This window comes from Xenorhabdus sp. IM139775 (genome assembly GCF_028598745.1).
In the GTDB taxonomy this organism is placed as follows: Bacteria; Pseudomonadota; Gammaproteobacteria; order Enterobacterales; family Enterobacteriaceae; genus Xenorhabdus.
Genome location: NZ_JAQRFK010000021.1, coordinates 1 through 49,604 on the forward strand (window position 1 = coordinate 1; position 49,604 = coordinate 49,604).

The 49,604-nt window shown below is 46.6% G+C and carries 42 protein-coding genes; 24 read left to right on the forward strand and 18 right to left on the reverse strand.

The features are described 5' to 3' along the window. Positions 1–67 precede the first annotated feature (67 nt). The 3 genes from PSI17_RS06740 to hpt all read left to right on the forward strand — a co-directional run bounded on the left by PSI17_RS06740 (position 68) and on the right by hpt (position 1,488). A complete protein-coding gene (locus PSI17_RS06740; protein WP_139216981.1) occupies positions 68–289 on the forward strand; it encodes a hypothetical protein in 222 nt (73 codons plus the stop codon). Between the two features lie 17 nt (positions 290–306). Next, a complete protein-coding gene (locus PSI17_RS06745) occupies positions 307–570 on the forward strand; it encodes a helix-turn-helix domain-containing protein (RefSeq protein WP_273551240.1) in 264 nt (87 codons plus the stop codon). 372 nt (positions 571–942) lie between these two features. Next, positions 943–1,488, forward strand: coding sequence for a hypoxanthine phosphoribosyltransferase (gene hpt, locus PSI17_RS06750; protein ID WP_273551241.1), 546 nt, complete (start codon positions 943–945; stop codon positions 1,486–1,488). Between the two features lie 112 nt (positions 1,489–1,600). On the opposite strand, the gene can is transcribed toward hpt, so the two are convergent. Continuing rightward, positions 1,601–2,254, reverse strand: coding sequence for a carbonate dehydratase (gene can, locus PSI17_RS06755; RefSeq protein WP_273551242.1), 654 nt, complete (start codon positions 2,252–2,254; stop codon positions 1,601–1,603). 181 nt (positions 2,255–2,435) lie between these two features. On the opposite strand from can, the gene PSI17_RS06760 reads away from it, so the two are divergent. Together PSI17_RS06760 and PSI17_RS06765 are read left to right on the forward strand one after the other, a co-directional pair. After that, the gene (locus tag PSI17_RS06760) at positions 2,436–3,359 is read left to right on the forward strand and encodes an ABC transporter ATP-binding protein (RefSeq protein WP_273551243.1); all 924 of its coding nucleotides are present in this window, start codon (positions 2,436–2,438) and stop codon (positions 3,357–3,359) included. After that, a complete protein-coding gene (locus PSI17_RS06765) occupies positions 3,359–4,129 on the forward strand; it encodes an ABC transporter permease (protein ID WP_273551244.1) in 771 nt (256 codons plus the stop codon). The genes PSI17_RS06760 and PSI17_RS06765 overlap by 1 nt, the downstream gene beginning before the upstream one ends. Positions 4,130–4,181: 52 nt before the next feature. Here the strand turns inward: PSI17_RS06765 and panC are convergent, their stop codons facing one another. From panC to sfsA, 7 genes are all read right to left on the reverse strand, one after another. Continuing rightward, positions 4,182–5,039, reverse strand: coding sequence for a pantoate--beta-alanine ligase (gene panC / locus PSI17_RS06770; RefSeq protein WP_273551245.1), 858 nt, complete (start codon positions 5,037–5,039; stop codon positions 4,182–4,184). 39 nt (positions 5,040–5,078) lie between these two features. Beyond that, complete coding sequence (panB, locus tag PSI17_RS06775; protein ID WP_273551246.1) at positions 5,079–5,870, reverse strand: 3-methyl-2-oxobutanoate hydroxymethyltransferase; 792 nt, start codon at positions 5,868–5,870, stop codon at positions 5,079–5,081. A 72-nt stretch (positions 5,871–5,942) separates the two neighbouring features. After that, on the reverse strand, positions 5,943–6,425 hold the full coding sequence (gene folK / locus PSI17_RS06780) for a 2-amino-4-hydroxy-6-hydroxymethyldihydropteridine diphosphokinase (RefSeq protein ID WP_273551278.1): 483 nt from the start codon (positions 6,423–6,425) through the stop codon (positions 5,943–5,945). Between the two features lies 1 nt (position 6,426). Next, the gene (gene pcnB, locus PSI17_RS06785; protein ID WP_273551247.1) at positions 6,427–7,803 is read right to left on the reverse strand and encodes a polynucleotide adenylyltransferase PcnB; all 1,377 of its coding nucleotides are present in this window, start codon (positions 7,801–7,803) and stop codon (positions 6,427–6,429) included. A gap of 305 nt (positions 7,804–8,108) precedes the next feature. Further along, positions 8,109–8,993 (reverse strand): tRNA glutamyl-Q(34) synthetase GluQRS, encoded by an 885-nt coding sequence (gene gluQRS, locus PSI17_RS06790; RefSeq protein ID WP_273551248.1) that lies wholly within the window; start codon positions 8,991–8,993, stop codon positions 8,109–8,111. A gap of 57 nt (positions 8,994–9,050) precedes the next feature. Next, entirely contained in the window at positions 9,051–9,506 is a 456-nt protein-coding gene (dksA, locus tag PSI17_RS06795; protein WP_045972218.1) for an RNA polymerase-binding protein DksA, read from the reverse strand. 197 nt (positions 9,507–9,703) lie between these two features. Beyond that, complete coding sequence (sfsA, locus tag PSI17_RS06800; RefSeq protein WP_443256011.1) at positions 9,704–10,426, reverse strand: DNA/RNA nuclease SfsA; 723 nt, start codon at positions 10,424–10,426, stop codon at positions 9,704–9,706. 127 nt (positions 10,427–10,553) lie between these two features. On the opposite strand from sfsA, the gene hrpB reads away from it, so the two are divergent. The 4 genes from hrpB to PSI17_RS06820 all read left to right on the forward strand — a co-directional run bounded on the left by hrpB (position 10,554) and on the right by PSI17_RS06820 (position 17,485). Beyond that, entirely contained in the window at positions 10,554–13,061 is a 2,508-nt protein-coding gene (gene hrpB / locus PSI17_RS06805; RefSeq protein ID WP_273551250.1) for an ATP-dependent helicase HrpB, read from the forward strand. A gap of 25 nt (positions 13,062–13,086) precedes the next feature. After that, the gene (gene mrcB, locus PSI17_RS06810; protein WP_273551251.1) at positions 13,087–15,564 is read left to right on the forward strand and encodes a bifunctional glycosyl transferase/transpeptidase; all 2,478 of its coding nucleotides are present in this window, start codon (positions 13,087–13,089) and stop codon (positions 15,562–15,564) included. A 273-nt stretch (positions 15,565–15,837) separates the two neighbouring features. Further along, positions 15,838–16,575: a hypothetical protein gene (locus PSI17_RS06815; protein WP_273551252.1), complete on the forward strand. Its 738-nt coding sequence runs from the start codon at positions 15,838–15,840 to the stop codon at positions 16,573–16,575. Between the two features lie 142 nt (positions 16,576–16,717). Next, the gene (locus PSI17_RS06820) at positions 16,718–17,485 is read left to right on the forward strand and encodes a hypothetical protein (RefSeq protein WP_273551253.1); all 768 of its coding nucleotides are present in this window, start codon (positions 16,718–16,720) and stop codon (positions 17,483–17,485) included. A gap of 88 nt (positions 17,486–17,573) precedes the next feature. Here PSI17_RS06820 and hemL read toward each other — a convergent pair whose 3' ends face one another. Then, positions 17,574–18,857: a glutamate-1-semialdehyde 2,1-aminomutase gene (gene hemL / locus PSI17_RS06825; RefSeq protein ID WP_273551254.1), complete on the reverse strand. Its 1,284-nt coding sequence runs from the start codon at positions 18,855–18,857 to the stop codon at positions 17,574–17,576. Positions 18,858–19,088: 231 nt separating this feature from the next. Here hemL and erpA point away from each other — a divergent pair, with 231 nt between their 5' ends. After that, positions 19,089–19,433 (forward strand): iron-sulfur cluster insertion protein ErpA, encoded by a 345-nt coding sequence (gene erpA, locus PSI17_RS06830; protein WP_273551255.1) that lies wholly within the window; start codon positions 19,089–19,091, stop codon positions 19,431–19,433. 214 nt (positions 19,434–19,647) lie between these two features. After that, positions 19,648–20,832 carry a benzoate/H(+) symporter BenE family transporter gene (locus PSI17_RS06835; RefSeq protein ID WP_273551256.1) on the forward strand — a complete coding sequence of 395 codons (1,185 nt, stop codon included), beginning with the start codon at positions 19,648–19,650 and terminating at the stop codon, positions 20,830–20,832. A gap of 51 nt (positions 20,833–20,883) precedes the next feature. Here the strand turns inward: PSI17_RS06835 and btuF are convergent, their stop codons facing one another. Continuing rightward, a complete protein-coding gene (btuF, locus tag PSI17_RS06840; protein WP_273551257.1) occupies positions 20,884–21,759 on the reverse strand; it encodes a vitamin B12 ABC transporter substrate-binding protein BtuF in 876 nt (291 codons plus the stop codon). A gap of 30 nt (positions 21,760–21,789) precedes the next feature. After that, the gene (gene mtnN / locus PSI17_RS06845; RefSeq protein WP_273551258.1) at positions 21,790–22,488 is read right to left on the reverse strand and encodes a 5'-methylthioadenosine/S-adenosylhomocysteine nucleosidase; all 699 of its coding nucleotides are present in this window, start codon (positions 22,486–22,488) and stop codon (positions 21,790–21,792) included. Between the two features lie 126 nt (positions 22,489–22,614). On the opposite strand from mtnN, the gene dgt reads away from it, so the two are divergent. Continuing rightward, positions 22,615–24,141 carry a dGTPase gene (dgt, locus tag PSI17_RS06850; protein WP_273551259.1) on the forward strand — a complete coding sequence of 509 codons (1,527 nt, stop codon included), beginning with the start codon at positions 22,615–22,617 and terminating at the stop codon, positions 24,139–24,141. On the opposite strand, the gene PSI17_RS06855 is transcribed toward dgt, so the two are convergent. Beyond that, the gene (locus PSI17_RS06855; RefSeq protein WP_273551260.1) at positions 24,131–26,485 is read right to left on the reverse strand and encodes an ATP-binding protein; all 2,355 of its coding nucleotides are present in this window, start codon (positions 26,483–26,485) and stop codon (positions 24,131–24,133) included. The genes dgt and PSI17_RS06855 overlap by 11 nt on opposite strands. A 53-nt stretch (positions 26,486–26,538) precedes the next feature. On the opposite strand from PSI17_RS06855, the gene rlmD reads away from it, so the two are divergent. From rlmD to PSI17_RS06885, 6 genes are all read left to right on the forward strand, one after another. Beyond that, positions 26,539–27,876 carry a 23S rRNA (uracil(1939)-C(5))-methyltransferase RlmD gene (gene rlmD / locus PSI17_RS06860; protein ID WP_273551261.1) on the forward strand — a complete coding sequence of 446 codons (1,338 nt, stop codon included), beginning with the start codon at positions 26,539–26,541 and terminating at the stop codon, positions 27,874–27,876. 9 nt (positions 27,877–27,885) lie between these two features. After that, entirely contained in the window at positions 27,886–30,129 is a 2,244-nt protein-coding gene (relA, locus tag PSI17_RS06865) for a GTP diphosphokinase (RefSeq protein WP_273551262.1), read from the forward strand. A 67-nt stretch (positions 30,130–30,196) separates the two neighbouring features. Then, on the forward strand, positions 30,197–30,994 hold the full coding sequence (gene mazG / locus PSI17_RS06870) for a nucleoside triphosphate pyrophosphohydrolase (RefSeq protein WP_273551263.1): 798 nt from the start codon (positions 30,197–30,199) through the stop codon (positions 30,992–30,994). A 171-nt stretch (positions 30,995–31,165) separates the two neighbouring features. After that, positions 31,166–32,803, forward strand: coding sequence for a glutamine hydrolyzing CTP synthase (gene pyrG, locus PSI17_RS06875; RefSeq protein ID WP_273551264.1), 1,638 nt, complete (start codon positions 31,166–31,168; stop codon positions 32,801–32,803). 114 nt (positions 32,804–32,917) lie between these two features. After that, the gene (eno, locus tag PSI17_RS06880; protein WP_273551265.1) at positions 32,918–34,219 is read left to right on the forward strand and encodes a phosphopyruvate hydratase; all 1,302 of its coding nucleotides are present in this window, start codon (positions 32,918–32,920) and stop codon (positions 34,217–34,219) included. A gap of 352 nt (positions 34,220–34,571) precedes the next feature. After that, positions 34,572–35,957, forward strand: coding sequence for an SLC13 family permease (locus PSI17_RS06885; protein WP_273551266.1), 1,386 nt, complete (start codon positions 34,572–34,574; stop codon positions 35,955–35,957). Positions 35,958–36,020: 63 nt separating this feature from the next. Here PSI17_RS06885 and PSI17_RS06890 read toward each other — a convergent pair whose 3' ends face one another. Beyond that, positions 36,021–37,505 carry an aldehyde dehydrogenase family protein gene (locus PSI17_RS06890; RefSeq protein ID WP_273551267.1) on the reverse strand — a complete coding sequence of 495 codons (1,485 nt, stop codon included), beginning with the start codon at positions 37,503–37,505 and terminating at the stop codon, positions 36,021–36,023. 279 nt (positions 37,506–37,784) lie between these two features. After that, positions 37,785–39,086 carry a dicarboxylate/amino acid:cation symporter gene (locus PSI17_RS06895; RefSeq protein WP_273551268.1) on the reverse strand — a complete coding sequence of 434 codons (1,302 nt, stop codon included), beginning with the start codon at positions 39,084–39,086 and terminating at the stop codon, positions 37,785–37,787. Between the two features lie 290 nt (positions 39,087–39,376). Here PSI17_RS06895 and PSI17_RS06900 point away from each other — a divergent pair, with 290 nt between their 5' ends. Continuing rightward, positions 39,377–40,105, forward strand: a complete 729-nt coding sequence (locus PSI17_RS06900) for a sulfite exporter TauE/SafE family protein (protein ID WP_273551269.1) — start codon at positions 39,377–39,379, stop codon at positions 40,103–40,105. A gap of 253 nt (positions 40,106–40,358) precedes the next feature. After that, positions 40,359–40,706 (forward strand): DUF6694 family lipoprotein, encoded by a 348-nt coding sequence (locus tag PSI17_RS06905; protein ID WP_273551270.1) that lies wholly within the window; start codon positions 40,359–40,361, stop codon positions 40,704–40,706. A 118-nt stretch (positions 40,707–40,824) separates the two neighbouring features. Here the strand turns inward: PSI17_RS06905 and metK are convergent, their stop codons facing one another. Beyond that, the gene (gene metK / locus PSI17_RS06910; protein ID WP_273551271.1) at positions 40,825–41,979 is read right to left on the reverse strand and encodes a methionine adenosyltransferase; all 1,155 of its coding nucleotides are present in this window, start codon (positions 41,977–41,979) and stop codon (positions 40,825–40,827) included. A gap of 444 nt (positions 41,980–42,423) precedes the next feature. On the opposite strand from metK, the gene speA reads away from it, so the two are divergent. Together speA and speB are read left to right on the forward strand one after the other, a co-directional pair. Next, positions 42,424–44,328, forward strand: a complete 1,905-nt coding sequence (gene speA, locus PSI17_RS06915; protein WP_273551272.1) for a biosynthetic arginine decarboxylase — start codon at positions 42,424–42,426, stop codon at positions 44,326–44,328. A gap of 212 nt (positions 44,329–44,540) precedes the next feature. After that, a complete protein-coding gene (speB, locus tag PSI17_RS06920) occupies positions 44,541–45,467 on the forward strand; it encodes an agmatinase (RefSeq protein WP_273551273.1) in 927 nt (308 codons plus the stop codon). 181 nt (positions 45,468–45,648) lie between these two features. On the opposite strand, the gene PSI17_RS06925 is transcribed toward speB, so the two are convergent. The 3 genes from PSI17_RS06925 to PSI17_RS06935 form a co-directional block, all read right to left on the reverse strand. Beyond that, the gene (locus PSI17_RS06925; protein ID WP_273551274.1) at positions 45,649–46,125 is read right to left on the reverse strand and encodes a helix-turn-helix domain-containing protein; all 477 of its coding nucleotides are present in this window, start codon (positions 46,123–46,125) and stop codon (positions 45,649–45,651) included. Positions 46,126–46,128: 3 nt separating this feature from the next. Then, on the reverse strand, positions 46,129–46,500 hold the full coding sequence (locus PSI17_RS06930) for a type II toxin-antitoxin system HigB family toxin (RefSeq protein WP_273551275.1): 372 nt from the start codon (positions 46,498–46,500) through the stop codon (positions 46,129–46,131). Between the two features lie 82 nt (positions 46,501–46,582). After that, positions 46,583–47,335, reverse strand: a complete 753-nt coding sequence (locus PSI17_RS06935) for a 4'-phosphopantetheinyl transferase family protein (protein ID WP_273551276.1) — start codon at positions 47,333–47,335, stop codon at positions 46,583–46,585. A gap of 147 nt (positions 47,336–47,482) precedes the next feature. Here PSI17_RS06935 and galE point away from each other — a divergent pair, with 147 nt between their 5' ends. Continuing rightward, positions 47,483–48,502 (forward strand): UDP-glucose 4-epimerase GalE, encoded by a 1,020-nt coding sequence (galE, locus tag PSI17_RS06940; protein WP_273551277.1) that lies wholly within the window; start codon positions 47,483–47,485, stop codon positions 48,500–48,502. Positions 48,503–48,618: 116 nt separating this feature from the next. Then, positions 48,619–49,604: UDP-glucose--hexose-1-phosphate uridylyltransferase (locus PSI17_RS06945; RefSeq protein ID WP_273551279.1), on the forward strand; the 986-nt coding region annotated here is incomplete at its 3' end.

The window sequence follows — 49,604 nt, forward strand, 5'->3', positions numbered from 1 at the left end:
AAGCCAGTAAGGTTCCTAACCTATTGAATTGAGACTGAGTTAGTGATTGGTATTAGTGATTCAGTTATTGAGTCAGATAAAACAATCAGTTAAAGTAATTCCGCCATTGGCAAAATCCGATGGTCAAGGTTTAGCAGCCTTGTGTACCCAAACATTGGTAGGATATTTCTGCCAGTGCGCTTGCTATCACCCTTTCAATGGTGGTTCAGGTGGGGGAGGCTTCGGCCTCGCCGGTGGGTACTCCGGTCTGCTAACCCTGCTTGAATCACCACCATCAATGATTAATTAATGGAAGGGGTAGCAGGAATGAATAACATCAGAAATGACTGGCATCAAGCCGATATTATTGCTGCATTACGTAAACGTGGTACAACCTTGGCGGCTGTCTCCCGTGAAGCGGGACTCAGTTCATCGACATTAGCAAACGCATTAAGCCGCCCGTGGCCTAAAGGCGAATGGATTATTGCTAATTATCTCAACATTCACCCGTCTGAAATCTGGCCTAGCCGTTATTTTGATATGAACGGTAATTTTATCGAACGCAAAATTCGCGAAAAATCAGCAGAATAATTATTTTAATACCGAAAAATATCAGGGAAATTGTCACCTCATCTCATTACCTATTGTGTTGTTTGTTTTGATGAGGTGGCACAATGGGTTATCCGTCACCGCAATTTTTAATACCTTCCGATGAAATGCGTCGCAACCTCTTATCACAAGTCCAGAACGTTTAGTGTTCTGATCTGCTCATTGGCAACGAGTCATAAATTCAACCCTTCTTTTACTGTAGGTAGTGAATTCTGATATGCTCTGCAAAATATTTTGTTCTCATGTTTTTGTGTATGCGCGTCTTTGTGTGATGAACGGTATATCAATCGGTGTATCACTTTTCGTAAAAAGATACCTGATTTTATTTTAATTTTTATTTAAAAATAGACAGTTATGAGTGAACTAAAACATATTGTAGAAGTGATGATCTCCGAACAGGAGGTTAAGCAACGTATTGCTGAGTTGGGGCAACAGATTACAGAACATTATCGTCGGAGTGATCGTGAATTGGTGCTGGTTGGCCTGCTGAGAGGATCATTTATCTTTATGGCAGATCTCTGTCGTGAAATTCAGGTTCCCCATGAAGTGGATTTTATGACCGCATCCAGCTATGGCAATGAGATGAACTCTACCCGCGATGTGAAAATCCTTAAAGATCTGGATGAAGACATTCGTGGTAAAGATGTGTTGATTGTTGAAGATATTATCGATTCAGGCAATACACTGAACAAAATCCGCGAGATTCTGGCGCTGCGTGAACCTAACTCACTGGCGATTTGTACGTTGTTGAATAAACCCTCTCGTCGTGAAGTCGAAGTTCCCGTTGAGTGGATTGGCTATTCAATTGAGGATAAATTTGTCGTTGGTTACGGCATTGATTATGCACAGCATTATCGCCATCTGCCCTATATCGGGCATGTCACCTTGCTGGAAGATTAATTTTCGTGATAAGCAGCAGTAATCAATACTGCGTGAGTAAATGGCAGCCTCTTGCTGCCATTTATTTTTCTAATCATTTGTTTTTCTAATTAATAGGGGATTTTTCAATCCGTTATTTTGTCTGCGATAACTTGGAGATCGTCTGACGGTAATTGAGTTCCAATTTTTCACGGCTGTCTGCTGTAATATCCAGATCATGCAACTCACCATCTTTTAAACCATATACCCAACCGTGGATCATCACCTTCTGCCCGCGCTTCCATGCGGATTGCATAATCGTTGAGTGGCCGAGGTTGTAAACCTGCTCGATCACATTCAATTCACACAGGCGATTCAGCCTATCGTTAGGCGGTAATTCACCCAGCATGGAACTGTGCTTGTACCACAAATCACGGACATGGAGCAGCCAGTTATTGATTAAACCCATCTCAGTGCCATCCACGGCAGCTTCAATGCCCCCACAACCGTAGTGACCACAGATGATAATGTGTTCAACCTGCAACACATCAACGGCATATTGTACAACGGACAAGCAGTTTAAATCAGTGTGGATAACAAGATTAGCAACGTTGCGATGCACAAAAAGATCACCGGGTGCGGCATCAATCAGTTTTTCGGCAGGTACTCGGCTATCAGAGCAGCCTATCCACAGAAAATGGGGTTTTTGTGCTTTTGATAATTCTTTGAAGAATACGGGGTTTTCTTCATTTACAGATTTTGACCACTGCTTGTTCCTGGCAAACAGCTCTTCAATTTTTCTCATCATAACGAATAGCCTAGTAACATTTTTGAGATAGAATCATATACAACATTAATTGAGAACTTAATCTTTAATTGAATAATGTTTTTTAATTAACCCCTACCATTGCTAAGAAATAGGGGAATAATAATGGCATAATTTTCATCTTGTAGTCGGAAATAGCAAATAATAAAGGTATTTTTTACTTATGGCTTACGCATTGGAATTGACGCAGCTCACGAAAGTCTATGAGAGTGGAGTGAACGCGCTGCGGGGAATTGATTTGCGTGTAGAAACAGGTGATTTCTACGCGCTTTTAGGGCCGAATGGTGCAGGGAAATCGACGACGATAGGTATTATTAGTTCCTTAGTGAATAAAAGTGGCGGCAAGGTCAAGGTCTTTGGCTACGATATTGATACAGATCTCGTCCGCGCCAAACGGCAGCTTGGTCTGGTTCCACAGGAATTTAATTTCAATCCATTCGAAACAGTGATTCAGATTGTCATGAATCAGGCGGGATATTACGGTGTCCCGCGCAATGTCGCCCATGACAGGGCTGAAACCTACCTGACGCAATTGGATCTCTGGGAAAAGCGCAATGAGCGGGCGAATCGTTTGTCCGGCGGCATGAAACGGCGTTTGATGATTGCCCGCGCTTTAATGCACCAGCCAAAGTTGTTGATTCTTGATGAACCCACGGCGGGCGTGGATATCGAACTGCGCCGATCGATGTGGGAATTTTTGCGGGGATTGAATGCACAGGGAACGACGATCATCCTGACGACGCACTATCTGGAAGAAGCTGAAATGTTGTGCCGTAACATCGGCATTATCCAGCACGGCGAGCTGGTTGAAAACACGAGTATGAAAAACCTGCTGGGTCAACTTGAACGTGAAACCTTCTTGCTCGATTTAGAACCGAAAGGAGCAATGCCGATTGTTGAAGGTTACGACCACCGCTTGGTTGATGCAGTCACGCTGGAAGTGGATGTCAAACGCGGGCAGGGCTTGAATGATGTTTTTTCCCAGTTGAGTACGCAGGGTATACAAATCAGCAGTATGCGCAATAAAGCGAATCGTCTGGAAGAGTTGTTTGTCGGATTGACCAATAATCATCAAGGAGATAGATAATGATCCCATTGTACTGGGTGGCCCTGAAAACCATTTGGATTAAAGAGGTCACCCGTTTTGGCCGTATTTGGGTGCAGACATTACTGCCGCCAGTGATCACCATGTCCCTGTATTTCGTTATTTTCGGTAATCTGGTGGGTTCCCGCATTGGTGAAATGGGCGGCGTGGATTATATGCAGTTTATTGTGCCCGGGCTGATAATGATGTCAGTGATCACTAACTCTTACGCTAACGTTTCTTCGTCCTTCTTTGGTGCCAAATTCCAGCGCAGTATTGAAGAAGTGCTGGTTGCCCCGGTTCCCACCCATGTCATTATTGCCGGATTTGTTGGCGGTGGCGTCGCTCGTGGGGTATGCGTTGGTATTCTGGTGACATTGGTTTCCCTATTGTTCGTGCCGTTACAGATACATTCATGGGCAATGGTGGTGATCACCTTGCTGGCAACGTCGATCTTATTTTCATTGGCGGGGCTGCTGAATGCCATTTTTGCGAAAACGTTCGATGATATCAGTATCATCCCAACCTTTGTCCTGACTCCGTTGACCTATCTGGGGGGCGTATTCTACTCCCTGACCTTGTTGCCTGCTTTCTGGCAGATAGTGTCAAAGATTAACCCGATCGTCTATATGGTCAGCGGCTTTCGCTATGGTTTTCTCGGTATTGCGGATGTTTCCCTGACGATGACATTAGGGATGTTAGGAAGTTTTATCGTTGGATTCTATGCGTTGGCTTGGTATCTGATTGAATCAGGACGAGGGCTGAGAACTTAATCGCCAGAACAGAATACTCCGCCGTTGATGGCGGCGGAGTGGGTACTGAAAATCAGCCAGCCAAATCGACCTGCTGATTATCAATCAGTCGTGTTTGCCCCAACCCTGCCGCCATCAGAATCACGGCTTTTTTACTTTGTGCGGTTAATGGCATCAGGTTTTCTGCATCACGGATAAATAACTCATCCGGCATAAAGCCTTCTTCACGCAAATGGGCAGAGGCGAGTTCAATGAGCCGTTCCGTATCCCGTTCGCCATTTTTCAATCTTTCTGCCATAAACTGCATCACCTGATTGAGCAAAGGTGCCATTTTTTTCTCTTCAACGGACAGAAGATTATTACGCGAACTCAGCGCCAATCCATTTTTATCACGGACGATAGGCACGGAAACCAAGGTAATATCGTAAGCCATATCAGCAATCATTTTGCGAATAATCTGTAATTGCTGGAAATCTTTTTCACCGAAATAAACCAGATCAGGCTGGATCAGATTAAACAATTTGCTGACAACGGTCGTGACACCACGGAAATGCCCCGGCCGGCTGGCACCCTCAAGAATATGGGAGAGTCCCGGCACTTCGACAAAAGTTTGGGGGTCGTTTGCGCTATTCGGGTACATCTCGTTAACGTTAGGAGCGAATACCAGCTCGACATTGCGCCGACTCAGTTTTTCGCAATCTTCCTGCAAGGTTCGAGGATAATTGACCAGATCGTCTTCTCGGTCAAATTGCATCGGATTGACGAAAATACTGACGATAACGACGTCAGCCTGCGCTTTGGCGGTATCCACCAACGCCATATGGCCATCATGCAGATTGCCCATCGTGGGAACGAAAGCAATGCGCTTGCCTGCTTGGTGCCAGCGGCGGATTTCCCGGCGTAAAATAGGGATCGTTTCTAAAATCAGCATTGCTGTACTCCTTTAATTAGCCGTCATGCTGGAGAGTAATCAATTGAATGAATGTGCTTGGTCGGGATAGACACCGCTTTCTACTTGTTCAATATATAAGCGGATAGCGTCCCTGATGTTGCCCGTTTCTTTGAGGAAATCTTTGGCAAATTTAGGCGGTCTTGCCGTAATACCCAAGGCATCGTGCATAACCAGAATTTGACCATCAGTCATATTGCCTGCCCCGATGCCAATGACCGGAATGCCCAGTGCTTCAGTGATACGCTGTGCCAGCGCAGTCGGAACACATTCTAACACCAGTAGCTGCATACCCGCTTTTTCCAAGGCAATGGCATCATTGAATAACGTCTGGGCGGAGGATTCATCACGTCCCTGAACTTTATAGCCACCGAGGATGTTGACGGATTGTGGTGTCAGGCCCAAATGCCCGCAAACGGGAACGGCACGTTCGGTCAGCATGTTGACGGTATCACAGAGCCAGCTTCCGCCTTCAATTTTGACCATATTGGCACCAGAGCGCATTAATGCCGCCGCGTTGCCAAAACTTTGTTCGGGAGTCGCATAGCTCATAAAAGGCATATCTGCGATGAGAAAAGCATGAGGGGCACCCGAGCGAACATTGCGGGTGTGGTAAACGATATCGTCAATAGTGACAGGCAGAGTCGAATCAAATCCCTGTACGGTCATGCCGAGTGAATCGCCAATAAGCATGATATTAATGCCTTGTTCGGCGAAAAGGTGGGCGAAACTGGCATCGTAAGCGGTGATAGTTGCGAATTTGCGCTTCGCTTTTTTTAACTGGCTGAGATCAGCCAGGGTTGTTGGTTTCATTATTATCTCCTGAATAGTTATACCCTTTAATTTCAGGATAGGATCTCATTATCCAGAAAATAGGTACACAAGCTATACCCAAAGCGCCAGACCATTTTCTGGAACTTGTTTTAATTGTTCTACCAGGGTTTCGCCATCGGGAAACACAAGGTCTGGTGCAATTTCTGCCAGTGGGTAAAGCATGAATTCACGCTGTTTTAACCCATAATGGGGAACTGTCAAGCGTTCAGTGTTGATGATGTGATCGCCAAACAGCATGATGTCCAAATCGAGCGTTCTGGGTCCCCAGCGTTCATCCTTGCGAACCCGTCCTTGCTCCAGTTCAATGGCTTGAGTGTGATCAAGCAATATCTCGGGTGATAACTGGGTATCCAATTCAACGGCAAGGTTGAGGAAATCGGGTTGATCCTGTGGCCCCATGGGTTTCGTCCGGTAAAAAGAAGATTGGACAACAAACGTGGTATCAGGGAGTTGTTTCAAAGCAGCAAGTGCGTTATTGACTTGCTGCAAAGGGTCGGCCAGATTACTGCCAATGGCGATATAGACCTGAGTCATATTAACCGTTGTTCCTGTTCTGGCGAACGCGACCACCACCACTACCACCACCAGCACGACGGGGGCGTGTCCGGCGGCGAAGAGGTTCACTGCCCAGTTCTGATATCATTGTGCGCTGTTGTGATGGTGTTGACTGTTGGAATTCTGTCCACCATTGCACCAACGCTTTCAGTTCATGGCGTGACTCAATGCTGGCGCGCAACTCCAGTAAATCATAGGCGGCACGGAACTTCGGATGTTCCATCAGTTTATTCGCCCGTTTGCCTTGGCGACGCGGCAGACGAAGCTGAAGTAACCAGATATCGCGCATCGTGGTGGTATGGCGTTTCGGGATCGCAATGGAGCGGCACTGCTCATCAAGAATATCATTCATGGCTAACGCAAAGGCATCGTAATACTGCAATCCGCCTTCCTGTGTCAGTTTTTCCGCATGTTCAATCAGTGGATACCACAGCATGGCCGCAAATAAGAAAGCAGGATTCACTCTCTTGTCATTTTGCAAGCGAAAATCGGTATTTTTCAGCACTTGTGCCAGCAGTTTTTCCATGGGTGAATCGCCCCCTTGGGTAAAACTACGCTGAATAAGCGGGAACAATGGCTGGAACAGACAATACTCACGCAGCAGTTTATAGGTCTTGTAACCTTGTCCTGACTGTAACAGTTTTAGGGATTCTTCGAACAGACGGGCTGATGGAATCTCTTTTAACAGAAATGCGAGGCGCGGGATAGGTTCTGCCGTGGCCGGCTCGATGGTCATACCCAGTTTGCCGGCGAAACGGACAGCACGCAGCATCCGCACGGGATCTTCCCGATAGCGGGTTTCTGGATCACCAATCAGGCGGATGATACCGGCGTTCAGATCGGCCATTCCACCCACGTAATCCCGCAGGGCGAAGTCGTCAATGCCATAGTAGAGGCTATTGATCGTGAAATCGCGGCGAACCGCATCTTCCTCCACGGAACCGAAAATATTATCACGCAGTAACATGCCGCTTTGGGCTTTATGTGACTGGCTGTGGTCGTCGTTTTCAATTTGATCATGTGGCCCGCGGAAGGTTGCGACTTCAATCACATCGGGGCCAAACATAATATGGGCAAGGCGAAAACGACGCCCGACCAAGCGACAGTTACGAAACAGTTTACGGACTTGCTCAGGTGTCGCATTGGTCGCTATATCAAAATCTTTGGGTTTTTTGTGCAGCAAGAGATCACGAACTCCGCCACCGACCAGATAAGCCTCAAAACCTGATTTATTCAGGCGATATAAAACCTTCAGGGCATTATCACTAATATCTTTGCGTGAAATGGGGTGTTGCTCTCGTGGGATCACCGTGATCGGAGAGTCCGAAGGCGTTGCCTTTGCGGATTTTTTCTTCATTTTGTCGTTTTCGGCATGTGATGAAGATGAATGATTTCCTCTGCGGTGTTTACGCAAAGGACTGCTCTCTGTTTGAGCAGAATGGTCAGATACGGTGACTGGCCTTTCACTGACTGCCTGAATGTCGCGCTTTGCCTTGTGCTCGCGAATTAGCAAATTACGGCAGAAAGTTGCTACTCGGTTAAAAATGGTACACCTCGATAGTGACTAATCAATTAAAACAAAAAACAGCCGCCAATCATAACTTACTGGACATTTTTTGAGAATGCTTACAGTGCTAATAGAAAGACTTTATTTAACCTGATCTATCGGCCATGTTTCTTTGGCGGAACTGCGTTTATATTCCAACCGACGATAGCGTGCTGTAGTAGCTGATCTGTTGTGAGATCCCGCCAGCCTGCGATCGTGGGTTGGTTCAAAAATGATAACGCATCAATAAGCAATGGCCTTGGATCAGCCAATGGGATCGGCTGGGCATGGTTTTGCTTAGAAAGTTTATTTCCCTCTTTATTTAGCACGAGAGGTAAATGCACATAATCTGGTGTTGCAAAATTCAAGCGCTGATACAGAGATAGCTGGCGAACCGTGGGTTCAATTAAATCTGCTCCTCTGACAATTTCAGTGACGCCTTGATAGTTATCATCAATAACAACGACAAGATTATAGGCAAATAAACCGTCTTTGCGATAAATAATAAAATCTTCCTCGGCTATTTCAGTGGATACCGCGATGTGGCCCTGCAATTTATCGTCAAAACCATAAACCGGATGCTGCTGTGTCAGACGAATTGCGGCGTCGTGCGCAGGCAGGTGTAAATGCCGGCAGTGACCATCATAAAAGCCGCCCCGTTGTTGGATGCGTTGGCGGGTGCAGGTACAGCAATAGCCGTCGCCTTGTTGTTTTAATTGCTCGAGGATGGCTCGGTAAGCGTCATGGCGTTGGGATTGGTAAAGCACTTCGCCATCCCAGCCAAGCCCGTAATGCTCAAGGGCTTGCAATATCCGCTTGGCGGCACCGGTAACTTCCCGTGGGGGATCAATGTCATCAATGCGCATCAGCCATTTACCGTGGCAGGCGCGGGCTTGCAGATAACTGCCCAGTGCTGTCACTAGGGAACCAAAATGAAGATCGCCGGAAGGAGAAGGAGCGAAGCGCCCAATATATAACGAAGTAGGTTCAGATTGCGTCATAACGGGTTCAATATAGGGGCATACGGCGCTGTTCAGCGCCGTACTTAACCCTATTCGTTAGCCAGCCATTTGCTTTTCACGAATTTCGGCCAACGTCTTGCAGTCAATACATAAATCGGCTGTTGGGCGAGCTTCTAAACGGCGGATGCCGATTTCAACCCCACAGGATTCACAATAACCAAAGTCCTCTTCCTCGACTTTTTTCAGCGTTTTCTCGATCTTTTTGATCAACTTACGCTCACGATCCCGGTTACGTAATTCAAGACTGAACTCTTCTTCTTGCGCCGCACGGTCAACTGGATCAGGGAAGTTTGCTGCCTCATCTTGCATATGAGATACAGTACGGTCTACTTCATCCCTGAGTTGATTGCGCCATGCTTCCAGAATCAGCTTGAAATGCTTTAACTGGGCATCGTTCATGTATTCTTCGCCTGGCTTTTCTTGGTAAGGTTCTACCCCAGCGATGGCGAGAATGCTCAAGGACGAGGTTTTACGTTTTTGCCCTTCTTGCATAATGCTTCTCCTTACACACGCACTATCAAACGGCCCCCAACAGTAGGGGGAAAAAAATAGGCCGCTATAAATAGCAGATGACTGCGAGGTTGGCAATTGTTCCTGCCATTAGTTTTGCAATGGTGTGAAGGCTGACATGTTTACTGCCTAAATATATTACAAAACGCCCCTCATCAGCATGATCTGTTTACAAATTATCACATTGATACAAAAGATAATTTGTCACTTAGAACCATCCCGTTTTCTGTCATGCAGGCCTTATAACAAATTACTTCGACCCCTGATTGGCAGGCTTGTTCCAAAAGAACCGCATAATCAGGGTCAATATGTTTTGCTGCCGCAACCTGACTGATCCCAGAATGTAAAACAGCAAATAACAAGACAGCACGCTGGCCTTGTTGTGCTATCAATGATAGCTCACGTAAATGTTTTTGCCCCCGAATTGTGACGGCATCAGGAAAATATCCACAGTTTTCTTGTAACAATGTGACTGACTTGACTTCAATATAGCAGTCAACCCTTTGTTTTGACTGTAACAATAAATCGATACGGCTTTTCTCTTCGCCATAGCGAATTTCACGATGAATATGCTCATATCCAGACAATTCCGAGATAATATCTCGTTCAATAGCGTGATAAACCAACTCATTGGCCCTGAGGGTATTGACACAAATCCAGTGCCCCCCTTGGGTCTGCGTCAACTCCCAGCTATGCGGGTACTTGCGCTTGGGATTGTCTGAAGTGGAATACCACACGCTATCACCCGGCGTGGCACATCCGGTCATGGCACCGGTATTGGCACAGTGTATCGTGAGTGTTTCCCCTGCTGGCGTGAGGACATCCGCAAGAAAGCGTTTATAGCGGCGGATTAGGGTCGCAGGCTTCAGGGGTGGTGAAAATTCCATAAAATGTTCCTTCATGACCGGTGGGCTGATCGAAAATATTCCGTGCCAGACGGAATTAATCGACTGAAATTCGATGAAATGACATCAAAGGGGCTAATGCTACAATGGCACCCATTGAAAGTTAATTCATTATGGTGATCCTTTGTCCTTACCCATTTATGATTTATTGCCCATTAATGATGTCGTGGGATCAGTGATTGCTGAATTGCAAACGTCGAAGCAAGTGTTATTGCACGCGCCAACGGGAGCGGGGAAATCGACGGGATTGCCATTGGCGATCTTACGTCAGGCACCGCTGGCAGGACGCATCATTATGCTGGAACCGCGGCGTATTGCGGCACGGAGTGTGGCTGAACGCCTTGCCGAACAACTTAATGAGCCTGTCGGGATGACCGTGGGCTACCGGATGCGTGCGGAAACCAAAGTGAGTGCGGCAACCCGCCTTGAAGTCGTGACCGAAGGAATTCTGACGCGGATGCTGCAACAAGATCCTGAATTGAGCGGCGTCTCTCTGGTGATCCTGGATGAATTCCATGAACGCAGTTTACAGGCCGATCTGGCCTTGGCACTGCTGCTGGATGTGCAGGCAGGGTTGCGCGATGATCTGCGGATCTTGGTGATGTCGGCAACCTTGGATAACCAGCGCCTTTCCGCTTTATTACCCGATGCCCCGGTGATTGTGTCAGAAGGTCGCAGCTATCCGGTCACGAGGTCATACCATCCCCTTTCCCCTCATCAACCTTCTGAACAATCCGTTGCATCGGCGGTATTGCAGTTATTGCAGCAGGAGACGGGATCGTTATTGCTGTTTCTGCCGGGGGTCGGTGAAATCCAGCGGGTGTTGTCGCAACTGGAGGGCAAGGTCAATGACGACACGTTGTTGTGTCCATTGTATGGGGCATTGTCATTGTCAGAACAACGCAAAGCCATCGCGCCGCCGCCAGCGGGTATGCGCAAAGTCGTATTGGCGACCAATATTGCAGAAACCAGTTTGACGATTGAAGGCATCCGGCTGGTGGTAGACAGCGGACTGGAGCGCACCAGTCGGTTTGATCCGAAAAATGGCCTGACCCGCTTAATCACCCAACGCATCAGTCAGGCATCGATGGTTCAGCGGGCAGGACGGGCCGGGCGATTAGAGGCGGGTATTTGCTGGCATTTATTCAGTCAGGAACAAGCAGAACGAGCCAGAGAGCACAGCGAGCCGGAGATCTTGCATTCAGATCTCAGCGGTTTACTGCTTTCTTTATTACAGTGGGGATGTCGTGACAGTCGCCAGCTTCATTGGCTGGACAATCCACCGCAACCCGCATTGGCTGTTGCCGCATCCCTGCTATTGCGGCTGGGGGCATTGGGCAATCACCAACAACTGACCGCCCGTGGCTGGAAAATGGCGGAATCCGGCAGTGAACCGCGCTTGGCGGCGATACTGTTTGCAGGTAAGGAATGTTCAGGTCAAGCACAAAACCGTGCTGCATTGATAACGGCTGCGAAATTGGTTGCCATTCTGGAAGAGCCGCCGCGTCGTGGGCAACCCGATCTCCTGTATTGGATGACGGTGAATCAGCGTCATTGGCAACAACGAGCCAACCAGCTTATCCGGCATTTTACGGATAAAAGGGGAAATAAAAGTGAGGCACAACGCCTTGCGGACAACCCTGATCACCTCAGGCTGGATCTGGTGCCAGAACTCTTGGTGCAGGGGTTTCCCGACCGGATCGCCAAAAACCGCGATAACCTTGGGCGTTTTCAGTTAGCCAATGGCTTGGGAGGTGTGCTGGAACGTGAAGAACCCCTTTCGGGAGAGGCTTGGCTGGTCATTCCCGCGTTACAGCAAGGAAATGGTCATCCTGATGCTCGGGTTTTGCTGGCTTGCCCGCTGGATATCGAACAGATCATCAAGCAATACCCTCCTTTGTTTACTGAACAGACAGCCGTAGAGTGGGATGATAGCAAAGGTGCGTTACGGGCATGGAAGCGTTTGCAATGTGAGCGATTAATTGTCAAAGCACAGCCATTGGCAAAACCTTCGGCAGCGGAATTACAGGAAGCCTTACTGAATTGGATCAGGCAGGAAGGATTGTCAGCGTTGAATTGGTCAGCGGACGCGTTGCAATTGCGTATTCGCCTGCAAAGGGCGACAGAATGGCTACCGGAACTGGCATGGCCTGCGGTTGATGACGCAGCATTGTTGAACTCCCTTGAGCAGTGGTTGCTTCCTGCCCTGAAGGGTGTTGAGGACTTGAAAGGACTGCGCCAGATTGAGTTGTCCTCCTGTTTGACGGAATTACTTGATTGGCAGCAACGGCAAATACTGGATAATGAATTGCCTACTAATTACACTGTGCCCACCGGGAGCAGGATCACTATCCGGTATTTCAATGATAAGCCGCCTGTGCTGTCAGTGAGAATGCAGGAAATGTATGGGGAGCAGCGAAATCCAGTATTGGCGAAAGGACGTATTCCGATTGTCATTGAACTGTTATCGCCTGCGCATCGTCCATTACAAATCACGCAAGATCTCGCCGCATTTTGGCGAGGAACGTATCGTGAGGTGCAAAAAGAGATGAAAGGGCGTTATCCCAAACACCTGTGGCCGGATGATCCTGCCAACACGGCACCGACCAGGCGCGTGAAAAAGTATATTTAATTAATAAACATGTGGAGAATTCGGTATGTCTGATGATGATCGTCAGCCAATCGGACGCAAAGGTGAAAAATCAGGGCTTCGTCGTGGGCGGGTATCGAAAAAACGCGTTCGGCGGGATGACTATAATGATGATGAAAATGATGATGTTGACGACGACGATGAGGATCAAGTCATGACGAAAAAAGGGAAGAACGTCCGCCGTTCTAAGCCCCGCCCACCGAAAAGAGCAGGGCACTGGTTTTTATGGTTGCTGCTAAAAATCTTTATTGTGCTGGCGGTGATCACGGTTATTTATGGTTTCTATCTGGATAACAAAATTCGCCAGCGTATTGACGGGAAAGTCTGGGATTTACCGGCAGCCGTGTATGGACGGGTAGTCAATCTTGAACCCGGTATGAATTACAGCAAGGATGAAATGGTTCAATTGCTGGAGGGCATGCAGTATCGGAAAGTGACAAAAATCACCCGGGAAGGGGAATTCATGGTCAAAGGGAATAGCATTGAGATGCTGCGTCGCCCATTTGATTTCCCGGATGGTCAGGAAGGACAAATTCAGGCCCGCCTGTCCTTTGAGAACAATCATCTTGCCGGCATCGAAAATATAGATAATCAGCGGCAGTTTGGTTTCTTCCGCCTTGATCCCAAACTGATTACGATGATGCAGTCGGCGAATGGCGAACAGCGTCTGTTTGTCCCGCGCAAAGGCTTCCCTGATTCACTGGTCAGAACGTTACTGGAAACCGAAGATCGTTATTTCTATGAACATGGCGGGATCAGGCCACTTTCCATTGCGCGCGCGGCCTTGGCTAATCTGATGGCGGGACGCACCGTTCAGGGCGGCAGTACCCTGACACAGCAATTGGCGAAAAACCTATTCCTCTCAAATGAACGCACCCTGAGCCGTAAAGTGAATGAAGCGCTGATGGCAATCCTGTTGGATGCACGTTATAGCAAAGATCGTGTTCTTGAATTGTACTTGAACGAAGTTTTTCTGGGGCAGAGTGGTGATGAGCAGATCCATGGTTTCCCGTTAGCGAGTCAGTACTATTTTGGCAGCCCGATTAGTGAATTAACCTTGGATCAGCAGGCCTTGTTGGTGGGCATGGTGAAAGGGGCATCGGTGTATAACCCGTGGCGTCACCCCCAAAAGGCACTGGAACGCCGCAACATTGTGTTGAAAATTCTCCAGAGCCGGAACATTATCACGCAAAAAGAGTATGACACGCTGAGTGCCCGCTCATTGGGTGTTAAACCGAAAAGTGAAAGCCTGACACCGCAACCCGCGTTTATGCAGCTTGTGCGGCAGGAATTGCAGGAAAAGTTAGGCGATAAGGTGAATGACTTATCGGGGGTAAAAATCTTCACGACCTTAGATCCGGTTGCACAGGATGCGGCAGAAGGGTCGGTTGAAGAGGGTGTGACCGCTCTGCGGAAAACCCGCAAGGTTGCTGATCTGGAAGGGGCAATGGTGGTGGTTGACCGTTTCAGCGGTGAAGTGCGTGCGATGGTTGGCGGCTCCCAACCACAATATGCCGGATTTAACCGTGCATTGAATGCCCGCCGTTTGATTGGCTCGTTGGCAAAACCGGCCACTTATCTGACGGCATTGAGCCAGCCGGACAAATATCGCTTGAATACTTGGCTGTCGGATGAACCTCTCTCTGTTCCCCAAGCGGGTGGCAAGCCTTGGGAACCGAAGAACTTTAGCCGTACTTTCAGTGGGCGTGTCATGGTGATCGATGCGTTAGCGCGTTCAATGAATGTCCCGACCGTGAATTTGGGGCTGGATGTGGGGTTAGATCGTATTTCCAGCACCTTAGTTTCACTGGGTATTCCGGCAAAAGAGATCCAGCAAATCCCGGCCATGTTGTTGGGCGCGATTAGCCTGACACCCATGGAAATGGCGCAAGAGTTCCAGACGATTGCCAGCGGTGGTAACCGGGCAAAACTCTCGGCATTGCGCTCTATCATTGCTGAGGATGGTACGGTGATTTACCAGAGCTATCCACAGGCCGAGCGGGTTGTTCCTCCCCAGGCCGCTTATCTGACACTGTATGGGATGCAGCAAGTGATTGCTCGCGGTACAGGCCGTTCACTGACTGGAAAATATGGTCAATATAATTTGGCCGGTAAAACCGGAACGACGAACGATCTTCGTGACAGTTGGTTTACGGGCATTGATGGTAAAGAAGTTGTGGTTGTCTGGACTGGGCGTGATAACAATGGCCCCACCAATTTGACTGGCGCGACGGGGGCACTGACGATTTACCGCCGTTATCTGGAAAACGAAACGCCACTGGTATTGAATAACCGTCCACCGGAAGGTATTGCGGATATGTCCGTCAATGAAGACGGCAGTTTCAACTGCGGGGGCGGCGGTACCAGAGTATTGCCGGTTTGGACAGATGATCCACAGGAATTGTGCCAGCAATCAGTGCAACAGCCGATAGAGGAGAATGAAGAAGACGCCCCCGGCTGGCTGCGAGAGATGTTTGGTCAGTGATAATTTATTGATAAGTCATAAAATATAATATATAGCTCCCTGCCGAAAATGGGTGGGGAGCTTAATTATTAAATATCTTCCCGTTAAGAAACCTCAGATTATGCCACTTTGGATAAATTTCTCTGCGTAGGGGAAATGCTTTATATTTTACGAACAATTACTTATTTTTACCCGTTTGGTGTTTTAATTTAAATAACTATATAAATTAAATAAGTCTCTTTAATAAATAGGTGCTTATAATAAACGATCTTTAAACTAAAGTAGGATAAAAACATGCCATTCCTGAGACCCTTTAGAAATAAATTTGTTCCGGGTGATTTAATCTATGGCTTAAGGGGACAGAGGAGGAAATATATTAATTTCGTTTCTGCTTTTATCGATGCCAGAGGGCTAAATGATGATGATGCGTGGCCACCCATCTACATTGATGATTATGTAGTTCCTCCGGAAAAAAAATGTATGGAGGATGTTATCAAACGTAATAAGGGAAATGTGGATTATTGCAAAGGAAAATTAAACTATATTGAAATTCATCATAATGAGTACCAAGAATATTCGAAAGATTTTTTTGAAAATTTAAGAAAAAATAAGAAATATCGTAGTGTTGTAGAGACAAAAAAAAGATTCAATGAATTAAATTTGGGAAGAAAATGCAAAGGCGGATTATTATGGGTAGGCAACGATAGTGAGTTAGTTCAGGATATACATGTCCATTTCATACTTGATGGTATAAATATGGAATGGGTAGTTGATAAACACGAAATATCCAAAGATAAGAAAAGTATAACCGGACAAGAGTTAAGGTGGATTTTCAGAAACAGGCGTAATCCCATGGTCAAACAAAAAGTGCAATTCTGGAAGGATGGTCAACCTGTTCGTCCACCTTGGGACGGTGAAGAAAGTATTGTATGGATTAATTATGCAATAAAGATAATGAAAAAAGAAGAGGGAGATAACAGTTTCTCCAGATTATTTAATATCCTATGTTGTGGGGTCAGACATTCTGATTGATTGTCTTATAAATCGGTCTTATAAATCGTTACTTAGCATCAAGCGGAACAACGGTTTAATGTATTATACAGAAATTAAATAAATCTCTTTAAATAATGGGAAATTATAATAAATGCTCTCTAAGTTAAAATAGGATAAGAATATGCCATTCTATGTACCCTTTGAAACCCATTTTTCTGAAGGTGATTTAATCTATGGCTTAAGCTATTATAGGGATAATTATATTATTAATAAAATTTCTGGATTTGAAAATGCTCAGGATTACCTTGGTAAAGATATATGGCCATCTCCCTTCATTGATAATTACTTGGTTCCTCCAGAAGAGAAATATATGAGAAATTTTATCAACAGTAATCAGAATGATCCTGAAGAGAAATTTCATAGACTGTATAAAGATAAATTAAAATATATTGACTCTCATCATAAGTACCCAAAATATGCAAAAGATTTTTTTAAGCATTTAGGGCGCGATAATAAATATCGCAGTGTTATAGAGGCAAGCGAAGGACTCGATTATTTAAATTTGGGAAGAAAATGTAAAGGCGGATTATCGTGGGTAAGCAAGGGTAATAGTAAGTTAATTCGTAATATCCATGTACATTTCATACTTGATGGTATAAATATGAAAGCGGTAGCTGATAAATGCGAAGAATTCCATGAACTAGGAAGTAAAAATAAAAGCATAACCGGACAAGAATTAAGATGGCTTTTCAGACACAGAGATGATTCCAAGGTCAGTAAAAAAGTGCAATTCTGGAAGGACGGTAAACCCGTTAGTCCACCTTGGAACGGTGATGAAGGTCGTGTGTGGGATAATTATGAAGAAATGCTAAATAAAAAAGGAAAGGGAGAAGAAGGGAAGTATGACGGTTTGTCCAGATTATTTAATATCCTATGTTGTGGCGTCTGATATTTTCATCAAGCAAGACGGAATTTGGTATCAATCTGTCTCAGGCACCGCTAATAACAAAAAATAGTGGTGCCTGAGAAGGAATATTTTATTGCAGTTTAGCAAAACAACGTGCTGCTGTATCAACCGTGCGCTGGATATCCTCATCGGAATGGGCGACAGACATAAAGCCGGCTTCAAATGCAGAAGGTGCCAGATAGATGCCTTCATCCAGCATCAAGTGGAAGAACTGCTTGAAGCGTTCTACATCGCACTTCATCACATCCTGATAGCAGGTCACGCTTTGTGCATCGGTAAAGAAAATACCGAACATGCCGCCAACGTGATTAACCACCAGAGGGATACCGGCTTTTGAAGCTGCATGTTTTAAACCAGAAGCCAGTTTGTCGGTCAGTTCGCTTAAGCGCTGATGAACACCGGCTTGAGCCACTTCTTGCAGGCAGGCAAGACCGGCCGCCATCGCGATGGGGTTACCGGAAAGGGTGCCGGCCTGATAAACCGGGCCAGTGGGTGCCAGTTTTTCCATAATTTCCAGACGGCCGCCAAAGGCACCAACAGGCATACCACCACCGATGATTTTGCCAAGGGAGGTCAAATCCGGCTTAACCCCGTAATACGCTTGTGCACCTCCCAGTGCGACACGAAAACCGGTCATCACTTCGTCAATAATCAGTAGGGCACCAAATTCATCACACAGCTTACGCAGACCCGGCAGGAATTCCGGCAGCGGGGGAATGCAGTTCATATTACCCGCAACGGGTTCGACGATAATACAGGCGATATCTTCCGGATATTTTTCGAAGGCTTCACGGACAGAATTCAGGTCATTGTAAACACACGTCAGGGTGTGTTTAGCGAAATCCGCGGGAACCCCGGGAGAGTTTGGCTGACCGATAGTCAGGGCACCAGAACCGGCTTTGACCAGCAAGCAATCGGCATGGCCGTGGTAGCAGCCCTCAAATTTAATGATTTTGTCACGTTGAGTATAACCGCGAGCCAGACGAATGGCGCTCATGGTAGCTTCTGTTCCTGAATTCACCATGCGAACCATATCCATCGAAGGCACCAGCTCAGTAACCCGTTTTGCCATTTCCACTTCGGCTGCGGTGGGGGCACCAAAACTCAGGCCACGCTCAGCGGCTTCAATGACGGCATTGCGGATAGCAGGATGGTTATGGCCGAGAACCATTGGCCCCCATGAACCGACATAATCAATATAAGCGTTACCATCAACATCATAAAGGTAAGCACCGTCAGCACGTTGGACAAAGACAGGTGTACCACCAACACCGTTAAAAGCACGCACCGGTGAATTGACTCCACCCGGGATCAGATGTTTTGCCTGAGAGTAAAGCGTTTCGGACTGGCTCATTGATAAAAGCTCCTGAAAGATAACGGTACAGATATGAGGATGTCATTCTAAAGCACCCCACAGGGGAAACCAAATCATCATAAAGGGAGGTGAAATTTGAGTTAGCGCATTTGGGTGACAAAACTTGAACGAATTAGTCAGGTATTAGATAATCGTCGTTAACTGATTTCAGAAAGCATAAAACGACGTTCCGGGGATTTTTACCGGAAAACCGGACTGGAGTAACAAAATATGAGCGATGATGTTGCATTGCCTTTGCAGTTTACTGATGCCGCAGCCAATAAAGTCAAAGTACTGGTTGCTGATGAAGATAACCCGAGCCTGCGCCTGCGGGTTTACATTACAGGTGGTGGTTGTAGCGGTTTCCAGTATGGTTTCACTTTCGATGATCAGATTAACGAAGGTGATATGACGATCCAGAAACAGGGGGTTGAACTGGTTGTTGACCCAATGAGCCTGCAATATTTAGTTGGTGGCTGTGTGGATTATACCGAAGGGCTGGAAGGTTCCCGTTTTATCGTCACCAATCCCAATGCAAAAACCACATGTGGTTGTGGCTCTTCTTTTAGTATCTGATTGAAAAACTCACGATGGCAATAAATGGCCTCCTGTTTCGGAGGCTATTTTGTGAGAGATGCTGGTATTCCCTGCATCTTTCCGACGAAATAAGACGAAATAAATTGTATTGATGGAGCATTACCCTCAAAGAGGATGAGTGGCGTTACACGCATATCTGAGCGATTTTGCTCAAAATTGGTCATTTATTATAGCGTCAGTCAGGTAATGTCATATGTCTAAGCGAACATTTTTCAGGGATTTATCACCGGCAACACTGGTCACAGGGTTTGTTGCAGTATTAGTGGCTTACGCGAGTTCTGTTGCGATCATTTTGCAGGCAGTGACGGCAATTGGCCTTGAACCACAACAAATAAGCGGCTGGCTCAGTATGCTTGGTGTGGGTATGGGTGTCACGACAATTGGCTTGTCTCTCTATTATCGCACTCCCATTTTAACGGCTTGGTCAACACCAGGCATTGCATTATTGGCGACAAACTTGCCGCATACCTCGATTAATGAGGCTATTGGCATTTTTATCTTCGCTTCGGCATTAACGTTAATATGTGGTATTACCGGACTGTTTGCCAAGTTGATGAACTATATTCCACATACGATAGCGGCGGCGATGCTGGCCGGCATATTACTCCGCTTCGGCCTGGAGGCATTTGCCATGCTGCAAGTTAACTTTTGGCTGTGTGGCATGATGTTGCTTGTCTACTTGGTTGTCCGCCGTTTTTCTCCGTTATACGCAATCATCTCGGCGCTTGCGGCTGGATTGATTATCTGTATTTTTAGCGGCGACTTAAATTTGGCAGGGGGAAATATCATGTTTTCCATGCCTGAATTTGTTATGCCAGAATTTAGCGCAACCACACTGATTGGTGTCGGTATTCCTTTTTTTATCGTCACGATGGCCTCACAAAATGCACCGGGAATTGCTATCCTACAGGCGGCGGGATATCCTCCCCGCACCTCCAACTTACTGATCTGGACATCATTGATAGCGATTATTCTGGCACCTTTTGGGGGATTCAGTATCTGCATTGCCGCAATTTCGGCTGCTGTCTGTATGGGCAGTGATGTCCATCCCGATCCAAACAAACGCTATGTTGCCGCAGTCAGTGCTGGTTTTTTCTATCTGCTGGCGGGTCTTTTGGGCGGGGCAATTTTCTATTTGTTTAATGCCTTTCCAACCCCATTGATAAAAATTTTGGCCGGATTAGCGCTTCTTGGCACCTTTACCAATAGCCTGCATCAAGCGATCAAAGATGAGCATACCCGAGATGCTGCGATTATCTGTTTCCTTGTGACCGCCTCCGGTGCAAACTTATTGGGTGTCAGTTCAGCCTTTTGGGGATTGGTCAGTGGGATAATTGCCCACAGCATACTGAAAAAACGCGCTGAGATGAAAAAATAGGTGCTATCTGCAAGAAGCATTGCCAGCCAGTGTATCTGGCTGGCAGACCGCTTATCTCTTTTTTTCACCTGCATGGTTATTCTGACTGGGATCGTTTAACTGCCGGCAAAGTTGTTCTGCCGCCAAAATAATCCTTGGCCCTGCACGGCTGAACCAGTCATCATTCAGGGCGATAATCCTGACCTTCATCTGTGATCGCCAAAAATCCGCAACCTGCTGTTTTTGCGCCTCCGTTCCACCAATGACAATCACTTCCGGCTTGCGGGTAAGTACTTGCTCACGGTTAACTTGCGGCCACGGAACCGGGCTGTCAGCAAAAATATTTTTGCCGCCACAGACGGAAACCACCTCGCTTTGGATGGTATGACCGGAGGAAGTGAAAATCGGATTCATGCCGAACTGCAAGAACGCGGGCTTAGGGTGCTGGTTGGCATAATTTTGTTTTAATTGATTAAACTTATTGCGAATACTGGCGGCTGATTGCCTGGCCATATCGGGATGTGGGCTATAGGCAGCCAGTCGTTCCAGCTCTGTTGCAACATCTTCCACTTTCTGCACATCAGAATAAAAAATCTTGATGCCCAGCGCAGCGAGTTGTTCCAGAGGTCGCTGGGGATTTCCGCTACGCCATGCCAGAATCAGATCGGGTTTCAGGGCGATGATCCGTTCAACATTGATGCCTTGCCAGTCAGCAACTTGCTCCAGCGTTTTGGCGGCGTCAGGATAATCGGAGTAAGTGCTAACTGCGACAAGTTGGTCACCCAGCCCCGCCGCATACGCCAGTTCTGTTGTCGAGGGCGCAAGACTGATTACGCGGGAAGCGGCTGCATAAAGCGGAGCACTGAAACCACAGCAAAAGCTATACCAGAGGAATGAAAATGCCAGCCAAAGGGAACGATGGAAAATGATTTTCAAACGTGATTTCATTATTGATGCTCCACTTTAATGGATGTTGGCTTACTGTTTGCTGAGTTCTGTCAGCATGGCATTGACCATCCGGGTCGATTCGCGCGCCGCGACAACCAAAAATTCATCAAAACTGAGATGGGATTCTTGATCGGCAACGTCAGAAATTGCCCGAACAACCACAAAAGGTAAGTGATATTGATGGCAAACATGACCAATGGCCGCAGCTTCCATTTCAACCGCGGTCACGTTGGGGAACGTGGCGCGAATGCGTGCCAATGGCTCTGCACCATTGATAAAGGCATCACCACTGCAAATCAGGCCACGAACGGCGTTCAGATTGAGGGATTGGATACACTTTTCTGCCAGCGCGATCAGTTTATCATCAGCCACAAATGCGGCAGGGCATTGTGCCATTTGACCCGGTTCATAGCCAAAGGCGGTCAAATCGGCATCATGGTAGCGAACTTCTTCGGACACCACGATATCGCCCACTTTCAGCTTAGGGTCAAGGCCACCGGCTGAACCGGTGTTAATCACGATATCCGGCTGGCAATGTTCAATCAACAAAGTGGTGCCAAGTGCGGCGGCGACTTTACCAATACCGGATTTCAACAAGGCGATATCAATGCCATTTAGCTTGCCGGTATAGATTTCACATCCGCCCCGTGACAAGGTTTGCAGACCTTCAATCTGGTCACGCAGTAATGTCACTTCTTGTTCCATTGCACCTATTACACCTATTTTCATTGTGTCATACTCGCTTGTTATTAATGGATTGCTGCCTATATTAACAGGCTGATTTAAGCGGAAAGTGTATCATTGAATAGCCAATTCCAATCCTGAATAATCGTTTCATTTGGTATAGGGGGATTAATGTCTAAGATTGATTTCAAGCAGAAATTGAATTACCAACGCAAGTTCAGTAAATCGTCCATTCATCCCGATGATGAAGAGAGCGTGAATCGCCAATTTGAAAGCGATCGTGGGCGGATCATCAACTCGGCCGCCATTCGGCGCTTGCAACAGAAAACACAGGTATTTCCACTGGAACGTAATGCAGCGGTACGCAGTCGGTTGACGCATTCGCTCGAAGTGCAGCAGATCGGGCGCTATATCTCGAAAACGATTATTGCGGAGCTGGCAAAGCAAGACTTATTGAAAAAATATGGGCTGAGTGATCGCTTAATGGCTTTTGAAAGCCTGGTTGAGATGGCTTGCCTGATGCACGATATTGGCAATCCTCCCTTTGGGCATTTTGGGGAAGCCGCCATTCAAGATTGGTTCTCCCGCCGATTGGATCCTGATTATTCGCCGAAAACGGAGGATCGGCAGGATGCGTGTCAGGTTGCGGCATTGCGTCTGACGGGGGAAGGGAAGAAAGATCTCTTCCGTCGGCAATTGCGTAAAGATTTATGCCAGTTTGAAGGGAATGCCCAAGCTATCCGCCTGGCGCATAATCTGCTGCGTTTGAATCTCACTTATGGCCAGATTGGCTGCATATTGAAATATACCTGTCCGGCCTATCGACTGGAAGACAACCCCGCTGAATTCAGTTACCTGATGAAGAAAAAAGGGTATTACTGGTCAGAAGATAATTTTATCCGTGAATTGAAAAAAGAGCTGCAAATAGGGGATTTTTGCCGTTTCCCGCTGACATACATTATGGAAGCCGCAGATGATATCTCATATTGCATTGCAGATTTAGATGATGCGGTTGAAAAGGACATTTTTAATGTCGATCAGTTGGTGGAATACCTGAAAAAAGAGTGGGAAGAAAACGGTGGGCACCGGAAAGGGGATTTATTTGAATCGACAGTGATACAAGCCTATAAGAAAACAACCAATAACGAGGCGCGCCGTAATATCCACGAACAATTTTTCATGTACTTACGGGTATTTATTACCGGGAAATTGGTGCCTTATACCGCCAAATTGTTTATTAAACACCTTGCGGAAATCTATGCGGGGACATTTAATCATGCCTTGCTGGAAGGTGATGGCGATGAACACCGTTTATTGAAAACCTTGAAAAATGTCACCCGTAACCGGGTTTTCAATCACCCCGAAGTGGAAGAGCTGGAATTACAGGGATACCGGATTATTACCGGATTGCTGGATGTATACAGCCCTTTGCTGGCATTGTCCCGTCAGGATTTCATGGAACTGAACCAGAATAATTTTCACAAAAAATACTTTATTGAAACACGCCTGCTGCACAAACTTTCGACCAAGCATCGTCTGGCTTATGGTGAAGCCGTCGGGGGCATGGTTGCCACGGATGAAGCCGAAAAAGATGTGCTCGAATTTTATTATCGGGCACGTCTTATTCAGGACTATATCAGTGGTATGACAGACCATTATGCCTATGAAGAATATCGTAAGTTTATGGTCACAAAGTAACGGTTCGGGTTGCGCTGAGCACATCAGGCGCAGCCGCCATGACGTGATTGATTTCGTCGATGAATTCCAGTAATTCTGGCTCCAGTTCGGTCAGGGCAATATCTTGTTGAAGCTGTTTTTCGACGAATTGGCAAATGGCTTTCAGTTTAGGCACCCCGTTGTAACAGCAACTGCCGTGCAATTGGTGAACATGATGCTGAAAGTGTCTGCGGGTCGCTTCGCCGTCGGCGGTTAACGCTTGCTCAATCATACGCTTCATGTCAGGCAGTGACTGTAGCAGCATTTCCAGCATTTCCTGCGCCAACTCCGCTTTTCCGGCGGTTTGCTTTAACGCCATATCCCAATCAATGGCTTGTGGTTTTTTCTGTCGGCAGTATTGATTCAGCCATGTTTTTAGGCAGTTTTCATCCAAGGGTTTGGCAAGGCAGCCGATAAACGGTGCATTCTTTGCCTCGTGGCAGGCAAAGGCCGTCACCGCCACAATAGGCGTCTCTTGATGGTGGGGTAATTGATGGATCTGCTCGGAGGTTTGGATACCGTCCATATCCGCCATCTGGATATCCATCAAAATCAGATCCAGTGCATATTGTTTCGCGATTTCCAATGCCTCAGTGCCACTACTGCACAGCAAGGTATTTTCAACGAGTTCATTTAACAGCATACCGATCAATTTCAGGTTAGCGGGATTATCGTCCACCGCCATGACCGTCATCGGTAAACGTGCTGCTACCGGATAAATGGGCAGATATTCCGGAAATGAGGCGAGTGGATATTCTTCTTTCTCCAACCAGATATCAAAATAAAATACCGTTCCCTTGGCAACTTCACTCGTAAAGTCAATCTCTCCTTTCATTTCATTGACCAGCCGCTTGGTGATGCTCAATCCCAACCCGGTTCCCCCGTAATGACGGGTAATGCTGGCATCGGCTTGATTGAAGGCTTGGAACAGAATCGGACGGTATTCCGGTTTGATCCCGATGCCAGTATCGGTCACGGTAAAATCAATCTGGACAAGATGGTGTTGCTGCTGGCGTAATTTGACATCCAGCGTCACACGGCCTTTATCGGTGAATTTAATGGCATTGCCAATCAGGTTCGTCAGTATTTGTTGCAAGCGGATCGGATCACCGATCATCAGGTTGGGTAACTCTTCATCAATATGGTGATGCAGGGGAAGATTTTTCACACTGGCGGCAGGTGTGAGCAGTTCAATCACTTCATTGACGGTATCCCTTATCAGAAAAGGCACTTGATCCAAGACCAGTTTATTGGATTCCAGCCGTGAGAAATCCAGAATGTCATTGATGATTTTCAGTAGGTTATTGGCCGAACGATCAATGACATACAGATAGTCCATCTGTTGGGGGGTAATCGGCGTTTTTAACATCTGGCGGGTAAAGCCAATGACACCATTAAGCGGTGTGCGTAATTCATGGGACATATTCGCCAGAAATTCCGTTTTGATCCTGACCGCTTCCTGTGCGCGTTTTTTGGCGATGGTCAGCTCAACATTCTGGATTTCCAACTGTTCCATCGTAATTTGCAGGTCAGATGTGGCCTGATCAATATGAAGCTGCATCTCATCTTTGTATTTTGAGAGCGATTCTGCCACGGTGTTGATACCATTCTGGAGTGCTGACAATTCGCCGGGCATGGCACCTGTCACTCGGCTGTTCAGTTGCCCCTGACGAATGCGATCGACGGCCTTGACCATGCAGTTCAGGGGCTGGGTGACTTTGCGTACCAGCACATGGGCAAACAGGGCAGTTCCCCCCAGACATAAAATCAACAAGATGATGGAGGTGGCAATTTCCTTGTATTGCTGGAGCTGAGCCGCACGTAAGTCCAAATCAATGGCAATGTAGCCAATCGGCGGAGCCATGGGTGATGCCTCGTTAGCCGCATTCTGCCAATGATGGGAAGAAGACGTCTCTGAGGTAATCGGCATCCTTAAAATGATACTGTTGCCGTATTCCGTCTTGGACAACGTGGTGGGCATGGATTCGTGGGCGGTGAGTCTCAACCGATTCACATCATATTTGTCATTCGAAATATCGAATAATTTGTTATTGTTATCAAAGATCGCAATGGCCCTGACAATTTCAGAGTTCCGGTTATGCAGGTTGTTGAGCAATGAATCGACCCGCGGGTGATTGTCCAGATTAATACCCACTTCGCTGGCGATGGATAAGGGTTCAATAATGCTGATCCCACTGCGGACAATCAGGCTCTTCAACTCATAATAGCGGTATGAGATAAATGATATACTCACAAGCGTTCCGACCAGTAGCACAGGAACCAATATCAGGCTCATCATACGGGTGCGTAGGCTATATTTGGTCATAAGCGTCCATTGTGGGAAAATCAAAACTCAATTTTTCAAAGTCAGTCAGAATCATGGTGCAATTTTACTCCCCAAATCGTCGCTCCGTAAACCGAGGCATTATTTCCGTTACCGCAGATAACCTTGATGCACAAGGGCAAGGTATTGCCCGTCATCAGGGAAAAACCATCTTTATTCCAGGATTATTGCCGGGTGAGCAGGCACAGATCCAACTGACAGAGGAAAAACGCCAATTTGCGAAAGCCAAGATAGTGAAAAGACTATCAGACAGCCCGCATCGCGTGGCGCCTCACTGCCCGCACTTTAACGTGTGTGGCGGATGCCAGCAGCAGCATGTTGCCACGGAGCTGCAAGTGAATAGCAAGGCCAGTGTACTGGAACATCTGATCCAACGGGAAACCGGGGTCCGCATCAGTGCTCATCCTGTCATCCACAGTCCGGAATACGGCTATCGGCGCAGGGCCAGGCTTGGCCTGCAATATCACGCCAAGCAGCGCACATTATTGATGGGATTTCGCCAGAGTCAAACCAACGATTTGGTGAATATTAAACACTGCCCTGTGATGTGTCCTGAATTGGAACAATTATTGCACCCTTTGCACCAGTGCCTGAATCGTTTGCAGGCAGTGAAACGATTGGGGCATGTGGAGCTGGTCTTGGCGGAGAGTGGCCCATTAGCCGTGTTGCGCCACCTTGACCCGCTTAAGCACGAAGATAAGCAAACACTGCGCATTTTCTCGGTGCAACACAAGGTGGCGATTTATCTGCTGGGTGATGAAAAATCGCTGGAGCCATTGATGGAAGAGCAAGTTGCGCCGTGGTATCAAGTCGATGGCTTGAAACTGGTGTTCAGCCCACAAGATTTTATTCAGGTCAATGATGTGGTGAACCAGCAAATGGTCGCACAGGCGTTGGCATGGCTGGATTTGCAACCCACAGACAGGGTATTGGATCTGTTTTGTGGCATGGGGAATTTTACCTTGCCGATGGCGACTAAAGTTCAGTCGGTCGTGGGTGTGGAAGGGGTTGCCGGGCTGGTGGTGAGTGGGCAATATAACGCTCAGCTTAATCAACTTAGTAACGTCGATTTTTTTCATGAAAATCTGGAAGCGGATATTCACCAGCAACCTTGGGCCGCACAAGGGTTCAATAAAGTGTTGCTGGACCCCGCCCGCGCTGGCGCGGCGGGTGTTATGGCTCATATTGTAAAATTAGCCCCCGAAAAAGTGGTTTACGTTTCCTGTAACCCCACGACACTCGCACGGGACAGCAAGGCTTTGCTGGCGGGGGGTTATCATCTTGTCAGTGTGCGGATGCTGGATATGTTTCCGCACACCGGCCATCTGGAATCCATGGCACTGTTCAGCAGAGAGCCAACGGGTATCGAGTAGGGAGAAATTATGGTTGCGGTAAGAAGTGCGCATCTCACACCGGCAGGGGAATTTGCTGTCAATAAGTGGATCGCGAGTTTAAACATCACTAACCCACAATCCAATGAAAAATTGGTTGAAACCTGGCGATATTGTCACGAAAAAGTCCAGGGGCACCCCAATGCGGAACTGTTGCTATGGCGCGGTGTGGAAATGGTGGAGATCCTGTCCACATTGAGCATGGATAATGACAGTATGCGGGCTGCGCTGCTTTTTCCCATCCTTGATGCCAAGCTACTCGATGGCGAAACCGTGACCGAAACCTTTGGCAAGGACATCACGAATTTAGTGCATGGTGTGTTGGAAATGGACGCCATTCGCCAACTGAAAGCCACGCATACTGGCTCGACGTGCTCGACACAGGTCGATAATGTTCGCCGGATGCTATTGGCGATGGTGGAAGATTTTCGCTGCGTGGTTATCAAGCTGGCGGAACGCATTGCTCACTTGCGGGAAGTGAAAGATGCCAGTGAAGACGAGCGGGTGCTGGCGGCCAAAGAGTGTTCCAATATCTATGCCCCCCTCGCCAATCGGCTGGGGATCGGGCAGCTAAAATGGGAACTGGAAGATTTTTGTTTCCGTTATCTGCACCCCGATGAGTATAAGAAAATTGCCAACTTGCTGCATGAGCGCCGAATTGATCGTGAACAATATATCGATAAATTCGTGACGACGATGCGTAAGTACATGCTGAAAGAAGAGATCAGCGCTGAAATATACGGGCGTCCGAAACATATTTACAGCATCTGGCGCAAAATGCAGAAGAAGTCCCTGTCCTTTGATGAATTGTTTGATGTGCGTGCCGTGCGGATTGTGGTCGAGCGTTTGCAGGATTGCTATGCCGCACTGGGGATAGTGCATACTCACTATCGCCACTTGCCGGATGAATTCGACGATTACGTGGCTAACCCGAAACCGAATGGCTATCAATCCATCCATACCGTCGTGTTGGGGCCGAATGGAAAAACGCTTGAAATCCAGATCCGTACCCGTCAGATGCACGATGATTCAGAACTCGGCGTCGCGGCACATTGGAAATACAAAGAAGGTACGGCGATTGGCGGCGGCAAATCCGGCAGTTATGAAAGCCGCATTGCGTGGCTGCGGAAATTGATCGCCTGGCAGGAGGAGATGTCCGATAGCGGCGAAATGCTGGATGAAGTACGCAGTCAGGTATTTGATGATCGCGTTTATGTCTTTACGCCAAAAGGGGATGTCATTGACCTGCCCATTGGCTCCACACCGTTGGATTTTGCCTATCACATCCACAGTGATGTCGGCCATCGCTGCATTGGGGCAAAAATCAGCGGACGCATCGTCCCATTCAGCTATCAGCTTCAGATGGGCGATCAGATTGAAATTATTACCCAGAAACACCCTAATCCAAGCCGTGACTGGTTGAACCCTAACCTTGGCTATGTGACGACCAGCCGTGGACGCGCGAAAATTCACAACTGGTTCCGCAAGCAAGATCGTGACAAAAATATCCTTGCCGGCCGTCAGATGCTGGACAGTGAATTGGCGCATTTGGGGATCACAGTCAAAGACGCAGAGAAAAAACTGATCGCCCGTTATAACGTCCATTCGTTGGAAGAAGTGCTGGCAGGCATTGGCGTCGGTGATATCCGTATCCACCAGTTAATGAATTTCCTGCAAAGCAAGTTCAACAAAACGACGGCAGAAGAAGAAGATCGCGAGGCACTGCGCAATCTGGAGAACAAAACCTATACACCGCGTCATACCAGCAAAAATAATGGACGGGTGGTCGTCGAAGGGGTGGGGAACTTAATGCACCACATTGCCCGGTGCTGCCAGCCCATCCCTGGTGATGAGATTATTGGGTTCATCACCCGCGGGCGCGGGATCTCCATCCACCGTGCGGATTGTGATCAGTTAGCGGAACTCGAAGCCAGTTCACCGGAACGGATTGTCGATGCTGTCTGGGGAGAGAGTTATTCCAGCGGCTATTCACTGGTGGTGCGGGTGCTTGCCAATGATCGCAGTGGATTATTGCGTGATATCACGACTATCCTTGCCAATGAGAGAGTCAATGTGTTGGGCGTCAGCAGCCGCAGCGATGTTAAGCAACAGCTTGCAACCATTGATATGAACATTGAGATTTATAACTTGCAGGTGCTTGGTCGGGTATTGGCGAAGCTCAATCAATTGTCTGATGTCATTGAAGCCAGACGTTTGCACGGTAATTCACGGTAATGGGTTATACCCATCGGACTTAAAACTGTTTTGTACGATGTAACTTGAAGTTAATTAGGTAGAAAACATGGATAAAATGAAATCTGTCTCGATTGAACGACTTAAGGGGATTATGGCGCAGTTGCGCCATCCCCAGAACGGCTGTCCGTGGGACAAAGTACAGACCTGTGCGACGATAGCCCCTTATACGCTGGAAGAAACCTATGAAGTGCTGGATGCGATTGAGCGCAATGATGCGGATGCCCTGAAAGAAGAATTGGGGGATCTGCTGTTTCATATCGTGTTTTATGCCCAGATGGCTCAGGAGCAGCAGCAATTTGATTTTGAAGATATTTGTGAGGCCGTGTGTGACAAGCTGGAGCGCCGCCATCCTCATATCTTCAATCAACAAGCGGGTATCAGCAGTGAAGAGGCAATAGGAAGTTGGGAACAACGCAAGGCCGCAGAAAGGGCGGAGAAAAACCAGCATTCGGTGCTGGATGATATCCCGGTCAGCCTGCCGGCACTGATGAAAGCCTATAAAATCCAGAAACGCTGTGCTTCGGTCGGTTTTGATTGGGATACCCTTGGCCCCGTGCTGGGCAAAGTCTATGAAGAAATTGATGAAGTGATGGACGAAGCAAAACAGGCGGTGGTTGATCAAGATCGGCTGGAAGAAGAACTGGGGGATTTGCTGTTTTCGGTGGTCAACTTATCCCGCCATTTGGGGCATAAGCCGGAGATGGCACTGCAAAAAGCCTGCCAGAAATTCGAAAACCGTTTTCGTCACGTCGAAAGATTGATCACTGACAAAGGTTTGTCACTGGAAACGGCGACATTGGATGAGATGGAAGAAATGTGGCAGCGGGTGAAAAAATCAAATTAAAAATAACTCATTGAATTTAAATGAAAAATAGGGTGATTGTTTCATCGTGTTATGGATTGTGGGGCACCTTACCCTGTTCAGATGGTTTGTAGCGAAATTAAGGTTAGGGTATACTGCTTTCCCGTCCTGTTATATTCATCATCCTTTTAAACCTAAACTTTCAGGTTCAGCATGAAAACTAATTATATTTTTGTGACCGGCGGGGTCGTATCCTCTCTGGGTAAAGGCATTGCCGCAGCCTCTTTGGCGGCTATACTCGAAGCCCGTGGACTCAATGTCACCATTATGAAACTGGACCCGTATATCAACGTCGATCCAGGCACAATGAGCCCAACCCAACACGGGGAAGTTTTCGTGACCGAAGATGGCGCTGAAACTGATCTCGATTTAGGTCATTACGAACGTTTCATCCGAACCAAAATGACACGCCGCAATAACTTCACAACCGGGCGTGTCTATTCCGAAGTCCTGCGCAAAGAGCGCCGTGGCGATTATCTGGGTGCAACGATTCAGGTTATTCCTCACATCACCAATGAAATCAAAGACCGCATCATCCGTGGTGCCGAAGGTCATGATGTCGTATTGGTGGAAATCGGGGGGACGGTTGGTGATATCGAATCCCTGCCATTCCTCGAAGCCATTCGCCAGATGGCGGTGGAAGTCGGCCGTGAAAACACGCTGTTCATGCACCTGACGCTGGTGCCTTACATGGCCGCAGCGGGCGAAGTGAAAACCAAGCCGACCCAGCACTCCGTGAAAGAATTACTCTCTATTGGTATCCAGCCAGACGTGTTGATCTGCCGTTCAGATCGCATCATCCCTGCCAATGAGCGTGCAAAAATTGCGCTTTTCTGTAACGTGCCAGAGAAAGCCGTTATCTCTTTAAAAGATGTTGATTCCATTTATAAAATCCCTGGCCTCTTGAAATCTCAGGGCTTAGATGATTATATTTGTAAACGATTCAGCATCGAATGCCCGGAAGCCGATCTGTCCGAATGGGAACAGGTCATTTATGAAGAATCCAATCCATCGGGTGAAGTGACCATTGGGATGGTGGGCAAATACGTTGAACTGCCGGATGCTTATAAGTCAGTGATTGAAGCCCTGAAACATGGTGGGCTGAAAAATCGCCTGACGGTCAATATCAAGCTGATCGATTCACAGGATGTTGAAACCCGTGGGGTTGACATCTTGAAAGGTCTGGATGCGATTCTGGTGCCGGGGGGTTTTGGTGGCCGTGGTATCGAAGGCAAGATTATGACTGCCCGTTATGCCCGTGAGAACAACGTCCCATACTTGGGAATTTGTCTGGGTATGCAGGTGGCCCTGATTGAATTCTCCCGCAATGTGGCGGGATTGGCAGGGGCTAACTCCACGGAGTTCGAACCTGAATGTAAGTTACCGGTTGTTGGCCTGATCACCGAATGGCGTGATGAGAACGGCAACTTAGAAGTACGTAGCGAAGAGAGCGATCTCGGCGGGACGATGCGTGTGGGTGGCCAAGTGTGCCATCTGACTGAAGACAGTCTGGTACGTCGCCTTTATGGCCAGCCAGATATCGTTGAACGTCATCGCCATCGTTATGAAGTGAACAATTTACTGTTGAAACGCATTGAAGATGCCGGCTTGCGTGTTGCTGGCCGTTCAATCGACAACAGACTGGTGGAAATCATCGAGAACCCAGCGCATCCGTGGTTCGTGGCGTGTCAGTTCCACCCGGAATTCACTTCAACGCCTCGCGATGGTCATCCGTTATTTGCCGGCTTTGTTGAAGCCGCAAGCAAATATCAGAAAGGCCAATTGAAATAAGATATGGGGCAATGGGTTGATATCAAGCGAATTGCTTTGAGGTAATGTTTAAAATAATCGCTTTTAGTTTCAATCTGTTGCCCGGAATTTAACTTGTGACTTGAGGAAAACCAAATGTCCAAAATCGTTAAAGTGCTTGGCCGTGAAATCATCGACTCCCGTGGTAACCCAACGGTAGAAGCAGAAGTTCACTTGGAAGGTGGCTTTGTGGGTCTGGCTGCTGCTCCATCAGGTGCATCAACCGGCTCTCGCGAAGCGCTGGAACTGCGTGACGGCGATAAGTCTCGCTTCATGGGTAAAGGTGTACTGAAAGCCCTTGCTGCCGTCAACGGCCCAATTGCCCAAGCCCTGCTTGGTCAGGATGCGAAAGATCAGGCTAACATCGACAAGGTCATGATCGAGCTGGATGGTACTGAAAACAAATCTAACTTTGGTGCTAACGCGATTTTGGCGGTTTCCCTTGCGAACGCCAAAGCAGCGGCCGCGGCGAAAGGTATGCCGCTATACGAGCACATCGCTGAGCTGAATGGGACGCCGGGTAAATACTCCATGCCTCTGCCAATGATGAACATCATCAACGGTGGTGAGCATGCAGACAACAACGTGGATATCCAGGAATTCATGATCCAGCCGATTGGTGCAAACACACTGAAAGAAGCGGTACGCATGGGTTCTGAAGTCTTCCACACGCTGGCAAAAGTGCTGAAAGCCAAAGGCATGAACACGGCAGTGGGTGATGAAGGTGGCTATGCGCCAAACCTGGAATCCAACGCAGCAGCGCTGGCAGCAATCAGGGAAGCCGTTGAGCAAGCGGGTTATGTACTGGGTAAAGACATTACTCTGGCGATGGACTGTGCCGCGTCTGAATTCTATAACGAAGAAACGGGTAACTATGAACTGAAAGGCGAAGGCAAAACTTTCACCTCGCAGGAATTCACCCACTATCTGGAAGGATTGACCAGAGAGTATCCTATCGTTTCCATCGAAGATGGCCTGAACGAATCTGATTGGGAAGGTTTTGCTTACCAGACTAAAATATTGGGTGACAAAATCCAGTTGGTGGGTGACGATCTGTTCGTCACTAACACCAAGATCCTGAAAGAAGGTATCGAAAAAGGTATCGCAAACTCCATCCTGATCAAATTCAACCAGATTGGCTCTTTGACTGAGACGCTGGCTGCCATCAAGATGGCAAAAGATGCCGGTTACACTGCGGTTATTTCTCACCGCTCTGGTGAAACTGAAGATGCCACGATTGCTGATCTGGCTGTGGGTACTGCTGCGGGTCAAATCAAAACCGGTTCTATGAGCCGTTCTGACCGTGTTGCTAAATACAACCAGTTGATCCGTATCGAAGAAGCACTGGGTAATCGTGCGCCTTTCAACGGTCTGAAAGAAGTGAAAGGTCAGGCATAATTGCCGCTTTTTCCCTCTAAATAATAAATATTATTTATGTTTTGGCGAAAGGGGATAAACTCTTTCGCCTTTTTAATAAAAGGAAATGTTATTTTTCAGGGTCATTGCTCATGCTGGTGCAGGATAAAAATGTGATATGACAACAGAAATTGAGTTCTTTTTTTGCACAAAAATTCAGTAATCAGACAAATCCCGCGTAACAGATCCCAAAATCATACAACTCGTATTTTATTCTTTGATAAGACTCCTTATTATTTCACAGGTAATGTAATTCCTTAACATTTGTAGCAATGATTCATCATTTATTCTTTTTATATTATAAGGGCATGTATCATTGTTTTATGGAGTCTTCATGGACGCTTCAGAATCTTTAACTCCGGCGATTGGGTCTACCCCTTCAAATAAAAGAGGCCTTATTATTCTTGCGCTGGATATTATCTTGCTCGTGGTATTGCTTAAGTTTTTACCTTATGGGGAAAAAGTCAATGCAGGCTTGGCAATCATGGCATTTGTTGGCGTGTTATGGTTAACGGAAGCCATCCATGTCACCGTGACTGCCCTGTGTATTCCCATCCTGGCCGTTGGCATGGGATTGCTGAATACCGGTGATGCACTAAAATCTTTTGCAAACCCGATAATCTTTTTGTTCTTCGGTGGCTTTGCACTGGCAACCGCGCTACATATCCAAGGTCTGGATAGATTAATCGCGAACCGTCTGCTGACGCTTGCCCGTGGGCGTTTATCCGTGGCGATCTTGCTGATATTTGGCATTACTGCCCTGCTGTCCATGTGGATCAGTAATACGGCAACGGCGGCCATGATGTTACCACTGGTGCTCGGTATTCTGGCGAATCTGGATGTCCGCTCTGAACGTAATACCTTTGTCTTTGTGCTGCTCGGTGTTGCCTATAGCGCCAGCATCGGTGGGCTGGGAACCTTGGTGGGAAGTCCACCCAATGCCATTGCGGCCGCACAATTGGGGATGGATTTCTTTACATGGATGAAATACGGCGTGCCAGTGGTCATTGTTCTCATGCCGGTCATGGTTGGGGTGATGTATCTCATGCTGCGACCAAACCTGAATCACAAATTTGATCTGGAATTGGAGCAATTGGAATGGAATGGCAAGCGGGTGATTGCCATGGGCATTTTCCTGCTAACCGTCGTGTGTTGGATTTTCAGTTCCTTCATTAGTGGCGCACTGGGCGGGATCAAAGATCTGGATACGATTATTGCCGTGAGCGCGGCGATCCTGATTGGCATCACGGGCGTATCAACTTGGTCACAGATCCAAAACAACACGGAATGGGGGGTGTTGATGCTCTTCGGCGGTGGCCTGACATTGAGTGCCGTCCTGAAAAATTCGGGTGCCAGTGAGGTGATGGCGAATGGCATGGCCGCGACTTTCGGTACAAGTCCTTGGTTTGTCATCATCATTGCGATTGCTGCGTTTATTATCTTCCTGACCGAATTCACCAGTAACACCGCGAGTGCAGCGCTGCTTGTGCCTATTTTTGCCACGGTTGCAGAAGCGCTGGGAATGCCGGTGATAGTTTTGACCATGATCATTGGTATTGGGGCATCCTGTGCCTTTATGCTACCTGTCGCAACCCCCCCTAATGCGATTGTTTATGGCTCCGGCTACATCAAACAAATAGAAATGGTCAGGGTGGGCATCGTACTGAATCTGGCATGTATTGCCATTATTTCTGTGATTGCGTGGTTCTTCTGGCTTTAATCTCTCTTGGATGCTTTATCGCCACCCTTGCAGGTGGCGATTCCCTTGTAGGTTACGATCGTGTTAGCTGTCCTTGGTACTGATATAAATGTTTTTCACCTCTGTGTAAGCATCCAGCATCATCTTGTGGGTTTCACGTCCCAGCCCTGATTTCTTATAGCCACCGAAAGGCGCATGGGCGGGTAATTCGTGATAGGTATTAATCCACATACGACCTGTTTTTATTGCCTTAGCGATGCGCAGGGCACGGTTAATATCCTGCGTCCATACGGCACCTGCCAGACCATATTCGGAGTCATTGGCCATGTTGATGACCTCTTCTTCGTGGCTGAATGGAATGACACAGAGTACCGGCCCGAAAATTTCTTCTTGTGCAACCCGCATCTTATTGGTGACTTTGGTCAGGATCGTTGGCTGGATAAAGAAGCCCTCATCAAATTTGCCCCCTGTCAGGCGGTTGCCGCCAGTCAGAATGGTTGCCCCTTCCTGTTTTGCCAGATCGATGTAACCTAAAATGGTCTTCATCTGTTGTTCGCTGACTTGGCTGCCCATTTCTGTTTCTGCCAGCATCGGATCGCCTACTTTGATTGATTCAAATACGGTTTTCAGTGAGCGCAGGAATTCATCGTGAATATCTTTATGCAGGAACAGGCGGGCACCGGATTCACAGGCTTGCCCTTGATTCAGCAAAATGGCATTGGCTGCATAGTTGACTGCCTTTTTCATATTGGCATCAGGGAAGACGATATTGGCTGATTTACCGCCCAATTCCAGTGTGGCAGGAATGAGCCTTTTCGCCGCCGCTGCGGCAACGTTGTAACCGACTTCTGTTGATCCGGTAAAGGCGACCTTGTTAATGCCGTCGTGGTCGAGGATCGCCTGACCGACCACGGAACCCCGCCCCGTGACAATATTGACAACGCCCGCCGGCAGAACTTGATTCATGATACGCCCCAATTCAAGCAGCGTTATCGGGGTGAGGCTGGCAGGATTAATCACAATCGTATTGCCGGCAGCAAGGGCAGGCGCGAGTTTCCATGCTGCCATCAATAGCGGGAAATTCCAGGGAATAATTTGCCCGATCACGCCGATGGGTTCCCTGATCACTAAGCTCAACGTGTCATTATCGATAACATCCGTCGTATCAGAATGGGCACGGATAACGCCGGCAAAATAGCGGAAATGATCAACCGAAAAAGGAATGTCGAAATGACGACAGAGAGCCTGAGTTTTGCCGCCATCCAATGTTTCAAGGACGATAAAGCGTTCAGCTTCTGCTTCCAGCAGGTCGGCAATTTTCAGTAATAGAGATTGCCTTTCAGCCGCGGATGTTTTACTCCATGCCGGCAGGGCTTTTTGCGCGGCCTTGACGGCAAGTTCAACATCTTCAGCATTTCCCGCCGCATATTCTGTCAGCAATTCACCGGTTGCAGGGTTATGGCTTTGCAGCGTCTTTTTCGAAACACTATCCACCCACTCACCATTAATCAGCATCTTATAAGCGGTATAAGGCAAAAATTCTTTTTCAATATCATGTAGCTTTTTCATTATATTCTCCGGGTACTTTGGTTTTTTAGTATGCTAGGACATATATGCCTAATTTATTATTAGTCTAATTCTTAATTTTTACCAAAATTTAACTTTAATATAAAAGATCTACATCAATAAATATAAACATTAATGGTTAAATGATCGATGTGAAATTATTTTATTGTCTATGATTTTTTTTCGGCTGGGATATCTATTCTGAAATCAATAACGGCATGTTATATATCCCCCTTTATATCAGGGGGATGGGGATTTTATTATTTATTATAGGGATGTTTTTTATTTATTTGCTATTTCTTCTGCTGAACTTGGCATCTTACCATTTAATGCTTGGTGCATCTTTTCTTTGTCCAACGCATTTTCCCAGCGAGCGACAACAATGCTGGCACACGCATTACCCACTAAATTGGTCAATGCACGGCATTCAGACATAAATCTGTCAATGCCTAAAATAAGCGCCATGCCGGCGACAGGTACACTAGGAACGACAGATAAGGTCGCTGCCAGCGTAATAAAACCCGCTCCCGTGACCCCTGCCGCGCCTTTTGAGCTGATCATGGCAACGAATAATAAAGAGATTTGCTCCGTAATACTTAAATCAATCCCTGTCGCTTGGGCAATGAATAATGCCGCCATTGTCATATAAATATTGGTGCCATCAAGGTTAAATGAATAACCCGTTGGAATAACCAAGCCAACGACTGATTTTTCGCAACCCGCATTTTCCATTTTCTTCATTAGGCTGGGTAACGCCGCTTCAGAAGATGACGTTCCCAAGACTAACCAGAGTTCATCTTTAATGTATTTAATTAACTGAATGATGGAGAAACCATTATATTTGGCAACACCGCCCAGAACGACAAGCACAAAAAGCAATGAGGTAATGTAAAAGGTGGCAACTAACATCATTAAATTGCCAATGGATGAAATCCCATATTTGCCGATAGTAAATGCCATTGCGCCAAATGCACCAATAGGCGCTAACTTCATTAAAATGCCAACCATTTTAAACATCGGTTCTGAGAAGTTTTGTAAAAATACTAAAACAGGCTCTCCTTTTTTTCCGGTTGCGGCTAAAGCGATACCGAAAATAACAGAAATAAACAGAACCTGAAGAATATTACCATTGACCAGTGGACTCACAACGGTATCAGGGATGATATTCATGAGAAAACCAACAATGGATGATTCATGGGCTTTCTCCACATAACCGATAACTTTGCTGCTGTCTAATGAATCGGGAGAGATATTTAACCCATCGCCCGGCCGAATGATATTTGCGACAACCAAGCCAATGAATAAAGCCAGCGTTGAGAATGTGAAGAAATAGAGCATTGATTTGCCTACAACATTACCAACGGCTTTAATATCATTCATCCCTGCTATGCCTGTCACTATTGTCAGGAAAATAACAGGGGCAATAATCATTTTCACAATTTTGATGAAAGCATCACCTAACGGTTTTAGTGATTCACCGATATCTGGATAAAAATGACCAAGTGCGATTCCGAGTAAGATGGCAAAGATGACCTGAACGTAAAGAATCTTATATAAAGGTGTTTTCTTTAAAGTGTTATCCATGTAACTTCCTGATTTTAATGTATTAATTTATATGTATTATATTTTTTTGAGGCAGCTTATTTTACAATGCTCTGTTTGCTTTTAAATCAAAGTGTCTCATTTTGTTTTTTATGTTTGTCCCAAAATAAGATGTTAGTATACATTGACTGGCACGGCTTATGACATCATTTTGTTTTGGTTGATTATATGTGGGAATATTTTGTGGCAATATTCAAAATGTTCAAAATGAGTAATGAATTCAGTAAACTTTTTCTATAAGGACAAATAACTTAAATATTACTGTATTATCATTGCTATTTATCACGGCGGCGTTGTTGCACGGCATCAGCGGTATTGGTTCTCCTATTGCCAGTACTGCGGCGCTCAGTCTGTTTATGCCATTAAAAGAAGCCGTGACCCTGGCATTATGGCCAACACTGCTGGTTAATGTCTGGAGTGTGGTTTCTGGTGGAAAAATCAGCTTCATATTACGCAAATACAGTTTACTGGCGCTATTTTCATTATTCGGTAGCTTTATCGGTGCTAAGCTTTTGTTCTTGGTTAATCCGGCATATTTACAGTTATTGATGAGTGGTGTTATTGCCTTTTACATCATCAATAGCCTTCGCCGTCACCATCGACGTTTGCCGGAGGGTGCTGTCGTTCTGGCACTGTTCGGTTTGATCGCCGGTATTATTGGTGGGGCGACAAATGCAATGTCACCCATACTGATGATGTGCTTGTTGGCAATGAGTCAAAACCATAACGAAATTGTCCGGGCGGCGAATTTGTGTTTTTTGTTGGGTAAAATCAGTCAATTGGCCGTGCTCCATCAAGAAGCATTCCAACTGTTTTCTTCCGAATATTTGTGGGTAATACTCATCCTCACTGCGTTATCACTACTGTCTCTCGTTATTGGCACTCGCCTGAGAACTTGGATTAGTCCACAGCATTTTCGCAAACTTGTCCTAATTATATTAGGGGGATTAGCCATAATGTCAGCGATTCAGGCTATACGAGTTTTGATATCAACATGTTGAATATATGACCGCACAAGGTTGTGGAAATGATTAAAATAACTTGATTTAAGGATCTATTTATTGAAAAAAAATTGTTTTGCCTTTTGCTTATCCTATTGATGACTGTAAGCACACCTTATTAATTCTGGATGGCATAATATAATCAATAACCAAGTCATAATTTTTATTTATTTAATAAGAAAATTTTTATTAAACTGAATTATATGTTCTCCTTCTGCTATTATTGCCTTATCAGTAATAGACGGAGTTGATCATGAGAAAATTGTTAACGATTTGTTTATTGGGATTTGCATTGGCAGGATGTGATAATCAACTCAAAATTGATGGAACCAATGAAATTGCTGTAAAAACATCCATTGAAAAAATCAGGGATACTTTACCAGAAGATAAAAAATTACAATTTGATGATGCATTGAATATCGTCATGCTCAATAGTATCAACTTTGATGAGCTGTTTAAGGACAACCAGAACGGAAATATCCAACATGGCGATATACAAAAGTTGGAGCAAAAATTTTTTCAATCTCTTCATGGGAAAACTGCCGATCAAGTTATTGAAGAGGCAGGGAAAATTAAAGCCGCCAGCCTGATCAAAAAATGAATTTAGGTTTCCGCCAGATTTCCCACTCTTGCAGCCGGACACTGCCCGCAATGGTTCCCCGTTGCTGCTAAGATAAAAAAACCCGCAGGGATCGCGGGCTTCATCGGCTAGCAAAGCATTATTTCAATCCTGCCGCAGAACGTAGAATTTCAGCTTTATCTGTTGCTTCCCACGGGAACTGTTCACGACCGAAATGACCATAGGCCGCGGTATCACGATAAATCGGGTGTAACAGATTCAGCATCTTAATCAGGCCATAAGGGCGCAGATCAAAGAATTCACGCACTAATTGAATCAGGGTGGAGGTTGGCACTTTCTCTGTCCCGAATGTTTCCACCATGATGGAGGTTGGCTCCGCAACACCGATAGCGTAAGACACCTGAATTTCACAGCGATCAGCCAGGCCGGCCGCAACGATGTTTTTGGCAACATAACGTGCTGCATAGGCGGCTGAACGGTCAACTTTGGAGGGATCTTTACCAGAGAATGCGCCACCACCGTGACGGGCCATACCACCATAGGTATCAACAATAATCTTACGGCCTGTCAGACCACAGTCACCCATTGGACCACCGATCACGAAGCGGCCTGTTGGGTTGATGAAATATTTCGTCATCGGAGTCAGCCATTCAGTCGGCAATACCGGCTTGATGATCTCATCCATCACCGCTTCTTGCAGGCTTTTTTGATCGATATCTTCGGAGTGCTGAGTGGAAAGTACAACGGCATCAATGCCAATGATTTTGTTGTTTTCGTACTGGAAGGTGACCTGACTTTTCGCATCAGGGCGCAGCCACGGCAGGGTGCCGTTTTTACGCACTTCAGCCTGACGCTCAACCAAACGGTGTGCATAAGTGATAGGTGCTGGCATGAGAACATCCGTTTCGTTGGTCGCATAACCAAACATCAAACCCTGATCCCCAGCACCTTGCTCCAGCGGATCAGCACGGTCAACACCTTGATTGATATCAGGAGATTGTTTACCAATGGCACTGATCACAGCGCACGAGTTGGCATCAAATCCCATATCTGAACTGGTGTAACCGATTTCACGTACTGTACGGCGAGTAATTTCTTCAATATCAACCCAAGCGCTGGTCGTGATTTCGCCACCCACCATCACCATGCCCGTTTTAACATAAGTTTCGCAAGCAACGCGAGCTTTAGGATCTTGTTCTAAGATTGCATCAAGGACGGCATCGGAAATCTGATCGGCAATTTTATCTGGATGTCCTTCTGAAACAGATTCAGAAGTGAAAAGATGTGTAGTCATTATATTTGGTTACCTTAAATATAATTTTGGTTTAAGAACGGATGTTTTACCATCTAGATGGCCATTTTAAGTTACTCTTGCTAAGGTTACCAGTCTTTTTAGTTTCAAATATCTTTCGCTGTATGACATTTTTGTTTTCGCGACTAAAAAGTATGGGGTGCCTGGCCTTATTCAGATAAATTTCATTTTGCAATTTTGCGGGATTACGAGTATAAACTGCGCGCGTAACGCATAGTTATGCGCAGTATATAAGCAAGTTGATAATATTGAGCTGGCTCATCATATAGCCGCACATAAAGTATATTGTTTAGTATTCTCTAAACGTTCCCATAATTTAAGAGCATGCTGTTCCCTGACATTTTTTAATGCGCAAGATAAAAATAGTGTCTTGGGTTATTGACCTTACAGGTGAAGGCGAACCTCGACTCCATGAAGGAGACTGCCATGAATGATAATATCGCTCGCAAAATGCGCCAGACCTATAACATCGCATACTGGGGCGGCAGCTATTACTATGTCAATGATCTGGGTAATGTCAGTGTTTGCCCGAACCCTGATTTACCGGGAGCTCAGATTGAACTCGCCGATCTGGTGAAGAAAGTTCAGGAAGAAAAAAAACAGTTGCGTTTACCGGCCTTGTTTTGTTTTCCCCAGATTCTGCAACACCGCTTGCGTTCGATTAATGCCGCGTTTAAACGTGCACGTGAATCTTATGGGTATAAAGGGGATTACTTCCTGGTTTACCCGATTAAGGTCAATCAGCAACGTCGTGTCATTGAGACATTGGCAAATGCGGATGAACCGGTGGGATTGGAGGCCGGTTCCAAAGCGGAATTAATGGCAGTATTGGCTCATGCCGGCATGACAGGGACGGTGATTGTTTGTAATGGTTACAAAGATCGCGAATATATTCGTCTGGCCCTGATCGGTGAAAAACTGGGGCACAAAGTGTATCTGGTTATCGAGAAGATGTCTGAAATTGAGATAGTGCTGGAAGAAGCCAAGCGCCTCAATGTCATCCCACGTTTGGGCGTTCGGGCACGTCTGGCATCTCAGGGGTCTGGCAAATGGCAGGCCAGCGGTGGTGAAAAATCCAAATTTGGTTTGGCGGCGGCGCAGGTATTGCAATTGGTCGAAATGTTGCGTTCAGCAGGTCGGTTGGATAGTTTGCAATTGCTGCATTTCCATTTAGGCTCCCAATTGTCGAATATCCGTAATGTGGCGACGGGAGTACGCGAATCCGCCCGTTTTTATGTCGAGCTGTCTAAACTGGGTGTCAAGATCCAGTGCTTTGACGTTGGTGGTGGATTGGGGGTCGATTATGAAGGTACACGCTCCCAGTCAGAATGTTCGGTTAACTACGGCTTGAATGAATACGCGAATAACGTTATTTGGGGCATTGGTGATGCGTGTGAAGAGCACGGCCTGCCTCACCCAACGGTGATTACCGAATCCGGCCGTGCATTGACAGCCCATCATACGGTTTTGATTTCCAACGTGATTGGCGTTGAGCGTAATGAATTCACCGAAACAACGCCACCGATGGAAGGTGCGACCCGCCCCCTGACCAGTCTGTGGGAAACGTGGCAGGAGATGCAATCTGACGGCAACCGCCGTTCCTTGCGCGAATGGCTGCATGATAGCCAGTTTGATCTTCATGATGTTCATACCCAGTACGCCCACGGCATGTTAGACCTGTCAGAGCGTGCATGGGCAGAAGAACTGTATTTAAATATCTGCCGTTACATTCAGCAGAATCTTGACCCAAGCAACCGTGCCCACCGCCCGATCATTGATGAATTACAGGAACGTATGGCAGATAAATTCTACGTGAATTTCTCGTTGTTCCAATCAATGCCAGATGCGTGGGGGATTGATCAACTCTTCCCGGTCTTGCCGATTGAAGGGCTGGATAAGCCATTGGATCGTCGTGCTGTCCTGTTGGATATCACCTGTGATTCTGATGGCACAATTGACCACTATATTGATGGCGATGGTGTGGCGACAACGATGCCAATGCCGGCCTATGATCCAGAACGTCCGCCATTGATTGGTTTCTTTATGGTTGGGGCTTATCAGGAAATTCTGGGCAATATGCACAACCTGTTTGGTGATACGGCGGCTATTGATGTTTATGTTTCAGAAAAGGGTGAAGTAACTTACCAGCAGAGTGAAGAGGGTGATTCTGTCGCCAATATGCTCCAATATGTCAAATTGGAACCGCAAGTACTTTTGACCCGCTTCCGTGATCAAGTGAAATCGACCGATCTGGATGAAAATTTGCAGGAACAATTCCTGCAAGAGTTTGAAAGTGGCCTGTATGGTTACACTTATTTGGAAGATGAGTAACTCTGATTAGTCATTAGCCTTAAATCATAGTCATTCTTAGTCAGGTTTTTTATATAATAACGTGATGCCGGATGACTATTTAAAATCATTTTTCTCATCAGTTAAGACCATTTCAGAAAATAAACCCTATGCTACTTGTTACCGCCAATCATTGAATATTGCCAATATGGGATATTAGTAATAAGCCGGCATGGGACTTTTGAGGATATATCATGAGTATTAGCTCCTTAGGAAACCAGATTGATAACTCTTTGGTTTCAAATGCCTTCGGTTTCCTGCGTTTTCCATTGAACTTTCAGCCTTATTCCAGTGATGCACAATGGGTGATTACCGGTGTGCCTTTTGATATGGCAACATCGGGACGCGCGGGCAGCCGCCACGGGCCGGCCGCGATCCGTCAGGTATCGACGAATCTGGCATGGGAAAGCTGCCGTTGGCCGTGGAACTTTAGCTTACGCAAGCGCCTGAATGTCGTGGATTGTGGGGATCTGGTATTTAACTTCGGTGATGCCCAGGATATGAGCGATAAGTTGCAGGCACATGCTGAAAAAGTGCTGGAGTCGGGCAAGCGTATGCTGTCTTTCGGTGGTGATCACTTTGTCACGTTGCCACTGTTGCGTGCCCATGCGAAATATTTCGGCAAAATGGCGCTGATCCATTTTGATGCCCATACGGATACTTATCCTAATGGCAGTCAATTTGATCATGGTACGATGTTTTATCATGCGCCAAATGAAGGGCTAATCGATCCTCATCATTCTGTGCAAATTGGTATCCGCACTGAACATGATACCGATAACGGTTTCACCGTGCTGGATGCAGGTCAGGTCAATGATCGCGGGGTGGATGATATTGTTGAGCAGATTAAGGCAGTGGTGGGTGATTTGCCGATTTACCTGACGTTCGATATTGATTGCCTTGATCCGGCATTTGCACCGGGTACAGGAACGCCAGTGATGGGGGGATTGACGTCTGATCGTGCATTGAAAATTGTGCGTGGCTTGCAGCCGCTAAATATTGTCGGCATGGATGTGGTGGAAGTGGCACCGGCTTATGACCAATCTGAAATTACGGCGCTGGCCGCAGCAACGATTGGATTGGAGTTGCTGTATTTGCAGGCATCGAAGAAAGATCTTTAATGTATTGATTTATATCCTATAAACTTCAAGTTGCAGTTCGCAAGACGAAAGCAGCTTATCATCTCCCCACGTTGCGGGGAGATGATAAAGGCATCTTGCAGCACAGCGAGTATATAAGTGGTTTTTTAAAGGCTAATCTAACGGTGAGCCTTATATTTTCAGTGCGTTTCAGGGAGGTTTTTTATTCATCTGAACCCATGAAGGTTTCGACAGGCACGTTAAAAAATTGGGCAAAGCCTTTTACCTGACCAATATTCATTGAACGTTTTCCATGCAGTATCTCTGATATAACACTTTGGCTGGCAATATCCCGTAGATCAATCTGTCTGACGTTTCTTTCCTGCATAAAGTAGCTCAATGCTTCACGTGGGGTAACATTGGGGACTTGACGATTTTTAGCTTCGTATTCATAGACACGATCGGTGATAAGATCAGCGAACTTTGCCGCAGCATGCCCGGTATTTTCAGCATATGAATATAACTCGTCAATCAGTGCCATGCGGGCATTCAGATCTTCATCATTTTCTACAGGTTCAATACATGCTGAGAACAGGAGTGACAAGGGGCTGAGTTGCTCAGATATTGACTGCATCATTTGTGGTAAAATTTCGATGAGTCCATCAATCCCTTCATAAGTAACGAGTGATGTTTTTCTCATGATTCACCTTTTTGAGCGTTTTGATTTTGTCTGCTTACGCCACCATTTATCATATTCAGTATGGGAGCAAACATCTTTAATGTAAAAAGTGCCTGATTTGGGATTAAACCATGTGATGATGCGGCATTTATTTTTATGTATATCAAATAGATAAATGTCTAAAGGCCCTTTTTTGCTTCCTACTTCTAATAATGCGCAGGGGACACGATCAACATTCCATGTAGATGTTTTAAGCCATAATTCACGGATTTGGGCATAAGATTCAAATCGTAAAGATGCCTTATCAAAAACATCCAACCAGAGTTTTAGTCCGACTTTCCATTGGGCATGTTTTTGCATCGCTTCAGTAATGGTTTTTGCCGTGATAACCCGCATATCACTCCCTTATGATATCGCAATTTGCGATATTAGCAATGTTTGAAAAAATTTAGCGTTCGCTTTTTTCAAACAGAGCATATCACCGCACAATATACGTCAACATCTGCTGCCGTGGCATAAAGGCAAAGTTTCCGTGAAATTGCGAACCGGCTCGATACTCATCAGAGAGTGTTTGCAGTAGTTTTATGCTTATCGCGTGATCGTGGCAGTCAATTGAGGTAATTTCAGCCGCATGGAAATCAAAGAAGCGTTTGACATGGGGATAAAGTGCCTTAAACAGACTCTCCTTGATGGAGAACGCAAGCGTAAATACCTGCTCAAAAGGTAATGAGCATCCGGTCAGTAATTTCACTTCATTGCCGTTGATGATGCTGGATGAAACACTTTCGATGGTTTCTGATTTAATCTCTTGTTCAATATCTATGCCTATCATTCGGTATTGATGGCGAGAAGCCGCAAACGCAATCGCGCAGTTGGCTGAATGAGAAATCGATCCACAAATGTTGGCAGGCCAGATTGGTGCACGATCTTGGGCATTGGTGACCTGAAAGTCAGGGTAACCTAACTTGTTCAAAACTTGCTGCGTACAGTAACGGGCGGCCAGATATTCCGCCCGCCGTTTATTCACCGCATTTTGTAATCGGGGCGGATTGGTAATGTCGCATTCGCCAAATAAGGTATCCCGATAGTAAGACGGGTCAAAATCAGTTTTCATGATTTGAAGACCGGAATGTTCTGGCAGTATGCCGGCTTGTCGGTCTGTGAAAAAAGGATCATTGACGGCCGTGGCTTGGGCTGGGGTAAGGGCAGAAGTAAAAATAATTTTTTTCATGATGGTTTTTATGGTTCGCCGAGTTTATCAGATAGCGGATTAAGCAAAAATAATGATTGCCTGATTCTGCCATATTTAATTTTGGTTCACTAACGTGCTAACTCTTTTTATACTTTTCATTGTGACCATTTTTAAAAAGAGGTTAGTGTGGAAATATTAGTAACAGGCGGGATGGGATATATCGGCAGCCATACTTGTGTGCAAATGCTTGAAGCCGGAATGACGCCGATCATTATCGATAACCTATGCAATGCCAATCGTGAAGTGCTGGCGCGCATTGAGGCATTAACGGGTGTACAGCCCCTGTTTTATGAAGGAGATATTCGTGATGAAGCCTTCCTTGATGCGATTTTCTCCCGTCACCAAATTCAGTCAGTGATTCATTTTGCCGGTTTGAAAGCGGTCGGGGAATCTGTCGCCAAACCTATTGAATATTATGATAATAATGTCAATGGCACACTGGTGCTGGTGCGCAGTATGCGTAAAGCAGGTGTAAAAAGCCTGATCTTTAGTTCATCGGCAACGGTCTATGGTGATCCGGATGTCGTGCCGATCACGGAACAATCTACGGTTGGTCAGACTACTAACCCTTATGGCACCAGTAAATATATGGTTGAACGCTGCTTGTCTGATCTTCATCATGCAGAAAAGGATTGGTCTGTGGTGTTGTTACGTTACTTTAACCCAGTTGGCGCTCATCCTTCGGGTACGATGGGAGAAGATCCACAGGGAATTCCCAACAATTTGCTGCCTTATATTGCGCAAGTTGCGGTCGGTCGCCGGGAAAAACTGTCTGTATATGGCAATGATTATCCGACCCCTGATGGTACTGGCGTTCGCGATTATATCCATGTGATGGATTTGGCTGACGGGCATGTTGCGGCATTGAATGCCGTGGGTAAACAGTCAGGGCTGCATATCTATAATTTGGGCACCGGAAAAGGCACCAGCGTGCTGGAAATGGTCGATGCTTTCAGCGATGCGTGTGGCAAGCCCGTTCCTTATGAAATTTGTCCTCGTCGTCCGGGGGATATTGCTGAATGTTGGTCAAGTCCGGAGAAAGCCGAGCGGGAGCTGGGGTGGAAAGCCAACCGTACTGTCGTGGACATGACCGCCGATGCCTGGCGCTGGCAATCTCAAAACCCTAATGGCTATCAGGCGAAGTAAGAAACGCTAAAAAATCTTTGGTTTGTTGTAGCAAAATCTTGTCGCAAGATCGTCAAAACCTCTCCCGTCCAGTCGGGCGGGAAGTCATCACGTTGGTGGTAAGGCAAGGAGGAATGATGTCGAAGATGCGATTCAATTCTGTTGATCATCCACACAGGCGATACAATCCCTTGACGGGGCAGTGGATTATCGTTTCACCACACCGCACGGAGCGGCCGTGGCGTGGCATTATTGATGAAAAACCCCTTCCCGTTACGTTGCCGAATTACGATAAACACTGCTTTTTATGCCCGAACAATCCCCGCGCTTCAGGAGATATCAATCCAGATTATCAGGACGTTTATCTCTTCGAAAATGATTATCCGGCTTTGCTACCGGAACACGTTGATATTATTTCTGCCGATAACCCGCTATTTAAAATTGAGCCAGTGAGTGGGATCTGCCGGGTACTCTGTTTTTCCCCTGATCACAGTAAAACCTTGCCGGAACTGCCTCTGGCGCAAATCCGTCGTGTCATTGATACATGGAATGCGCAGATTGAAGCGTTGGGCCAGCGTTATATTTGGGTGCAGGTTTTTGAGAACAAAGGGGAAATGATGGGATGCTCCCAGCCTCATCCTCATGGGCAGATTTGGGCCAGTGATTTCCTGCCTGATGAATTAGCACGCAAAGATGAACGGCTGCGGCAATATTACCGTCAGCAGGGATCTAGCTTATTGATGGATTATGTTGAGGCTGAACGCAAATCGGGTTCCCGTACCGTCGTGGAAACCGACGATTGGCTTGCGGTTGTCCCTTATTGGGCTGCGTGGCCGTTTGAAACGATGCTATTGCCAAAAAGTCATATTCGTCGCATGAGTGAGTTGACGCAAGCACAACGTGATGATCTGGCGGTGGCGATTAAAAAATTGACCAGCCGCTATGACAATCTGTTTCAGTGTGCATTTCCCTATTCAATGGGCTGGCACTTTGCACCTTTCTTCAAGCCGCAACGCGATACCCATTCCGCTCCCCAAAAACACGATATTGATCATTGGCAATTACATGCCCTGTTTTACCCGCCGTTATTGCGTTCATCCAGCGTCCGTAAGTTTATGGTGGG

Excerpts from the sequence above, each read along its gene's own strand:
- PSI17_RS06815 (WP_273551252.1), top strand. The coding sequence starts at position 15,838 with ATGCCATTCCTGAGACCCTTTAGAAATAAATTTGTTCCGGGTGATTTA.
- erpA (WP_273551255.1), top strand. The coding sequence starts at position 19,089 with ATGAGCGATGATGTTGCATTGCCTTTGCAGTTTACTGATGCCGCAGCC.
- PSI17_RS06855 (WP_273551260.1), bottom strand. The coding sequence starts at position 26,485 with ATGACCAAATATAGCCTACGCACCCGTATGATGAGCCTGATATTGGTT.
- speA (WP_273551272.1), top strand. The coding sequence starts at position 42,424 with ATGAATGATAATATCGCTCGCAAAATGCGCCAGACCTATAACATCGCA.
- panC (WP_273551245.1), bottom strand. The coding sequence starts at position 5,039 with ATGCTGATTTTAGAAACGATCCCTATTTTACGCCGGGAAATCCGCCGC.
- PSI17_RS06835 (WP_273551256.1), top strand. The coding sequence starts at position 19,648 with ATGTCTAAGCGAACATTTTTCAGGGATTTATCACCGGCAACACTGGTC.
- PSI17_RS06885 (WP_273551266.1), top strand. The coding sequence starts at position 34,572 with ATGGACGCTTCAGAATCTTTAACTCCGGCGATTGGGTCTACCCCTTCA.
- rlmD (WP_273551261.1), top strand. The coding sequence starts at position 26,539 with ATGGTGCAATTTTACTCCCCAAATCGTCGCTCCGTAAACCGAGGCATT.
- PSI17_RS06760 (WP_273551243.1), top strand. The coding sequence starts at position 2,436 with ATGGCTTACGCATTGGAATTGACGCAGCTCACGAAAGTCTATGAGAGT.
- folK (WP_273551278.1), bottom strand. The coding sequence starts at position 6,425 with ATGACTCAGGTCTATATCGCCATTGGCAGTAATCTGGCCGACCCTTTG.
- relA (WP_273551262.1), top strand. The coding sequence starts at position 27,886 with ATGGTTGCGGTAAGAAGTGCGCATCTCACACCGGCAGGGGAATTTGCT.
- speB (WP_273551273.1), top strand. The coding sequence starts at position 44,541 with ATGAGTATTAGCTCCTTAGGAAACCAGATTGATAACTCTTTGGTTTCA.
- metK (WP_273551271.1), bottom strand. The coding sequence starts at position 41,979 with ATGACTACACATCTTTTCACTTCTGAATCTGTTTCAGAAGGACATCCA.
- btuF (WP_273551257.1), bottom strand. The coding sequence starts at position 21,759 with ATGAAATCACGTTTGAAAATCATTTTCCATCGTTCCCTTTGGCTGGCA.
- pcnB (WP_273551247.1), bottom strand. The coding sequence starts at position 7,803 with ATGAAGAAAAAATCCGCAAAGGCAACGCCTTCGGACTCTCCGATCACG.
- can (WP_273551242.1), bottom strand. The coding sequence starts at position 2,254 with ATGATGAGAAAAATTGAAGAGCTGTTTGCCAGGAACAAGCAGTGGTCA.
- hpt (WP_273551241.1), top strand. The coding sequence starts at position 943 with ATGAGTGAACTAAAACATATTGTAGAAGTGATGATCTCCGAACAGGAG.
- PSI17_RS06930 (WP_273551275.1), bottom strand. The coding sequence starts at position 46,500 with ATGCGGGTTATCACGGCAAAAACCATTACTGAAGCGATGCAAAAACAT.
- mazG (WP_273551263.1), top strand. The coding sequence starts at position 30,197 with ATGGATAAAATGAAATCTGTCTCGATTGAACGACTTAAGGGGATTATG.
- PSI17_RS06890 (WP_273551267.1), bottom strand. The coding sequence starts at position 37,505 with ATGAAAAAGCTACATGATATTGAAAAAGAATTTTTGCCTTATACCGCT.
- mrcB (WP_273551251.1), top strand. The coding sequence starts at position 13,087 with ATGTCTGATGATGATCGTCAGCCAATCGGACGCAAAGGTGAAAAATCA.
- PSI17_RS06935 (WP_273551276.1), bottom strand. The coding sequence starts at position 47,335 with ATGAAAAAAATTATTTTTACTTCTGCCCTTACCCCAGCCCAAGCCACG.
- PSI17_RS06745 (WP_273551240.1), top strand. The coding sequence starts at position 307 with ATGAATAACATCAGAAATGACTGGCATCAAGCCGATATTATTGCTGCA.
- PSI17_RS06765 (WP_273551244.1), top strand. The coding sequence starts at position 3,359 with ATGATCCCATTGTACTGGGTGGCCCTGAAAACCATTTGGATTAAAGAG.
- PSI17_RS06820 (WP_273551253.1), top strand. The coding sequence starts at position 16,718 with ATGCCATTCTATGTACCCTTTGAAACCCATTTTTCTGAAGGTGATTTA.
- mtnN (WP_273551258.1), bottom strand. The coding sequence starts at position 22,488 with ATGAAAATAGGTGTAATAGGTGCAATGGAACAAGAAGTGACATTACTG.
- PSI17_RS06905 (WP_273551270.1), top strand. The coding sequence starts at position 40,359 with ATGAGAAAATTGTTAACGATTTGTTTATTGGGATTTGCATTGGCAGGA.
- PSI17_RS06925 (WP_273551274.1), bottom strand. The coding sequence starts at position 46,125 with ATGAGAAAAACATCACTCGTTACTTATGAAGGGATTGATGGACTCATC.
- pyrG (WP_273551264.1), top strand. The coding sequence starts at position 31,166 with ATGAAAACTAATTATATTTTTGTGACCGGCGGGGTCGTATCCTCTCTG.
- dgt (WP_273551259.1), top strand. The coding sequence starts at position 22,615 with ATGTCTAAGATTGATTTCAAGCAGAAATTGAATTACCAACGCAAGTTC.
- eno (WP_273551265.1), top strand. The coding sequence starts at position 32,918 with ATGTCCAAAATCGTTAAAGTGCTTGGCCGTGAAATCATCGACTCCCGT.
- dksA (WP_045972218.1), bottom strand. The coding sequence starts at position 9,506 with ATGCAAGAAGGGCAAAAACGTAAAACCTCGTCCTTGAGCATTCTCGCC.
- hemL (WP_273551254.1), bottom strand. The coding sequence starts at position 18,857 with ATGAGCCAGTCCGAAACGCTTTACTCTCAGGCAAAACATCTGATCCCG.
- sfsA (WP_443256011.1), bottom strand. The coding sequence starts at position 10,426 with ATGAAGGAACATTTTATGGAATTTTCACCACCCCTGAAGCCTGCGACC.
- PSI17_RS06895 (WP_273551268.1), bottom strand. The coding sequence starts at position 39,086 with ATGGATAACACTTTAAAGAAAACACCTTTATATAAGATTCTTTACGTT.
- panB (WP_273551246.1), bottom strand. The coding sequence starts at position 5,870 with ATGAAACCAACAACCCTGGCTGATCTCAGCCAGTTAAAAAAAGCGAAG.
- gluQRS (WP_273551248.1), bottom strand. The coding sequence starts at position 8,993 with ATGACGCAATCTGAACCTACTTCGTTATATATTGGGCGCTTCGCTCCT.